The following is a 55,546-nucleotide window of genomic DNA, read 5'->3' on the forward strand; positions in this document are numbered from 1 at the left end:
GAATCCACGGACCCCGCCGACACCCCGGACCCACCTCCGGTCCGTTCCCCCCACCTGTGCGACACACGTGCGACGGGCCCCTGCGCGTGTCCGGGCTCAGTCCTGCGGCCAGGCCTCGGCCAGCATCTTCCGGGTGTCCGCCAGCAGCTGCGGCAGCACCTTGGTGTGGCCGACCACCGGCATGAAGTTGGTGTCCCCGCCCCAGCGCGGCACCACGTGCTGGTGCAGGTGCGCCGCGATCCCGGCACCGGCCGCCGCGCCCTGGTTCATCCCGATGTTGAAGCCGTGCGCCCCCGAGGCCGCCCGCAGCGCCGTCATCGCCTTCTTGGTGAACACCGCCAGCTCGGCGGTCTCCGCCTCGTCCAGCTCGGTGTAGTCGGCAACGTGCCGGTACGGGACGACCATCAGGTGCCCGCCGTTGTAGGGGTACAGGTTGAGCACCGCGAACACCGTGCTCCCGCGCATGACGACCAGCCCGTCCTCGTCGCTCAGCGACGGGATCGAGCAGAACGGACAACCGTCGTCCGGGGCCGGGCCGGTGGGCTTGTTCTCTCCCTGGATGTACGCCATCCGATGGGGGGTCCACAGGCGGCGGAAGCCGTCCGGCTCGCCGACGCCCCGCTGCAGTTCCGGCTCAGTCGTCATGCTGATCAGCATATTCGCCCGGCGGAACTTGCAAAGCAGAGTGGGGCAGACTCCTCAGGAGCCTGCCCACACCTACCACCGTCTACGGCGTCACACCTGGATGCGACGCTCCACCGCATCCACGATCTCGGCGATCGCCTCGGCCAGCGGCACGCCGTTCTTCTGCTCGCCGTTGCGGTAGCGGAAGGAGACCGCACCCGCCTCGACGTCGTCGTTGCCCGCGATCAGCATGAACGGCACCTTGGTCTTCTGCGCGTTCCTGATCTTCTTCTGCATCCGGTCGTCCGAGGTGTCCACCTCGACCCGGATCCCGCGCTTCTTGAGCTCGGCCGCGACCTCCAGCAGGTACGGCACGTGCTCGTCGGTGATCGGGATGCCGGTCACGGTGACCGGGGCCAGCCACGGCGGCATGGCGCCGGCGTAGTGCTCCAGCAGCACTGCGAAGAAGCGCTCGATCGAGCCGAACAGCGCACGGTGGATCATGACCGGCCGCTGGCGCGATCCGTCGGCCGCCGTGTACTCCAGGTCGAAGCGCTCGGGCAGGTTGAAGTCCAGCTGGATGGTGCTCATCTGCCAGGTACGGCCGATGGCGTCGCGCGCCTGGACCGAGATCTTCGGGCCGTAGAAGGCCGCGCCGCCCGGGTCCGGGACGAGCGGGAGGCCCTGCTTCTCGGCCACGCTCGCGAGGACCGCGGTGGCCTCCTCCCAGGTCTCGTCCGAACCGACGTACTTGTTCTCGTCCTTGGTGGAGAGCTCCAGGTAGAAGTCGGTCAGGCCGTAGTCCCGCAGCAGGTTGAGCACGAAGGTCAGCGTCGAGTCGAGCTCCTCCGCCATCTGCTCGCGGGTGCAGTAGATGTGCGCGTCGTCCTGGGTGAAGCCGCGGGCACGGGTCAGACCGTGCACGACACCGGACTTCTCGTACCGGTACACCGTCCCGAACTCGAAGAGGCGCAGCGGCAGTTCACGGTACGAGCGGCCGCGCGCGTCGAAGATCAGGTTGTGCATCGGGCAGTTCATGGGCTTCAGGTAGTAGTCCACGCCCTCGTCGAGCTGCATGGGCGGGTACATACCGTCGGCGTACCAGTCCAGGTGGCCGCTCTTCTCGAAGAGCTTCCCCTTGGTGGCGTGCGGGGTGTAGACGAACTCGTAGCCCTCGTCCTCGTGCCGCTTGCGCGAGTAGTCCTCCATGGCACGGCGGATGATGCCGCCCTTGGGGTGGAAGACGGCGAGGCCGGAGCCGATCTCCTCGGGGATGGAGAAGAGGTCGAGCTCGTTGCCGAGCTTGCGGTGGTCGCGCTTCTCGGCCTCCACCAGGAAGTCGAGGTGCGCCTTCAGCTCGTCCTTGGTCGGCCAGGCGGTGCCGTAGATGCGCTGGAGCATCGGGTTCTTCTCGCTGCCGCGCCAGTAGGCGGCCGCGTTGCGCATCAGCTTGAACGCCGGGATGTGCCGGGTGGACGGCAGGTGCGGGCCGCGGCAGAGGTCGCCCCAGCAGAGGTCGCCGGTCTTGGCGTCCAGGTTGTCGTAGATGGTCAGCTCGCCGGCGCCGACCTCGACGTCGGCGCCCTCGCCGGCGGTGGCGGCGGAGCCCTTGAGGCCGATCAGCTCCAGCTTGTACGGCTCGGCGACGAGCTCCTCGCGGGCGTCCTCGTCGGTGACCACGCGGCGGGAGAACTTCTGCCCGCGCTTGATGATCTCCTGCATCTTCTTCTCGATGGCCTTGAGGTCATCGGGGTGGAACGGCTTCTCGACGTCGAAGTCGTAGTAGAAGCCGTCCTTGACCGGCGGGCCGATGCCGAGCTTGGCCTCCGGGAAGAGCTGCTGCACGGCCTGCGCCATGACGTGCGCGGTGGAGTGGCGCAGGATGTCCAGGCCGTCCTTGCTGCCGATCGCGACCGGCTCGGCCTCGTCGCCGTCCTGCAGGACGTACGCGAGGTCCTTGAGCTGGCCGCCGACACGGACGGCGATGATCGAGCGGTCGTCGGCGAAGAGCTCGGCGGCCGTAGTGCCCGTGGTCACCACGCGCTCTTCCCGATCGGGTTCGCGGTTGATGATTACCCGGACGTCCGTCACCGGTCTCTCCTGACGTGCTGGATTCATAGGACGCAACACTCCGCTGCGCGTGACGATGGTACCGAGAGCACCACCCCCGCCGTGCACCTACGCCCCCTGTCCCACCTCCCCCAGCGTCTTCAGCAGCCGCTGCCGCTCGGCCTCTTCCAGCCCGCACAGCTCCAGGCCGCGCGGGTGGGTGAGCCGGCGGAAGCCGCCGCGCCGCTCCAGCCGGCCGCTGACCCGCACCGGAGCGCCCGCGAGGTGGGCCTCGGTGGCCAGCCGGTACGCCGGGTCGGCGAGCCGCAGCCGCACCTCGCTGACCTCCGCTCCGCCGAGCACGCGCAGCCGTACGGTGCCGGGGCCGGCCGGGTCGGCGCGCTTGAGCCGCACCACCATGCCGACGACGGTGACGGCGACCGCCGGTTCGATCCGCTCCAGCAGCGCGGCGGCCTCTTCCAGGGCGGGCAGGTCGCCGGGCGAGAACTCCAGGGCGATCCGCCGGTCACCGAAGCCGCCGGGAGTCCCGGCGGCGGCCGACCAGGCGACGGAGAGCCGGCCGGCGGTCGCGCCGCGCACCAGCTCCTCGACGGACTGCACCAGTTCGCGGCTGACCCCGGCCTGGACGGCGTTCTCGAAGGCCTCCGGCCCGCCGCTCACCCGCCGGTAGTCGACGGCGTCCCGCAGCGCCTCCAGGGCGCGGACCAGTGTGGTCACGGCGGCCCGGCCCTCGGGCGCGGGGGTGTAGGCGGTGAGCCCGCCGCCGTTGTCCACCACGAGGCCCTGCTCGACCACCAGGACGTGTTCGAGGAAGTCCCCGGCCCACGCGTCCAGCCGGGCACCGAAGTAGGCGGCCCTGGTCCGCCCGGCCTTGGCGCCGGCCGCGAGCATCGCGCGCGCGGCCCGCTGGAGGCGTTCGGCGTCGTCCCAGGGCGCGGTGCCGGCCGGTCCGGGCAGCTCGCGCCGCCACTGCAGCTCGTCGCCGGGCACGGTGAGCGCCAGCAGGATGGAGCGGGCGGACGGGCTGCGGGAGTGCGAGAGCGCGGTGACGGCGTCGGCGAGCAGCTCGACGGCGTCGTCGAAGCCGTCCCCGGCGGGCACCAGCAGGCTGGTGCCCGGGTCGGCGTCGTCCGGCGGTGTCCAGCGCCCGTACCGGGCGGACGGGCCGCCGCGGCGGACCCAGCCGTGCCGGGCGAGCAGCGTGGCGAGCACCGCCGGGTCGACGGCGGCCGGGTCGGGCAGCGGCGGGGCGCCGTCCCGCGGCCCGTGTGGCAGCGTCATGGTCCTGCTCCTCCCCGCCGGGGGCCGGGCCGTCACGGGCTGCCGCCCGCACCGACCCGCGCCATGATGTCGCACAGTGCGCGGTCGTCGAAGACCTTCGCGGTGGGCACCCGGACGTTGGTCCGGCGCTGCCCGGTGACCGGGTGGCCGGCCAGGTTGACCCAGTAGCAGCAGTGCCGCAGCTCCAGCGCGTCCGGCCGGGCCTCCAGCCAGTGGTCGACCCGGCGCGGCAGCAGCATCACGACCAGGATCCGGGGCACCGCGACCCGGGCCCGCGCGAGTTTGCGCAGGTGGTCGTTGTCCAGGGTGAAGCTGAAGTACGGCCCGCGCGGTTCGGGCGCGATCTGCTGGGTGGCCTTGAGCTGGATCTTGATGGTGACCTCGTCGTCCACCTCGTGCGCCCGGGAGCCGTGGCTGACCTGCCAGTCGATGCCGTTGTCCGGGAACGGCTGGGAGAGCGAGCAGCCGGCCGCCGCGGCGACCGCGTGCAGGTAGCCGACCTGCAGTGTCTCCATGCAGGCCGTCACCGCCAGGTTTCCCCGCAGGACGGCAGCAGCCTCCTCGGGCTGCGGCTGTGTCAGCGCCATCGCCCCGTTGCCTCCCCCGGCACCCGGGCCCGTCCGGATTCGAACAGGACACCTGAACGCAGGGTGCCCGGCCGGGCCGCGGCCAAACGGTTGAGCTGGCGTCAGGAGCGGTATCACCTCTCTCGGGAACGCAGTCCTGAGGGGCAGTCATGCAGCAGCACTGGTACACCGGCCCGCTCGCCTCCTTCGACACCGAGACCACCGGCGTGGACGTCGAGACCGACCGGATCGTCTCGGCCGCCCTGGTCGTCCAACCCGCCCCGGGCACGCCCGCGCGGACCGCCACCTGGCTGGCCGACCCGGGCGTCCCGATACCCGACGGCGCCCGCGCGGTGCACGGCATCACCGACGAGCGGGTACGCGCGTTCGGCCGCCCGGCCCGGACGGTGGTGGCGGAGGTCGCCCGCGCCCTGGCCGAGCAGGCCCGCGCCGGCCGCCCGGTGGTGGTGATGAACGCGCCGTACGACCTGACGCTGCTGGACCGGGAGTTGCGCCGGCACTGGTCGACGTCGCTGGCGGACGGGCTGGGCCCGCAGGGGCTGCTGGTGCTCGACCCGCGGGTGCTGGACAAGCACGTGGACCGCTACCGCAAGGGCCGGCGCACCCTGACCGATCTCTGCGCGCACTACGGGGTGGAGCTGGCCGGGGCCCACGACGCGGCGGCGGACGCGACGGCGGCGCTGGAGCTGGTCCGGGCGATCGGCGCGCGCTACCCGGCGGCGCTGGGCGGGCTGTCGGCGGCGGAGTTGCACCTGCGGCAGGCGGTCTGGCACGCGGCGCAGGCGCGGGGGCTGCAGAACTGGTTCGACCGCTCGGGAACGCCGGAGCGGGTGGACTTCTCCTGGCCGCTGCGGCCGGCCCGGTGCGGCTGCGGACGGCGGCTCTCGCCGGAGCACAGCTGCGAGGTGGCGGCGTAGCAGGCCGGCCGGGACACGGTTGGTCCGCGAACGCCGCAGGCCCTGACCGGTCTTCCGATCAGGGCCTGCGTGCTGTCCGGTGGGCGATACTGGGATCGAACCAGTGACCCCTTCGGTGTGAACGAAGTGCTCTCCCGCTGAGCTAATCGCCCGGGCAACGAGAAGAACAGTAGCACCATTCGGGGGGTGTCGTACAACTCGCATCCCCCGGCGACCACCTGGCGCATCCGCAGAACTCGCACTCCGCGCGGAAGATGACTGCGTCTCAGCCCGATTCCGGGGCAACTCCCGAGCAGTTGTTCACGGCATTGCGGAAATACACGTGAGGCCCAGCCGATAATCGGCTGGGCCTCACGTATCACAATGCATTCCGGTGGGCGATACTGGGATCGAACCAGTGACCCCTTCGGTGTGAACGAAGTGCTCTCCCGCTGAGCTAATCGCCCGGGTGCAGGGAAAACATTACCGCATCCCGTGGGGTGGTCCGAACACCCCTCGTTCCGGCACCCCGCCCCACCCGGCTCCCCGCCCGTCCCCCGGACGGGCGCCACCGGTTGCGGCCGTCCGGGGTCAGCTGTCCTTGATCTTCCAGGGCATGACCAGCCCGTACTTCCACAGGTACCAGCCACCGATCCCGGCGATCACCGCCAGGCCGATCACGGTGAGCGTGATGTTGCGCCGCCGCACCCTCGGGTCCAGCGCCTTCTGGGCCGCCTCGGCCACCTTGCGACGCGTCCAGCGCAGTGCCAGCTGGGCCCAGACGAACTCGGTCGCCCAGATGCCCATGCCCAGGAAGATGACCACCCAGCCCGGTCCGGGCAGCGGCAGCATGATCACGCCGGCCCCCACCACCGCGAGGCCGACCAGGAAGACCGCCACCTGCCAGCTCAGGTGCAGCGTCCGGGAGCGCCGGATGAACAGCGGCGCACGCGAGCCGAGCGGCCGGCCGCCGTCCGCGTCCTCCGGCTCCCGGCCGTCCCCGCCCTCCGCCGCCCTCGGCCCCGTCTCGTCCGGCACGACCGCCTCCCCCGTTCTCGTGTTCCCGGCCGCGTTCGCGCCCGCCTTGTCGCTTCGCACAGTCATGCCAGGAAACTAACCGAGAAGTGGCCCGGTAATGCCCCGACGGGCGCTCCGTGCCGATTCCGCAATGCGCCGTAAGGGGTACGACTCGCCCCCGAATCGGGACAGAGGGGTTTACATCGGTCTTGGAGGTGGGATGGTCCGTTCGCCGACGTGCGATTCCCCGAGCGCACACTGAGCGAAAGGCCATGGCGCTTATGAACACCACGGTCAGCTGCGAGCTGCACCTGCGCCTCATCGTGTCCAGCGAGTCCTCACTGCCCGTCCCCGCGGGCCTGCGCTACGACACCGCCGACCCCTATGCCGTGCACGCCACGTTCCACACCGGCGCCGACGAGACCGTGGAGTGGGTGTTCGCCCGAGATCTCCTTGCGGAGGGGCTGCACCGACCCACCGGTACCGGCGACGTCCGGGTGTGGCCCTCGCGCAGCCACGGGCAAGGGGTGGTCTGCATCGCGCTGAGCTCTCCGGAAGGAGAAGCCCTGCTGGAAGCCCCGGCCCGCGCGCTTGAGTCGTTCCTCAAGCGGACGGACGCCGCCGTGCCCCCCGGCACCGAACACCGTCACTTCGACCTCGACCGGGAGCTGTCCCACATCCTCGCCGAAAGCTGACCCCGTCAGGGAGGCGGTCAAGCCCCGCTGTCCGCGGGGCCGCACTCCCTGCCGTCACCGCAGCCGTCCTACTCGGGGGCACGGCAGCAGACTCAGCCGCGCACGACGCGGTCTCGGGGCCGGTGACACGGTCCGCTCCCACCGGAGCGGGCCACCGCACCGCAGGCGCCCGGCACCGGAGCCGGCCATCCGCACGGGTGGCCGGCCTCGCTGCCGGGCGCCGCCTGTTTTCCGGGCGCCTTTTTTTCAGGGCGCCGCTTCTCTCGGGCACCTCTTCTTGCGAGCGCCTGTACTTCCGGGCGCCTCTTCTTGCGGGCGCTGTGCGTCCCGGTGCACCTTTCGTCCGGGCGCCCGCCTCGTCCGGCGCCTGGGCGACCCGGCGGTGTCGCGCATCTCCGCGACGTACGTACGGTCCTTCGAAAGAAGCTTCCGCCCTGTGCGGCGGGGCCCGGTAAGGTCTGAGGTTGACCCGTAGACGCGGGGTGCCGACGGCCCCCTCCGCGCGAGGAGCCCCCACGTGCTGATCACCCATGACACCGAGTGCGCGCTGAGCATCCTCGTCGAGCTGCTCAACACCGCACCCGAGGTGTGCGGCACCGAGCTGCTGCCCGACGTGGCCGCGCTGGACGCCTTCGTGATCCGGCAGGAGATCAGCGAGATCGACTCGCTGACCGAGAACGACCTTCGCAGCGTGCACGAGCTGCGCACCCGGCTGCGGGAGGTGTTCGGCACCGAGGGCACGGCGGAGGCCGCCGATCTGGTCAACGCCCTGGTCGCGGACGCAGGCACCACGCCGCGGCTGACCAACCACGACCACCACGGGTGGCACATCCACTACTTCGCGCCGCACGCCGCCCTGCACGACCACCTGGCGGCCGAGCTGGGCATGGCACTGGCCTTCATCCTCACCGCGGGCGAGCGGGAGCGGCTGCGCCGGTGCGAGGCCCCGGACTGCGCGCGCGTCTTCGTCGACCTCTCGCGCAACCGCTCCCGCCGCTACTGCGACAGCCGCACCTGCGGCAACCGGCTCCACGTCGCCGCCTACCGGGCCCGCCAGCGCTCGGCGGAGGCCGTGCCCTCGGCCTGAGGACCGTCGGCCGCCGGCAGTCCTCAGATGCCGCGGCGGCGGAGGATCTCCTCGATGTCGGCGAAGTCGTCGCCGAGGCCTTCGTCCCGCTTGCCGGCCTTCGAAGGCTTCGGGGCACCGACCTTCGGCGCACCGACCTTCGGAGCGCCGCTCTTCTGGGCGCCGGCCGGTGGCTGTGCGGGCGCCCCGGTGACGGCGGGCCGTGTCGCGGCCGCCCCGGCGGCCTCCGGGCGGGCCTCGGCGGCACCCACGGCACGGCGGCGGCTCACCCAGCGGGTGGCCGCCCAGCAGGCCGGCCGAGACCGCGAGCAGCACGATGCCCGTCCAGACCCGCGGGTCGAAGACCAGCCTGGTCGCCCAGTCGGCCAGCTCGCTGCCGATCGTCCGCGCCACCGGGAAGAGCCCGGTCAGGTAGAGCCCGGCCGGCAGCAGCGCCACGGCGAACCAGCGGGTCGCGGAGAGGAAGCGCCGGCGGTACGCGCGCAGGCCGGCCACGGCCACCCCGCCCGCAGTGAGCGCGAAACTGACCGCTGCCGTCAGCACGGGCGCACCCCGCTCGCACCGGTCGCTCTGCTCACCCTGGTCGTTCCGGTCATCGGACCTCCCCGTCACTCGGGCCGGCACCCGGGCACACCGCCGGGACGGGGGCGGGGCCCATTAGTGGAACACTGGGGACATGATCGAAGGTTCCCTCCCCCGCCTCGAGTTCTGGTGCGAGCTCCAGTGCCCGGACTGCCGCACCGCCCTGGACGACGTACGGGCCCTGCGGGCCACGTACGGCGACGCACTCACGATCGAGCTGCGGCACTTCCCCCTGGAGAAGCACAAGCACGCGTACGCCGCGGCGCAGGCCACCGAGGAGGCGTTCGCGCAGGGGCTGGGGTGGCCCTACGTCGAGGCGCTGCTGGCCCGGGTCGAGGAGCTGGACGCGCGCGGCGAGGAGGTGCTCCTGGAGGTGGCCCGCGAGGTCGGGGTGGACGCCGAGGAGGTCGACACCGCGCTGGTCGACGGCCGGCACACGCTGATCGTCGACGCCGACCAGGCGGAGGGCAAGGCGATCGGGGTCAGCGGCACCCCGACGTATGTGATCGCCGGGCAGCGGCTGGACGGCGGGCAGAGCCAGGACGGCCTGCGGGACCGGATCACGGCCGCCATCGAGGCGGCGAAGACTTCCTGACCCCCCGTCAACCCGCCTGTCAGATCAGCGGCTTGCCGTAGATCCGGTTGGTGACCCGGTAGCCGAGCGACTCGTACAGGCGGATCGCGACCCGGTTGCCGCTGAAGACGTTCAGCCCGAGGTCGCGCACGCCCGCGGCCAGGCACTCGCGCTCGGCGAGCAGCATCAGCGAGCGGCCGTGACCGTGCCCCCGGTGCGCCTCGGCCACCTCCACCACCATCACCCAGGCGAGCGGGCCGCCGTCGGGCAGGTCACGGACCCGCAGGGCCAGCCAGAGGGCGCCCAGCGGGTCCGTCCCGTCCCCGTAGAGGCGGCGCAGGGCCACCCCCGGGGTGTCGGCACCCTGCGGCAGCAGGTGCACGTGGTCGGCGTCCGACTTGGCGCGCGCCTGCTCCTCGCTGAGGCCGGAGGAGAGCAGGTCGCTGATGTAGCCCTCCTTGGCCTCGGCGAGCCAGCCGGGGAACTCCCCGGGACCGATCCGGCGCGCCTCGACGCCCCCCGGCAGTACGGGCGGGGCGTCCAGGCGCTTGGCCATGTTCCGCATCCGCTCGCTGTAGCCGAGGGCCGCGGCGAGGCCGCGCGCCGGCTGCGCCGACTCCGGGATGTCGGCGTCCACCCGGGAACAGCCCCAGCCGCGGAGCACCTCCTCGGCAGCCAGCGCGCCGAACGTCCCGCGGCCCCGACCGCGCCCCTCGTTCACCTCCAACTCGGAGATCTCGCCCCAGAGTTGGGGGCCACGCAGGACGGTGGTGGTGCGCAGTGCGCCGACCGGGCGGCCGTTGGCGCAGATCTGCCAGCGTCTGGTGCGGCCGCCCGCGGCGGTGGGTGACTCCGGCCCCTCGGGGCGCAGCGTGGTGGTCATGTCGGGGTCCCTTCCCCTCCGCGCGGGTGTTCTATCCGCCGGGGACGCTTCGGGGATTCAACCGGTCCGCCGGGCTCGACCGGCGCGCCGGAGTCGTGCCCGGCCGGCGCGCCCCCAGGCCCGGCCGGGGTTGCGGGCCCCGCTGTGGCCACGGGCCTCCCCTTGAGACTGCGGCCCGCCCCGACTGCGGGCCTCGCCCGGTCACGGGTCGAGGTCGTCGCCGCTGCGCTCGGTGAAGACCGCCATGGCCTTGGCGGTGACCGGCCCGGGGCCCGGGAGTTCGCGGTCGTCGACGCGGCTGACGGCCTGGACGTCGCGCAGGGTGGAGGTCAGGAAGATCTCCTCCGCCTCCTGGAGCACGTCGAACGGCAGGTCGGTCTCCTCGGCGTCGCACCAGTCGATGACGAGCCGGCGGGTGACGCCGGCCAGGCAGCCGGACGCGAGGGTGGGCGTGAGCAGCCGGCCGCCGAGGACGACGAAGACGTTGGAGCCGGTGCCCTCGCAGAGCTGTCCGGCCGTGTTGGCGAACAGGGCCTCGGAGGCGCGGGCGCGGTGGGCGGCGGCGAGCGCGACGACGTTCTCGGCGTACGAGGTGGTCTTGAGGCCGGCGACGGCGCTGTGCTCGTTGCGGCGCCACGGGACGGTCGCGACGGCGGTGGTGTCGGAGCGGTGGGCGGCGGCGCCGAGGGAGACGACCAGGGTGGGGGTGTCGTTGCCGCGCTCCGAGCCGAGCGGGGAGGCGCCGCCGGTGTAGGTGAGGCGCAGGCGGCCGAGCGGCATCGGATTGGCCGCGAGGACCTGCGCGCAGGCCTCGCGGACCACGTCGTGGTCGGGGTCGGGCAGGCCGAGACCGCGGGCGGAGCGGGTGAGCCGGTCGAGGTGGCGGGTGACGGCGAAGGCCCGGCCGTCGACGGCCTTCATGGTCTCGAAGACCCCGTCACCGGTGGTGAGCCCGTGGTCGAGGACGGAGACGGCGGCGTCGGCGGAGTCGACAAGTGAACCGTTGACCCAGCTCTTGGTCGGGTGCTGCATCGAGGGCTGCTCCTCAAGGCGGTGGTGCGGTGGGGGTGTGCCCGGACCGATGGCCGGCCCGGCGGTGTTCGTCCCGGGTCAGGCGGCTTTCCGCCGTCAGTCGGTCTCGGTGCCCGACGCTATCGCGACCAGGCGGGCGGCCTTCAGTTCGGTTTCCGCCCACTCGCGCTCGGGGTCGGAGCCCCAGGTGATGCCGGCGCCCGTGCCGAAGCGCAGGAGAGGTGCACCCGGGTCGGCGCGGTCGATCCAGAACGTCCGGATGCCGACGGCGAGTTCGCCCTCGCCGCGGTCGGCGTCCACCCAGCCGACGGCGCCGCAGTAGGGGCCTCGGGGGGCGGTCTCCAAGGCGTCGATGATCCGCAGCGCGCTGGACTTGGGGGCGCCGGTGACCGAGCCGGGCGGGAAGGTCGCGTCCAGCAGTTCGGGCCAGCCCGCGTCCGTGCGCAGGGTGCCCTGGACGGTGGAGACCAGGTGCACCAGGCCCGGGTGCTTCTCGATGGCACAGAGGTCGGGGACGGTGACCGTGCCGGTCTCGCAGACCCGGCCGAGGTCGTTGCGGACCAGGTCCACGATCATCACGTTCTCGGCGTGGTCCTTCTCCAGGAGGTCCGCCTCCGTGCGGCCGGTGCCCTTGATCGGGCCGGAGGAGACGGTGCGGCCGTCGCGACGCAGGTAGAGCTCGGGCGAGGCGGTCGCGATCTCGACGCCGTGCCCCGGCAGGCGGATCGTTCCGGCGTAGGGGGCCGGGTTGCCGTGAGCGAGCAGGCCGGTGAGGGCGTCGACGTCCGTCCGGGACGGGTCGGGCAGCGGCGCGGTGAGCACGCGGCAGAGGTTGGCCTGGTAGACCTCGCCGGCCGCGATGTGCTCGCGGATGCGGCGCACGCCCGCGGTGTAGGCGGCGCGGTCGAGCGAGCTGTGCCAGCCGTCGGCGGCCGGTCCGAGCCAGCCGGCACCGGACGGGGGCGCGGGGGCGGGGCGGAGGTCGTCGAAGCGGGCACAGGTGAGCCGGCCCTCGAAGTCGTAGGCGACGGCCCAGAAGCCGGAGGAGTCGAGCGCGGCCGGGTCCGAGGTGACGTCGCGCAGCCCGGTGGCGAGGCGGCCGCCGAAGCGGGCGAGCGGGCTGTGGGGGTCGGGGTGGCCGGACACGGTTCTCCTGCACGGGGTGGCTGGGCTGCGGTGCCTGAAGTGTAGGTCGGGGGTTCGGGCGGTGGCCTGGGGTGTTTCGGCGGCCCGGCTGCGCCCGGCGTGGTGGGCAGGCCGCGCTCGGTGTCACGGCGGGGGCGTGAGCAGGTACGGGCGTCGCGCGGGTGTGCGCCGGGTGGCCGGCGGATGATCGCCCGGAACCGCCGCTGGTGGGGGCCGGTGACCCGGCGGAACGGCCGACGGGACGGCGCTCCGCGGGCATCCCCTCGGCACGCTGCGGGAACGGATTTTTAGCTGGCCCAGGAATCCGCTAGAGTTCAACACGTCGCCAGGGAGCGCAGCCGAAGAAAAGCGGTGAAGATCCCGGGAGACAGGCGGACGTGGCTCAGTTGGTAGAGCATCACCTTGCCAAGGTGAGGGTCGCGAGTTCGAATCTCGTCGTCCGCTCGATGGAGAACAGTGTAAGATCGTTCTTCGTGTGTTGCCTGGTGGAGTGGCCGAGAGGCGAGGCAACGGCCTGCAAAGCCGTCTACACGGGTTCAAATCCCGTCTCCACCTCCAAGAGGATCGCCCGGTTCCGCCGGGTGACCTCCCCGCGCGATTAGCTCAGCGGGAGAGCACTACCTTGACACGGTAGGGGTCACTGGTTCAATCCCAGTATCGCGCACGTCGGATCCTTCGGGGTCTGCTGCAGGACCGCCTTACCAGGCGCGATTAGCTCAGCGGGAGAGCACTACCTTGACACGGTAGGGGTCACTGGTTCAATCCCAGTATCGCGCACGTCGGGCCCTTCGGGGTCTGCTGCAGGACCGCCTCACCAGGCGCGATTAGCTCAGCGGGAGAGCACTACCTTGACACGGTAGGGGTCACTGGTTCAATCCCAGTATCGCGCACAGTAACGGCCGGGCCGTGATCCGTAAGGGTCACGGCCCGGCCCTTTTGCATGCCCTGACTGCTGGGGAAGCCGCCTTGCTGCGGGAATCTGCTTCGGGAAGAAGAAGAGCCGCGTACGGTCGCCCTCACCGACGTCCGTACGCGGCATCTCCGCCTGCCGGGGTGCTCCAGCGCACCGCTCTCGCCCGTCCGCGAGTCGTCGCGGGCGCGGGCCCTCCCCCGGCGGCACTGGCTCCCCGTCCCCAGGGGATCAGTGCCCGTTCAGTGGCCGGCTCTTGGCAGCCGGACCGGTCTTTGTTGGTCTTCGCTGGTCTGTGCTCGGTCGGTCGTTTGGTCGGTCGTTTGGTCCCGGCGGCCCGAGTGGCCTCCGTCGCCCCGGTGGTCGGTCGTCAGCGGATGATCAGGTCGGCGACGGCCTGGGCCTGGTTCGCCATCTGCTCCCAGCCACCGAAGAGCATGACCAGCAGTACGGCACAGGGCAGCGCCATGGCGAGCGCCACCGCCGGGTGCCTGGTCGGCTCCGCGGACTGGCGCTGAGTGAAGGCCGGCCGACGGCGGCGGGGGGATCCCGTGAGCTGCGTTGCCATGCCCCTACTCCTGATTCGTGTACTGCCCGTGCCTGTCGATCCGGTCGTACGGCCGGTCGAAGTAGACGCGGTGGACGGCTTACCTCGGGGGACGAGCGCCCCGTCCACCGCTGAGGACAACGCTATGGCGCGAGGGGGTGGTCGGACGTCATGCCGTCGTACTGTTCTGCGGGCATCCCGGAGGATGACGCTCCGACCTAGGGACTACTACCGCAGGGGGAGACGGCCTCGACCGCGCCCCCGGGGGAACCCTGAGAGACGACCCCGAGAAACGTTTCCGCACCCTCGTGACCTGCCGGGCAGTGCAAGATCCGACAATCGCACGGAGGGTTGAGGTGTTGCGTATCAGCACACCGCAGCGGGCAGTCCGTAAGCTGTGCCAGACAGGAACTGACGATGCCCCAACCGACGGGGCCTCACCCACAGGCTGACGGGGAACGAAGATGGCGATGATGCGGCTGAGGCGTGAGGACCCCCGCATCGTCGGGCCGTACCGCCTGCACCGGCGGCTGGGGGCCGGCGGCATGGGCGTCGTCTACCTCGGCTCCGACCGCCGCGGGCAGCGGGTCGCACTCAAGCTGATCCGCGCCGAACTCGCCGAGGACATGGAGTTCCGCACCCGCTTCGCCCGGGAGATCGCCGCCGCCTCCCGGATCCGGGGCGGCTGCACGGCACGCGTGGTGGGCTCCGACATCGAGGCCGACCGCCCGTGGCTGGCCACCGCGTACGTGCCCGGCCCGTCGCTGTACAAGCGGGTCGGCGACGAGGGCCCGCTGAGCTGGCCGGAGGCGGCCCGGATCGGCGCCGCGCTGGCCGACGGGCTGGTCAAGGTGCACGAGGCCGGCGTCGTCCACCGGGACCTCAAGCCGTCCAACATCCTGCTCTCGCCGCGCGGGCCGCGGATCATCGACTTCGGCATCGCCTGGTCCCGCGGCGCCAGCACGCTCACCCACGTCGGCACGGCGGTCGGCTCCCCCGGCTTCCTGGCGCCCGAGCAGGTGCGCGGCGCCGCGGTGAACCCCGCGACGGACGTCTTCGCGTTCGGCGCCACACTGGCGTACGCGCTCACCGGCGACACCCCGTTCGGCTCGGGGGCCTCGTCCGAGGTGATGCTCTACCGGGTCGTGCACGAGGAGCCCGACCTGTCGGCCGTGCCGCCGCAACTGGCCCCGCTGATCGGGGCCTGCCTGGCGAAGGAGCCCGCCGAACGGCCCGGCGCGGCCGCCCTGCACGAGCGGCTGAGCGAACTGGCGGCCCGGGGCACGGCCTCGCCCGACGGCCCGGGTGCGGAGCGGCCGGCGCGCGCGGCGGGCGGGCGGCCGTCCGGTGCGGCGCCCGCCCGCCCCGGCGAGCCCGGACGCGGAGCGGCAGCCCCGATGCCACCGGCCGGCGCCGGGCGCGGGGTGCCCGCGCCCGGGCGGGCCCCCGACCCGGCAGGCGCCGCACGCGCCCGGGCGGCGGCGGGCAGCCGGCCGGGCGGGCCGCACGGCGGCGGGCACGGCGTCCAGGCCGGTGGGCACGCGGGCGGGCCGCAAGGCGGTTATCCGGGCGGGTATCCGGGCGTTCGCCCCGGTGCGCGGGCCGGCGTCCACCCGGGCTCGCGGCCCGGTGCCGCGCAGCGGCGGCCTCAGGGCCAGCCGGCCACCACGCCGATGCCGCGGCCCGAGGCCGTCCAGGCCACCCGGCCGACGCGCGAGCGCCAGCAGACCCCGCCGCCCGGGCGGGCCGGCGGTCCCGGCGCGCCGGCGGCAGCCCGCGAGCGGGAGCAGCAGCGGGCCGACCGGCCGCGCCCGCGGGCCCGGGACCGGCAGCACACCCCCGCCCCCGGCGGCCGTCCCACCAACTCGCGTCAGCGACTGCTGCGGCAGCGGCTGATCGTCTTCGTCACCGTGACGCTCGGCGTGGCCCTGGCGATCGCGGCGGCACAGGGGTGCGAGAACCGCAGCAACCAGGGCCGCGGCCCACTCGGCGCCGGCGGAACGACCGTGAGCGGCGCGCCCGCGCCGGGCGGCCGGCCGGGCGGCGCCGGCACGCTCGCCGCTCAGCCGGCCGGGACCGGGCAGTCGGTGGACGGCGTGGCGCCGTCGGCCGGGCCCACCCCGCTGGCGGCCGCCCACGGCGGTGCCGCGGGCGGCGACGGGGCGCTGGCGCCCGCGCAGGGCTCGGGGCCCACGGTCGACTGGCCGAACCGCAGCTACCCCGACCCGGCGGGCGGCCCGGCCGTGGCGCTGCGGGACGGACGTTCGGCAGGGGCCGGGCCGCAGGTCGCGCTGAGCGCGGTCCTCCCGGCCCGATACAAGGGCGCGCCGGCCACCCTGGTGGTGCTGCGGCGGGCGGAGGGCTCGGTGCCGGTCGACCTGGTCCAGCTCTTCACGTTCAACGGGGACGCGCCCGTGCCGCTCACCTCCCGTTCTTCGGCCGCCGACCCACAGGCGACGGCCACCTGGCGGCTCGACAACGGCGCGCTGGTCCGCGAGGAGCGCAACGCCCAGACCGGCGCGACCGCCTCCACCCGCTACTCGGTGCGGGCCGACGGGACCCTCGAGGAGTCCTGGCCCGGCGCCCCCACCCTCACCGTCACCCCGCCTCCCGCCGCAGCCCCCGCCCCTCCGACGTCTCCCACCGGCTGACGCCCGCACGACGCGGGGTGGCTCCGCGCCGGCAACGTCTCGGCTGCTCCTCTGTGGCGCAGGAAGTCGGACCGGCCAACCTTCTGCTCCCCGCCGGCGGCGCCGCGAGCCCGCGTCCAGGGACGCCGGTACCGGGAGCCGGACTGCCGTGAAGCCGCAGGGCACCCTCAGAGGACCGCCCCACGCGCAGGAAGTCGGGCGGGCCGACTTTCTGTGTCAGGCGGTGGCGGTGACGGCGTAGAAAGCCACCGCCGCGGCGGCGCCGACGTTGAGGGAGTCGATGCCGTGGGCCATGGGGATGCGGACGGGGTGGTCGGCGGCGGCGATGGCCTGGCGGGTGAGGCCGTCGCCTTCGGCGCCGAGCATGAGGGCGGCCTTGGGGAGGCTGTGCGGGGCCAGGGCTGCGAGGTCGACGGCGGTGTCGGCGGGGGTGAGGGCGAGCAGGCTGAAACCGGCCGCGCGGACCGTTTCCAGGGCGTCCGGCCAGGGGTCGAGCCGGGCGTACGGGACGGCGAAGACGGCGCCCATGGAGACCTTGACGGCGCGCCGGTACAGCGGGTCGGCGCAGTCGGGCGAGAGCAGGACGGCGTCCATGCCGAGCGCGGCGGCGCTGCGGAAGATCGCGCCCAGGTTGGTGTGGTCGACCAGCCCCTCCAGCACCGCCACCCGGCGGGCGCCGGCCAGCACCGTGGCGGCGTCCGGCAGCGGCTTGCGTTCCATCGAGGCGAGTGCGCCGCGGTGGACGTGGTAGCCGGTGACGGCCTCGGCGAGGGCGGGCTCGACGACGTGGACGGGGGCGTCGGCGTCGGCGATCACGTCGGCCATCACGTCCAGCCACTTGGCCGTGAGCAGCATCGACCGCATCCGGTAGCCGGCCGCGAGGGCGCGGCGGATGACCTTCTCGCCCTCGGCGATGAAAAGGCCTTCGGCGGGTTCGCGCCGGCGGCGCAGTTCGACGTCCGTGAGGCCGGTGTAGTCGGCGAGTCGCGGGTCGGCGGAGTCGGTGATGGTGCTGGGTTCGGACACCCTGCGATCTTGCCAAGTCGGGGTGGAGAAGGCCAAACGGTCCAAGGGCCGGAGGTGGCTGCCCTTGGCCCGTCGGCACGCAGAGTGCAAATATGACGTATGGCCCGTTTTCCGGGCCGATCCTGGGCTCCGTCGGCCTCTGGTGCTTCTGGCTCCTCCGTCGCCTCCCGTGCCACTGGTACCGCCGGCTCTTCCGGTGGGCGCCCACACGGTCGGCAACAGCAGCCACGAGCGGCGCGGCCGAAGCCGGTGAAGCGCCGGTCGGTGGCCGGGCAGGTGTTCGCGCTGCAGGTGGTGGTGGTGCTGCTGCTGGTGGCGGCCGCCGTCGTGGCGCTGGTGGTGCAGTCCCGCAACGACGCCCGGCAGGAGGCGCGCAACCGGTCGGTGGCGGTCGCCCAGACCTTCGCCAACTCGCCCGGCATCGTCGAGGCGCTGCGCTCGCCCGATCCGACCGCGATCCTCCAGCCGAAGGCACAGGCTGTGAGCGTCAACGCAGGCGTGGACTTCCTCGTCGTGCTCAACACCGACGGCATCCGCTACACCCACCCCAACCCGGCCCGGATCGGCCAGGAGTTCGTCGGGAACTACGAGCCCGCCCTGCAGGGGCAGGTGGTGACCGAGGAGGTCAACGGCACGATCGGGCCGTTGGTCCAGGCGATCGTGCCGGTGCGCGCACCGGACAGTCAGGTCGTCGGGGCGGTCTCGGCCGGTATCACGATCGCCAATGTGAGCAGTGCGAGCGAGCGGCAGCTGCCCGTCGTGCTGGGCGCCGCGGCGGTCGCACTGGGGCTGGCGACCTGCGGGACGGCGCTGATCAGCCGGCGGCTGCGGCGGCAGACGCACGGGCTCGGCCCGGCCGAGATGACGCGGATGTACGAGCACCACGCGGCGGTACTGCACGCGGTGCGCGAGGGTGTGCTGATCGTCGCGGGCGACGGGCGGCTGCTGCTCTGCAACGACGAGGCGCGCCGGCTGCTGGACCTGCCAGCCGACGCCGAGGGGCGGATGGTGCTGGAGCTCGGTCTGGACCCGGCGCCCGAGGAGCTGCTGACCGCCAACCGGGCGGTCACCGACGAGGTGGTGCTGGCCGGCGAGCGGCTGCTGGCGGTGAACGTCCGGCTGACCGACCGGGACGGCGGCCCGCCCGGCTGTGTCGCCACACTGCGTGACTCGACCGAGCTGCTGGCGCTGTCCGGGCGGGCCGACGTGGCGCAGCGGCGCTTGCGCCTGCTGTACGACGCGGGTGTCACGGTGGGCAGTTCGCTGGATGTGACGCGGACGGCCGAGGAGCTGGCGCAGGTGGCGGTGCCGCGGTTCGCGGACTTCGTCAGTGTCGACCTGGCCGAGCCCGTACTGGAGGGCGAGGAACCGCCGCAGGGGCTGGCACTGGGGCGGATGCGCAGGGCGGCGTTCAGCGGCGTGCGGGCGGACTCGCCGTTCTACCCCGTCGGCACGGTGGTGGAGGTGGTGCCGTCGACGCCGCTGGCGGGGTCGCTGGACAGCGGGCTGCCGGGGGTGGAGCCGAGGCTGGCGGAGGCCTCGGCCTGGCGGGAGCAGGATCCGGAGCGGTCGGCGCAGGTGCTGGCGTACGGGGTGCACTCGCTGGTGCGGGTACCGCTGCGGGCGCGCGGGGTGCTGCTGGGGGTGGCGCGGTTCTGGCGGGCGGACCGGGAGGAGCCGTTCGAGGAGGAGGATCTGGTGCTCGCCGAGGAGCTGGTCGCGCATGCCGCGGTCTGTATCGACAACGCGCGCCGGTACACCCGGGAGCATGCGATGGCGGTCACCTTGCAGCACAGTCTGCTGCCGCGCAGCCTGCCGGAGCAGAACGCGCTGGAGGTGGCGCACCGGTACCTGCCGGCGCAGGCGGGGGTCGGCGGGGACTGGTTCGACGTGATCCCGCTGCCGGGCGCGCGGGTGGCGCTGGTGGTCGGGGACGTGGTGGGGCACGGACTGCACGCGGCGGCCACGATGGGGCGGCTGCGGACGGCGATCCACAACTTCTCGACGCTGGACCTGCCCCCGGACGAGCTGCTGGGGCACCTGGACGACCTGGTGAACCGGATAGACCAGGAGGAGTCGGCGACCGGCGGTGCGGCGGCGGTGACCGGTGCGACCTGCCTGTACGCGATCTACGACCCGGTGTCGCGGCGTTGCACGCTGGCCAGTGCGGGGCATCCGCCGCCGGCGCTGGTCGACCCGGAGGGGCGGGTGGTGTTCCCGGAGCTGCCGACCGGGCCACCGCTGGGGCTGGCGGTACTGCCGTTCGAGACGGTGGAGCTGGAGGTGGCGGAGGACAGCCGGTTGGTGCTGTACACCGACGGGCTGGTGGAGGACCGCGAGCGGGACATCGACGAGGGGCTGGAGCTGCTGCGGACGGCGCTGTCCGGGCCGCCGCGGACGCCGGAGCAGACGTGTGCGGACGTCCTCGGGGCGATGCTGCCGGCGCATCCGCAGGACGACATCGCGCTGCTGGTGGCGCGGACGCGGATGCTGGCGCCGGACCAGGTGGCGGAGTGGGAGGTGCCGTCCGATCCGGCCGCGGTGGGCGAGGTGCGGGCGTCGGTGTCGGAGAAGCTGGCGCTGTGGGGGCTGGACGAGGCGGCGTTCGTCACCGAGCTGATCCTGTCCGAGCTGGTGACCAATGCGATCCGGTACGGGTCGGGGCCGATCCGGGTGCGGCTGCTCCGCGACCGGGCGCTGATCTGCGAGGTGTCGGACGGCAGCAGTACGTCGCCGCATCTGAGGTACGCGGCCACCACGGACGAGGGCGGGCGCGGGCTCTTCCTGGTCGCCCAGTTCGCGGACCGGTGGGGGACGCGGTACACGGCCACCGGGAAGGTGATCTGGACGGAGCAGCCGTTGGAGTGAATGTGGCGGTGGGGGGTTTGGAGTGGGAAGTCGGCTGGGCCGACTTCCCACTCCGTGCTGTTTGCAAAGGTCGCACTTTGCCAACAGCACGGGACGAACCCGAGGGGGGCGCGGAAGTGTGCGGGGAGGGACCCGGGGGCGAATCCTCCGGGGCCCCTCGCTTTGCAAAGTCACACTTTGCAAAGCGAGGGGAGGGCCGGGAACGCTGGCTCAGGGCCGGGAACGAGCCGATCCGGGCCGCTCGGGGCCGGGGCGGGTGCTCGGCGCCGAAGCAGGCGGCTCAGGGCCGGTGGTGCGCGGACGGGTCAGGGGTGGATGGCGGGGGCGAGGACGTTGACGACGTCGCCGATGACGATCACGGCCGGGGGCTTGATCTGCTCGGCCTGGACGGTGGCGGCGACGGTGGCGAGGGTGGCGTCCACACGGCGCTGGGCGGCGGTGGTGCCCTCCTGGACGACCGCGACCGGGGTGTCGGCCGAGCGGCCGCACTCGACCAGCTTGGCCGCGATCGCGCCGATCTTGTCCACGGCCATCAGCAGCACCAGGGTGCCGCTCATCCGCCCGACCGCCTCCCAGTTGGTCAGCGAGCGCTCGTCGTCCGGGCCGACGTGGCCGGAGACCACCGTGAACTCGTGCGTCATCCCGCGGTGGGTGACCGGCACGCCGACCGAGGCCGGGACGCTGATCGAGCTGGAGATGCCCGGGACCACAGTGACCGGCAGCCCGGCCTCCGCGCAGGCCAGCAGTTCCTCGCCGCCGCGCCCGAACACGTACGGGTCGCCACCCTTGAGCCGGACCACGAACTTGCCGGCCTTGGCGTGCTCGATGAGCGTCCGGTTGATCGCCTCCTGCGCCATGAACCGCCCGTACGGGATCTTCGACGCGTCGATCACCTCGACGTGCTCCGGCAGCTCGGCCAGCAGCTCGCGCGGCGCCAGCCGGTCGGCGACCACCACGTCCGCGTCGGCCAGCAGCCGGCGGCCGCGGACGGTGATGAGGTCCGGGTCGCCCGGGCCGCCGCCGACCAGGGCGACGCCCGCGCCGTGCGCGCGGTACTGGCGGGCGGCCAGGGTGCCGTCCCGCAGGCCGTCCACGATGGAGTCGCGCAAGGCGGCGGAGTGCCGCGGGTCGCCGGTGAGGACGGCGACGGTGGCGCCCGCGTCGCGGCCGCTGGCCGGCGTCCAGGCGGTGGCGGCGGCCGCGTCGTCGCTGCGGGCGCAGAACACCCGCTCCCGCTCGGCCTCGGCGCTGACCGCCGCGTTGACCTCCGGGTCGTCGGTGGCGACCAGCGCGTACCAGGTGCCGGCCAGGTCGCCGTCCTGGTAGCGGCGCTCATGCCAGGTCAGCTCGCCGGCATCGGCCATGGCCTGGACGGCGGGCGTGGTGGTCGGCGATATCAGGTGCAGGTCCGCACCGGTGGCGATCAGGGCGGGCAGCCGGCGCTGGGCGACGTGGCCGCCGCCGACCACGACGACGCGGCGGCCGGCGAGCAGCAGGCCGACCGGGTACGGGGTGCGGCCCTCGGTGCCGGGGTGGGGGTTGGGCGCGGTCATGGGCGGGGCTCCTGGATCGGGGGTGAGGGTGAGGGTGGTGGGGGTACAGCACCGCTCCGCGTGCCGGCGCGCCCTCGGGCCGGTACACGGAGCGGTGCGGGCAGACGTCAGGCCTTCTCGGTGACCCCGGCGGAGTCGAACGTGGCTACATCGTGCATCGCGCGGGCCGCACTCTGCACCAGCGGCAGGGCCAGCAGGGCACCGGTGCCCTCGCCGAGCCGCAGGTCGAGGTCGATCAGCGGACGCAGGCCGAGCTTGGCCAGCGCGGCCTGGTGGCCGGGCTCGGCGGAGCGGTGGCCGGCGATGCAGGCGGCCAGGACCTCGGGGGCGATCGCCTTGGCGGCCAGCGCGGCCGAACCGGCGATGACGCCGTCCAGGATGACCGGGGTGCGCAGCGAGGCGGCGCCGAGCAGGAAGCCGGCGATGGCGGCGTGCTCCAGGCCGCCGACGGCGGCGAGGACGCCGATCGGGTCGGCCGGGTCCGGCTGGTGCAGGGTGAGTGCGGCGCGGATGACGTCGACCTTGCGGGCGTGGGTCGCGTCGTCGATGCCGGTGCCGCGGCCGGTGACCTCGGCCGGGTCCAGGCCGGTGAAGACCGAGATCAGGGCGGCGGAGGCGGTGGTGTTGGCGATGCCCATGTCGCCGGTGATCAGCGCCTTGTTGCCGGCGGCGACGAGGTCGCGGGCGGTCTCGATGCCGATCTCGATGGCCTTGAGGGCCTCCTCGCGGGTCATCGCCGGGCCCTGGGTCATGTCGCCGGTGCCGGGGCGGACCTTGCGCGGCAGTAGGCCGGTGGTGCGGCCCTGCTGGATCGCGTCGGGCAGCTCGGCGGCGACGCCGACGTCCACCACGCAGACCTCGGTGCCGATCTGCTTGGCGAAGGAGTTGACCACCGCTCCCCCGGCCAGGAAGTTGCCGACCATCTGGGCGGTGACCTCCTGCGGCCAGGGGCTGACGCCCTGGGCGTGGACGCCGTGGTCGCCCGCGAAGATCGCCACGCAGGCGGGCTCCGGGATCGGCGGCGGGCACTTGCGGGAGAGGCCGGACAGCTGGGCGGAGATGATCTCCAGCATGCCGAGCGAGCCGGCCGGCTTGGTCATCCGCTTCTGGCGGTCCCAGGCCTCACCGAGCGCCTTGGCGTCCAGCGGGCGGATGCCGCGCAGGGTCTCGGAGAGCACGCTGTGCGGCTCTTCTCCGGGCAGTGCGCGGTTGCCGTACTGCTCCTCGTGGACGACCCAGGAGAGCGGGCGCTTCTTCGCCCAGCCCTGCTGCTGGAGCTCGGGCTCGTCGGGGAAGGCGTCGACGTAACCGACGCAGAGGTAGGCGACGACCTCCAGGTGCTCGGGCAGGCCGAGCTCGCGGACCATCTCGTCCTCGTCGAAGAAGCTCACCCAGCCGACGCCGAGGCCCTCGGCGCGGGCGGCGAGCCAGAGGTTCTCGACGGCGAGGGCGGCCGAGTACGGGGCCATCTGGGGCTGGGTGTGGCGGCCCAGGGTGTGCCGGCCGCCGCGGGTGCGGTCGGCGGTGACGACGATGTTGACGGGCGTCTCGAGGATCGCCTCGATCTTGATTTCCTTGAACTGCTTGGCCCGGCCCTTGGGGAGCGAGTCCGCGAACGCCTCGCGCTGGCGCTCGGCCAGCTCGTGCATCTTGCGGCGGGTCTTGGCCGAGCGGATCACCACGAAGTCCCACGGCTGGGAGTAGCCGACGCTGGGCGCGGTGTGGGCGGCCTCCAGGACGCGGATCAGCACCTCGTGCGGGATCGCGTCCGGGCGGAAGCCGTTGCGGATGTCGCGGCGCTCGCGGATGACCTGGTGGACGGCCTCGCGGCCGGCGTCGTCGTAGCCGGGGGCGGCCGGGCCGCGCGGCTCGGCGGGCTCCTCGGGGGCGGCGTCCTCGGGGGCGGTGTCCTCGGCGGCCGGCTCCGTCCCGGTCTCGGGGGTGGGCTCTGCGGCGGGCTGCTCGGCGGCGGCGTCGGCGGCGGGCTCGGTGACGGCCTCGGGGGCCGGGTCGGCCACCGCTTCGGCCTCGGCGACAGCGGAAGCGGCCTGGGCCGGCTCGGGCCGGGCGTCGGCATCAGCATCGGTATCGGTATCGGCGGCGACGGCGCCCTCGGGCTCGCCGGTCGGCTCCGCGGCCTCGGCGACGGCGACGGCGGGCTCGACGACGACAGCGGCCTCGGCGGCTGCCACGGCCTCGGGTGCCACGGCCTCAGGCGCGGCGTCCCCAGCCGGCGCGGCCTCCTGCGGCTGCTCGGCGTCCGGCGCGGCGACGGCCTGGCCGGACGGCATCTCGCCGGTGCCCGCGGCCGTCTCGGCGGCGGCCGCAGGCTGGGCGCCGGTCTCGGCGGGGGCGACCGCCTCGGCCTGGGCCGGTGCCTCGGGCTGCTCGGCGGGCGCTATGGGCACGGACTGCTGCGCCTCGCCCTCCGCCACCGCCGGGGCCGACTCGGTCGCCTCGACCTGCGGGAGGCCGTGCGGGGCGGGTGCGGCGAGGAAGGCGGAGATCCGGCGGGGCTGGTTGGCCGGGGCACCCTGGGCGGCGGCCTCGGCCGGCTGCTCCGCGGCGGCGGCCGGGGCGGACGCCTCGGTCATGGGCGCGGCCTCGGCGGGCGCCTCGGCGGTGCCCGCCTCCGCGGGGGTGCCGGCGACGGGCTCGGCGGCGGCCTCCGGGGCCTCGGCCGGCGCCGCCTCGGCGGGCACGGCCTCGGCGTGCGGCTCGACCGGCTGCCCGGTGAGGGCCTGCTCGACCGGCTGCTCGACGGCGGCCTCGGCAACCTGCTCCGCCAGGGGCCCGGCGACAGCCGCGTCCACTGCGGCGGCCTCTGCGACAACCGCCTCCGCGGCGACCGGCTCGACCGCCACCGCGGCCTCGACGACCTGCGGGGCCGCCGGGACCAGCTGGACGACCGGCGCCTGCAGCGGCACCGGCTGGGCCTGGACCGGCACGGCGGCCTGCGTCTCCGGCTGGCCGACGACGATCGGGATGCCGTGGGCGGGCGTGCCGCCCTGCGAGGGGCCGCGGTCGGCGAGCGAGCGGACCGGGACGTGGCCGGTCATCAGCGACGGGTCCGGGATCGGCGGGCCGGCGTGCAGCGGGCGGCGCTGCTGCTGAGCCGCCGTCATCGCCTCCTGGCCCTGCGCCTGGAGCGGGACCTGGACGGGCTGGCCCTGCACCGGCTGCGGCTGGACCGGCGGCTGCCCCGGGGCCTGCTGCGCGGCCTGGTCGGCGGCGCCGAGCACCGGCGGCTCCAGCGGCGGCCAGGACGGCTCGACCGGGGTTGCGGGCACGCCCTGCTGGTCGGCGGCCGGCTCGGCGGGGGCGGCGGCCGGCTCGCCCCAGGAGCCCTGCGGGCCGGGCATCAGCAGCACGTCGTCCTCGTCGTCGAGCAGGTCCGGCTGGTCGGGCTGGTCGAGGAAGTGGAAGGCGGGACGCGGGGCGCCCGGGTCGACGGCCCAGCCCTCGCCCGGCACGCCGGGGACGGGCACCTCGGAGACCGGTACACCGGCGGCGTGGGCACCGGCGACAGGAGCGCCCGGAACCGGGGCCCCGGGCACACCTGCGACCGGGACGCCGTAACCGGGCGCGCCGAGCGGCTGGCCCTGGCCGGGAACGCCCTGCGGCGGCACCGTGCCCACACCCGGCGGCACCGCGCCGGGCAGGCCGTTCCCCGCCACCGCGGCGTTCGGCATCGCGGCGTTGGGGATCACGCCGCCGTCCATCGCGACGCCCTGCACAGGTGCGACACCCTGCACGGGTGCGACAGCCGCGACGCCCTCCGGGCCGCCGAGCGGGTCGGGCCCGGCGAGCAGGTGCTCCGGCAGTCCCTCGTTCGGGACGTGGCCGCCATCGGTCATGTCAAAGCTCCTTCCAGGCCGCTGCCGCGCCCTTGGCGACGCGATCACCGACCGCAGCGCCCATCCGCACGGGCCGGGCCAGCACCGGCCCGCCCCTCAACCACACACGGCCGCCGCGCCGAGGCGCTGCGGCCGAAGTCCTTCCGGCGCGCTGCGGCACCCCGGCCCGCGCACCACCCGGGAGGGGCGGCACGCCATCTGAAACAACGACAAGCCGAGGCAACCGGCACGATCGCACCGGACCCTACGGCATTCTCCAGGTCCGGCATGCGGCCCGTCGAATTGCCCACACTCCGAGCCGTACCGGGTTGCATCGCGTCAAAAAGGCGACAAACCGACCGGATCGGGCGGGCCATCGGACGCCGCAGCCATCCCGGACGCCACACTACCGGCCCGGCGCCGCCGCCTCTCGAATCGGTGTCCGGATGCGACCTGGATCACCGCCGGGCGTGCCCCTGCCGCGCGACCTCGTCACCCCGTCAGAACCGGAGCCGTACCGGAACCCTCACCGGATGTGCCGCCGGGGTCACCACCGGAGGCACTTCGTCTTCACACGATCTGCTCACCCCAGAGCAGGAGCACGCCCGGCTCCCCCGCGCCGAGCCGCAGCGCACCCGCCTTGTCCGCCTCCAGCGGCGAGGACTGCAGCAGCGCGCCGTCCGGTCGGTAGCCGGCCTCGGCGATGGCGCGGCGGATCTCGTCCGCCTCGGCGAGACCGCGGGCGACGGCCACGAACCGCTCGGGCCGGCGGGCCAGGACGGCGCGCACCACCACGGCGCCGCCGGCCTCGACGACGGCGGCGTCCGGCTCCGGCAGGCCGCCGAGCACCTCGGGGCCGCTGCCGTGGACGGTCTCCACCTCGACGCCGTAGCGGCGGGCGTTGACGGTGAGCCGGGCACAGGCCGAGCGGTCGGCCTCGATCGCGACCACGGCGGCGCCGAAGCGGGCGGCCTCGACGGCGAGGGCGCCGTGGCCCGCGCCGACCGACCAGACCAGGTCCCCGGGGCGGGCACCCAGACGGGCCAGCACCAAGGCGCGCACGTGCGCCGGGAGCGTGTCGGATGCGCCGGGCGCGTCCTCTGCGCTCCCGGCGCTCGCGTAGGAGTCGCCGGGGAGCGCCCAGCCCCGGTCCGGGCCGGGGAAGCCGACCGGGCGTCCGGCCAGCCAGCCGGCCGCCTGGCCGACCGTGCCGGCCTGCGGGCCGCTGCCGTTGCCGCCGATGACCAGCACCACGTTGGGGTCGCGCCAGATGTGGTCGGCGACCCGGTCGGAGGTGAGGACGGTGACGTCCTCCTCGGGGGTGCCGAGGGCCTCGCAGACCACGAAGGTCCGGTGCACTCCGCGCAGCATCAGGGCGAGTTCGCTGGGCCCGGCGCCGGGCGCGGTGAGGACGGCGACCTTGGGGTTGGCCCGGCAGATGTTGGCGGCGCGGCGCAGTCGTCCGCCGTGTGCGCTGACCACCTGGGCGTCCTCCCAGGGCATGCCGGCCCGGGCGAAGGCGGCGGCGACCGAGGAGACGGCGGGCAGGACTTCGAGTTCGAGGCCGTATTCGGGGCGGCGCAGGGTGCGGACGACGCCGAAGAAGCCGGGGTCGCCCTCGGCCACGACGACGGCGGCGCCGCGGTGTTCGGCGATCCGGCGGGCGGCGAGCTGGACGTTGCCGAGGGCGAGCCGTTCGGCGCCGGGCGGCACCGGGAGGGCGCTGAGCTGGTAGGGGGCGCCGGCCACCAGGGTCGCCGCGGCGAGGGCCGCGCCGGCGGCCTCGGTCAGCGGGGTGCCGTCCCACCCGATGACCGTGATCCGGTCAGCCATCTGCGGCTGTTCTCCCTCGTCTCGGTGCGCCGACATGCGGCGCCCGTGTGCGGCGCCGGTCAGAGGTTACCGGGTGTCATCCCGTCGGCGCCGACATCTCGCACACATGTCCGTCACGCGGGGGCCGGCGAGGCGAGGGGCGGCGAGGCAAGAGGCGCGGCAAGGGGTGAGGGGGCCGCGAGGTGCGAGGGGTCCGAGGGGCCCGAGGGGCGCAGAAGGAGGCGGAGGAGCCGGAGGTGCTGAAGGTGCGCCGGGGCCGGGGGCGCGAGGCGGGTCAGTCGCGCAGGACGTACCGGTGGTCGCCGGGCCAGCTGGTCCCGTGGTCGGCGGGGTTCTCCATGTCCTCGGGCAGCAGGCTCCACAGGATGAGGTCGCTGCGGCTCTCCTCGGTGACCTCGCCGGTTTCGCCGCGCACTATCCAGGCGCTGCGCAGCACGCCCTCGCTGATCGAGCCGATCTTCTGGGCGACCTGCTGGGCGGCGGTGTTGCCGGCGGCGGTGCGCAGTTCCAGTCGCAGGAAGCCGCGGTCCTCGAAGAGCCACTGGGCGACGCCGAGGACGGCCTCGGGCGCGTAGCCCTCGCCGCGTGCCCAGGAGGCGGTGACGTAGGAGATCTCGGTGGAGCGCAGCCGCCAGTCGGTGTTGCGCAGTTCGACCAGGCCGACGAGGCGCTGGGTGAGGTGTTCGGTGACGGCGAAGACGATGCCGCGGCCGGCCGCGCGGTGGGCGGGGGCGAGGGTGCGGGCGAGTTCGGCGGCGTAGGACTCGGTGAAGGGGTGCGGGGCGTCGGTCCAGGCCAGGACGAGTTCGTCGGCCATCATCTCGGCGAGGCCGGGGGCGTCGTCCTCCGCAAGGGGGCGCAGCAGCAGCCGTTCGGTGCTGATGGCGGTCTCGGGGAAGCTCGCTGCCATGCCGTCTCTCCTCGCCGGGTCGTGGACACACCGTACGCCTCGCCGGTGCCCCCGGTACCGTGCGGTGCACGGACCGGACGACGGTACGTCAGAACGCGGTCTGTCAGGGCGTCACTGGTGCATACTGCCCGACCGGGCCCCCGCCGAGGTGCGGCGGGGGCCCGGTCGTGGGAGTGCGTGGCTGTGGTGCCGGGTCGGGGCCGGTCAGAAGGCCGGGATGACGGAGCCCTGGAAGGTGTCCTCGATGTACTTCTTGACCTCGGGCGAGTGGAGCAGCTCGGCGAGCTTCTTGACCCGCGGGTCGTTCTCCTTGCCCTGCTTGACGGCGAGGATGTTGGCGTAGGGGTTGCCCTCGGCCTTCTCCAGGAGCAGGGAGTCGCCGGCGGGCTTGAGGCCCGCGTCGAGGGCGTAGTTGCCGTTGATGACGGCGGCGTCGAGGTCGTCGATGGAGCGGGGCAGCTGGGCGGCCTCCAGCTCCTTCCACTTGAGGTTCTTCGGGTTGCCGGTGACGTCGGCGGGGGTGGCGGCGGTGCCGGCGCCGGCCTTGAGGGTGATCAGGTTGTTGTCGGCGAGCAGCTTGAGCGCGCGGCCCTCGTTGGTGGCGTCGTTGGGCAGGCCGACGGTGGCGCCGTCCTTGAGCTCACCGATGGCCTTGACCTTCTTCGAGTACACGCCCAGCGGCTCCAGGTGGACCGGCTCGACGGAGACGATCTGGGTGCCGTGCTTCTTGTTGAAGTCCTCCAGGTACGGAACGTGCTGGAAGTAGTTGGCGTCGGCCGAGCCGTCCTGCACCGCGGTGTTGGGGGTCACGTAGTCGGTGACCTCCTTGATGTTGAGCTTGAGGCCGGCCTTGTCCGCCAGGTTGTCCTTGACGTACTTGAGGATCTGGCCGTGCGGGGTGGGGCTGGCGACGACGGTCAGCGGGGCGTTCGGGTCGGAGGACCCGGACGAGCCGGAGCTGCCGCAGGCAGCGAGGGAGAGGGCGATGCCGGCGGTGGCGAGGACGCTGGTGAACTTCAGGGCGTTGCGCACGAAAAGTGCCTTTCTGCGTGATACGGGGAGCCGCGTCCGGTGCGGACGGCGGGAGGTCAGGGGGCGACGAGGTCCTCGTCGGGGGCGGCCGGGGCGTCCGGGGTGCCGCCGCGCGGGCCGAGCAGGCGGGGCCGGCCGCCGGTGCGTCCGCGGTTGGCGAGGCTGCGGACGGCCCAGTCGCCGAGCAGCTGGACGGCGGTGACGATGATCACCAGCTCCGCGACGATGATCCACATGAAGGCGGTCTCGAAGCGGAAGTAGCCGTAGTTGATGGCGAGGGTGCCGAGGCCGCCGCCGCCGACCACGCCGGCCATCGCGGAGTAGCTGATCAGCGTGATGATCGTGGTGGTGACGGAGGCGACGAGGGCGGGCAGTGCCTCGGGCAGCAGCGTCTTGCGCACGATGGTCCAGGTGGAGCCGCCCATGGCCTGTACGGCCTCGACCAGGCCGCGGTCGACCTCGCGGACGGAGGTCTCGACCAGCCGGGCGAAGAAGGGGATCGCGCCGATGGTGAGCGGCACGGTCGCGGCCTCCCAGCCGATGGAGGTGCCGACCAGCCAGCGGGTGAAGGAGATCAGGGCGATCATCAGGATGATGAAGGGCACCGAGCGGGCGACGTTCACGACGGCGCCGAGCACCTTGTTGACCGGCCGGTTCTGCAGCAGGCCTCCCTTGTCGGTGACGACGAGGAGGACGCCCAGCGGCAGCCCGAACAGGACGGTGCCGACGGTGGCGACGCCGACCATCTGGAGGGTCTCCCAGGTGGCGGGCCACATCAGTTCCTGCATCTGGTCCCAGGTCATGCCACCGCTCCGTTCGCTGCCTCGATCACGTCCACCTGGAGGCCCTGCTCGCGCAGGAAGCCGATCGGCACCACGTTGTCCGTGCGGCTGCCGGGCAGTTCGACCCGCATCCGGCCGACCATGCGGCCGGCGATGGTCTCGACGGCGGCGCCGAGGATGTTGATGTCGATCTGGTAGGTGCGGGCGAGTTGCGAGACGAAGGGCTGGGCGGAGGTGTCGCCCTGGAAGGTGATCTCCAGTACGGTGCCGCCGGGGTGGCCGGTGCCGAACTCGCTGAGCGGGAAGAGCTCGCGGGCGAGCTCGGAGCCGGGCTTGGCGAGCAGGTCGGTCAGTTCGCCGGACTCGACCACCTTGCCGCCGCGCATCAGGGCGGCGGAGTCGCAGACGGACTTGATGACGTCCATCTCGTGGGTGATCAGCAGGACGGTGAGGCCGAGCTGCTGGTTGAGGTCGCGCAGCAGCTTGAGGATGGAGCGGGTGGTCTCGGGGTCGAGCGCCGAGGTGGCCTCGTCGGAGAGCAGCACCTTGGGGTCGCCGGCGAGGGCGCGGGCGATGCCGACGCGCTGCTTCTGGCCGCCGGAGAGCTGTCCGGGGTAGCTGCGGGCCTTGTCGGCGAGGCCGACGAGGTCGAGGAGTTCGGCGGCCTTGCGGCGGCGCTCGGTGCGGTCCAGGCCGATGATCTCCAGCGGGAGCTCGACGTTCTGCTGGACGGTGCGCGAGGCCAGCAGGTTGAAGTGCTGGAAGACCATGCCGATCCGGCGGCGGGCCTCGCGCAGTTCCTTGCCCGCCCGGTTCTCGCCGCCGGCGAGGGCGGTGAGCTCGACGCCGTCCACGGTGACCGTGCCGGAGCTGGGGCGCTCCAGCATGTTGACGCAGCGGATGAGGGTGGACTTGCCGGCACCGCTGGTGCCGACGACTCCGTAGACCTCGCCCGGGCGGACGTGCAGGTCGACGCCGGCGAGGGCGGTCACCTCGCGGCCGCGGGAGCGGTAGACCTTCGTGAGGTCCGTGGTGGTGATCACAGCTGCTTCCGTGGGTCGGGGGCGGACGGCGTGCGGCCGCCGGACCGGGTTGCGGTCGGCGACATGGACGGCGTTACGCCAGGGGGATCCGGACCTGCCACCCCTTGATCGTCCCCGGTGGGTGGCCGGGCCGCGCGACGGCGTGGCCCTTACGAGTCATCAGGGACCGCCACCCGCCCGGGAGTGGGCAGGCGGTGGGAGGGGACTGCTCTGCGGCAGGCGGGGCGCGCTCGCTCAGGACGGGAGCGGCCGGTTCTCGCTTCGGGGCGCGAGGTGGGTGTACCCCCGGGCGGAGCCTGGGGGCGGGACGATGGCCCTCAGCGGTGACACATTCGACGACACATGGCGCTCTCACCTGCCGGCAGGGTGCCGGTGGGGGTCCAGTTCGTCGTCGCAGTCATGTGAGCCAGTAAATCAGATGGTCGGATTTGGTCCCAATTATTTGCACCTGCCGTCCGCAATGCGGACACGAACCGCTGTGACCAGCAGCGATACGGCCCGGCACCGCCTCCGAAACGTCCGGATGGTGGCGGCGCCGGGCCGGGTGAAGCCAAGTGGGGCCCGGGGAGGGCTCAGGCGGTCGCGGCGAGCTCGACCCCCGCGGGCTTCTCCAGGTGGACCAGGCTGAGCCGGCCGTCGACCTGCTCGACGGCGGTCTGGCGGTAGCCCTGGCGGGCGTAGAGGCGCAGGTTGCCGAGGCTGCGGTGGCCGGTGAACAGGCGGTAGGCGGTCACCGGGCGGCCCTCCTCGGCGAGGCGGCGCTCCAGCGCCTCCAGCAACCGGCCGCCGAGGCCGTGCCGCTGCATCCGGGGGTGGACGACCAGACGCCCTATCCGGGCGATGCCGTCGGGGCCGATCCGGCCGCGGACGGTGCCGACCACCTCGTCGCCGAGGCGGGCGACCAGGAAGTGCTGTTCGGTCAGTTCGCCACGCAGGCTCTCCAGGGTCTGCGTCAGCGGCTCCAGGGTCCAGTCGCCGTACAGCTCGGCCTCGCTCTGGTAGCCGAGGTACTGGAGCTTGAGGATCTGCTCCGCGTCCTCGGCGTCCGCCGCCGAGATGATCACGCTCATGCCCATGTGCTGGGGCCTCCCCAATGTCGTGCCCGGCGCGCAAACGTGAGGGTGCCGCACCGGATGCCCTGCCGGAGATGTCCCGGCCGGGGATCTGCCCTGACCGGGGGTGGCGCACGAACGTACCAGCCGCGGTGCCCGGGGTGGGCCCGCGACGCCGTGGCGCGTTCACGCTCAGTATCCGAGCGATTGCGCGGCCGTCAAGAGCTACGTTCGCCAGCGCTCTACCCGCGTGTCAGTTGCTCTCAACCTCCCGGCCGCCGGACGTGGTGAGGGTCACGTCCGGACGGAGGGCCGGGGGTGGGAGGGGGAGGGAGAGGGAGAACGGCCCGCGCGGGAGGACGAGCGCAGGGTGGAGGGCCCGGCGGTCAGGCGTAGCGCTCGCCGTGGAGGAGGGCGCGGAGGCAGGCGAGGCAGCGGGAGCGGGTGGGGCCGATGGAGCCGCGGGGCATGCCGAGGCGTTCGGAGAGTTCGCGGTAGCTGGGCGGCGGGTCCTCGGCGAGGGCCGCGACCAGCTGGGGGCAGCGGCCGGGCAGGGCGGCCACCGCCTCGCGGACGAGGCGGCGCCGCAGCGCGGCGAACACCACGGCCTCGGCGGAGGGGACGGACGGAAGGTTGGCGCACATACCGTTCATGACCGGGCACGGGCGGGCCCGGTTACGGGCGGCCGGTCGCGTGCACGCGAAAGGGGCGCAGCGGTCGCCCCGCCACGCCCCTCCCCGTCGACTTCCGGGTGTCAGCCCTGGACCCACTCCTCCTGGCGCGCCAGGTCGGCCTTGACCTCGGCGAGCTGGACGGCGACCGCCGAGGGGGCGGTGCCGCCGCGTCCGTTGCGCGAGGCGATCGCGCCGTGGACGCTGAGCACCGAGCGCACCTCGGGCGTCAGGTGCCCGGAGATCGCGGCGAACTGCTCGTCGGTCAGGTCGGCCAGCTCGATGCCCTGCTGCTCGCACACCTTGACGCAGGCGCCGGCCACCTCGTGCGCGACCCGGAACGGCACGCCCTGCTTGACCAGCCACTCGGCGATGTCGGTGGCGAGCGAGAAGCCGGCCGGGGCCAGCTCCTCGAGCCGCTCCCGGTGCACGGTGAGGGTGGCCATCATGCCGGTGAAGGCGGGGAGCAGCACCTCCAGCGTGTCGCAGGAGTCGAAGACCGGCTCCTTGTCCTCCTGGAGGTCCCGGTTGTAGGCGAGCGGCAGCGCCTTGAGCGTGGCCAGCAGGCCGGTGAGGTTGCCGATCAGGCGGCCGGACTTGCCGCGGGCGAGCTCGGCGATGTCGGGGTTCTTCTTCTGCGGCATGATCGAGGAGCCGGTGGAGAAGGCGTCGTGCAGCGTGATGAAGCCGAACTCCTTGGTGTTCCAGATGATCACCTCCTCGGCGATCCGGGAGAGGTTGATCCCGATCATCGCGGTGACGAAGGCGAACTCGGCGACGAAGTCGCGCGAGGCCGTCCCGTCGATGGAGTTGCCGACCGAGCCGCGCTCGAAGCCGAGGTCGGCGGCGACAGCCTGCGGGTCGAGGCCGAGCGAGGAGCCGGCCAGCGCGCCGGAGCCGTAGGGGGAGACGGCGGTGCGGGCGTCCCACTGGCGCAGCCGCTCGGCGTCCCGGCCGAGTGCCTGCACGTGCGCGAGGACGTGGTGGGCGAAGAGGACGGGCTGGGCGTGCTGGAGGTGGGTGCGGCCCGGCATGGCGGTGTCCGGGTGCTCCTCGGCCAGGCCGACCAGGGCGTGCTGGAGATCCAGGACCAGCCCGCCGATGATCTTCGCGTGGTCCCGCAGGTACATCCGGAAGAGCGTGGCGATCTGGTCGTTGCGCGAGCGGCCGGCGCGGAGCTTGCCGCCGAGGTCGGCGCCGAGGCGCTCCAGCAGGCCGCGCTCCAGCGCGGTGTGGACGTCCTCGTCGGCGACGGTGCCGGTGAAGGTGCCGGCCTCGACGTCGGCGAGGAGCTGGTCGAGCCCGGCCAGCATCCCGTCGAGTTCGGCGTCGTCGAGGAGGCCGGCCTTGTGGAGCACGCGGGCGTGGGCCTTGGAGCCGGCGATGTCGTACGGCGCGAGGCGCCAGTCGAAGTGCACGGAGGCGGAGAGCCTGGCCAGCGCCTCGGACGGGCCGTCGGCGAAGCGCGCGCCCCAGAGGCGCAGCTCAGGACTGTTACTGGCGGCGTTCTGGTCGGCAGGCATCGCTAGGGCTCCTTACGCAGGGCTACGGGAGGGGGTGGGTCCGGCCGAGGGGGCGGCCGGACCGGGGAGGGTGGTTCAGGCGAGGTCGCGGCGGATCTCGGTCACGGCTCTCTCGTTCACGACTGGGCGAACAGGTTTACGGCGATAGGCATAAGTATGCACTACACCGTATGAAACTCAAAACCCCGGACGGAACGTGCGGAAGGGCAGTCGTCGGAACCGGCCGTGGACCCGTGACCCGGCCGTGGGCCTGGGACCGGCCGCGCCCGGGACCGGCCGTCGGGCCCCGGAACCGCCTGTGGGCCCGGATCACCGGGCCCACAGGAGCGGGACGTCCTACTGCGCCTTGGCCTGGGCCAGTTGCATCAGGTGGTCGGCCAGGGCCTGGCCGCCGGCCGGGTCCCGGCTGATCAGCAGGACGGTGTCGTCGCCGGCGATGGTGCCGATGATCTCGAAGACCTCGGCCTGGTCGATCGCGGAGGCCAGGAACTGGGCGGCGCCCGGCGGGGTGCGCAGCACGACGAGGTTGCCGGAGGCGGTGGCGGAGACCATGAGTTCGCCGGCCAGCCGGGCCATCCGGCCCTCGCTGGCCGACTCCCCCATCGGTGCGCGCGGCGTGCGGTCGCCGCCCTCGGCCGGGACGGCGTAGATGAGCGCGCCGTCCCGGTTGCGGATCTTCACCGCGCCCAGCTCGTCCAGGTCCCGGGAGAGGGTGGCCTGGGTGACCACGAGTCCGTCGTCGGCGAGCAGCTTGGCGAGCTGGCTCTGCGAGCGCACGGGCTGGCGGGTGAGCAGGTCCACGATCCGCCGGTGGCGCGCGGTCCGGGTCTGCGGAACCTGCGGCGACGGGCCGGCGGCGGGCTGGCCGGAGTTGGGTACGGTCATGTGATTATTCTCCCGGACTACGCTCAGCTCGCATCGGCCGGGGCGTTCTCCCGCACCGTCCGGAGGATCTCCGGCAGGGCGGCCAGGAAGGCGTCCGCCTCCTGCTCGGTGAGCACCAGCGGCGGCGCCAGCCGGACGGCGTCCGGGACGGCGGCGTTCACCAGGAAGCCGGCCTCCTGGGCGGCGGCCTGGACCTTGGCAGACACCGGTTCGGTGAGCACGATGCCGAGCAGCAGGCCGGCCCCGCGCACGTGCGAGACCAGCGGGTCGCCGATCGCCTCGATGCCCACCCGCAGCCGCTCGCCGAGCTTGCGCACGTGCTCCAGCAGGCCCTCGGACTCGATGGTGTCGAGCACCGCGAGCGCCGCCGCCGCGACCACCGGGTTGCCGCCGAAGGTAGTGCCGTGCTGGCCCGGGGTGAGCAGCTCGGCGGCCTCCCCGAAGGCGAGGACGGCGCCGATCGGCAGGCCGCCGCCGAGCGCCTTGGCGAGGGTGACGACGTCCGGCTCGACGCCCTCGAAGGCCTGGTGGGCGTACCAGTGGCCGGTGCGGCCGATGCCGGTCTGGATCTCGTCCAGGATCAGCAGGGTGCCGGTGGCGCGGGTGATCTCGCGGGCCGCGGTCAGGTAGCCGTCGGGCAGCGGGACGGCCCCGTTCTCGCCCTGGACCGGCTCCAGGAAGACGGCGGCGGTCTCGGTGGTGACGGCCGCCCGCAGTGCCTCGATGTCGCCGAACGGGACGTGCGTGACGTCGCCGGGCAGCGGCAGGAACGGCGCCTGCTTGGCGGGCTGGCCGGTGAGCGCGAGGGCGCCCATGGTCCGGCCGTGGAAGCCGCCTTCGAGGGCCACGATGTGGGTGCGGCCGGTCCGCCGGCTGATCTTGAACGCGGCCTCGTTGGCCTCGGCGCCGGAGTTGCAGAAGAAGACCCGGCCCTCGCGGCCGGAGAGCTTCAGCAGCCGCTCGGCGAGGGCGATGGTCGGCTCGGCCATGAAGAGGTTGGAGACGTGGCCGAGGGTGCCGATCTGCCGGGTGACCGCCTCGACGACGGCCGGGTGGGCGGTGCCGAGGGCGTTGACGGCGATGCCGCCGAGCAGGTCGGTGTACTCCTTGCCGTCCGCGTCCCATAGCTTGGCGCCCTCGCCGCGGACCAGCGGGATCCGGGGGGTGCCGTAGTTGTCGGTGAACGCGTGCTGCCACCGGTCGGTGAGCTGCGCGCTGCTGCTCGGCTGCGCCTCGTCGGATGTCATGCCAGTCCCCCGGTCACGGTCGCTTCGTCGTCCGGCACGACCATCGTGCCGATGCCCTCGTCGGTGAAGATCTCCAGCAGCAGGCTGTGCTGCACCCGGCCGTCCAGGACGCGGGCGGTGCCCACGCCGGAGCGGACGGCGCGCAGGCAGCCCTCCATCTTGGGGAGCATGCCGCTGGCGAGGCCGGGCAGCAGCTCCTCCAGCTCGCTCGCGTTGAGCTGGCTGATCACGTCGTCGGACTCGGGCCAGTCCTTGTAGAGGCCCTCGACGTCGGTGAGGACGACGAGCATCTCGGCGCCGAGCGCGACCGCGAGGGCGGCCGCCGCGGTGTCGGCGTTGATGTTGTAGACGTGGCCGTCGGCGCCGCGGGCGATCGAGGAGATCACCGGGATGCGGCCGTCGGCGATGAGCGCCTTCACGGCGCCGGCCTCGATGTTGACGATGTCCCCGACCAGGCCGATGTCGACCTGCTCGCCGTCCACCACCGCGTACCGCTTGACCGCGGTCATGGTGTGCGCGTCCTCGCCGGTCATGCCGACCGCGAACGGGCCGTGGCCGTTGAGCAGCCCGACCAGCTCGCGCTGGACCTGGCCGGCCAGCACCATCCGGACCACGTCCATGGTCTCCGGGGTGGTGACCCGCAGGCCGTTGGTGAACGACGACTCCAGGCCGAGCTTGTCCAGCTGGGCGCTGATCTGCGGGCCGCCGCCGTGCACCACGACGGGGTGCAGGCCGGCGTAGCGCAGGAAGACCACGTCCTGGGCGAAGGCCGCCTTGAGGCTCTCGTCCACCATGGCGTTGCCGCCGAACTTGATCACGACGGTCTTGCCGTGGAAGCGTTCCAGCCAGGGCAGCGCCTCGATCAGCGTCATGGCCTTGGGCAACGCGGTGTTGTTGCGGGCCTGTTCGCCCTTGGGTGCGATCTGCACTGTTGTGGTCCCCGGCTCAGGTATCAGGTGGAGTAGGCGCTGTTCTCGTGCACGTAGTCCGCGGTGAGGTCGTTGGTCCACACCGTGGCGGCGGCCTCGCCGGCGTTCAGGCGGGCGGTGATCACGACCTCGCGGCCGGTCATGTCGACGAGGTCGCGGTCCTCCCCCACGCTGCCGTCCTTGCAGACCCAGACACCGTTGATGGCGACGTCGAGGCGGTCCGGGTCGAAGGCGGCGGAGGTGGTGCCGATCGCGGCCAGGACGCGGCCCCAGTTCGGGTCCTCGCCGTGGATGGCGCACTTGAGCAGGTTGTTGCGGCCGATCACGCGGGCGACGTCGACGGCCTCCTCCTCGCTGGCGGCGGCGGTCACGTCGATCCGGATGTCCTTGCCGGCGCCCTCGGCGTCGCCGATCAGCTGGCGGGCGAGGTCGGCGCAGACCGTGTGGACGGCCTCGTCGAACTCGGCCTGCCCCGGGGTGACGCCGGAGGCGCCGGAGGCGAGCAGCAGCACGGTGTCGTTGGTCGACATGCAGCCGTCGGAGTCGATCCGGTCGAAGGTGGTGCGGGTGGCGCCGCGCAGCGAGGCGTCCAGGGCGGCGGCGTCGAGGTCGGCGTCGGTGGTGAGGACGACCAGCATGGTGGCCAGGCCCGGGGCGAGCATGCCGGCGCCCTTGGCCATGCCGCCGACCGTCCAGCCGCCCTTCGTCACCTGGGCGGTCTTGTGGACGGTGTCGGTGGTCTTGATGGCGATCGCGGCGGCCTCGCCGCCGGTCGCGCTGAGCTCCCGGGCGGCGAGGGTGACGCCGGGCAGCAGGATGTCCATCGGGAGGCGGACGCCGATCAGGCCGGTGGAGGCGACGGCGACCTCGCCGGCGTTCAGCTTCAGCTCCTCGGCGGCCTTCTCCGCGGTGGCGTGGGTGTCCTGGAAGCCGAGCGGTCCGGTACAGGCGTTGGCGCCACCGGAGTTGAGGACGACCGCGGACAGCACGCCGCCCTTGAGGACCTGCTCGGACCAGAGGACGGGGGCGGCCTTGACCCGGTTGGAGGTGAAGACGCCGGCCGCGGCGAGCGAGGGGCCGTCGTTGACGACCAGGGCGAGGTCCGGGGTGCCGGAGGCCTTGATTCCGGCGGTGACGCCGGCGGCGCGGAAGCCCTTGGCGGCGGTCACGCCGACGTTGACGTTCTTGGTCACGGTGCGACTCCGTTCACGGGAAGGCCGAGCTCCTCGGGCAGGCCGAGGGCGATGTTCATGCTCTGCACCGCGCCGCCGGCGGTGCCCTTGACCAGGTTGTCGATCGCGCTGATCGCGATGATCCGCCCGGCGGTCTCGTCCAGGGCGACCTGGATCAGGGCGGCGTTCGAGCCGTAGACGCTGCTGGTCTGCGGCCACTGGCCCTCGGGCAGCAGGCGGACGAAGGGCTCGCCGGCGAACGCCTCGGCGTAGGCGGCGCGCAGGCTCTCGTTCGTCACACCGGGCTTCGCCTTGGCGGAGCAGGTGGCGAGGATGCCGCGCGGCATCGGCACGAGGGTCGGGGTGAAGGAGACGGTGACCTGCTCGCCCGCGAGCGGGGTCAGGTTCTGCGACATCTCCGGGGTGTGCCGGTGGACGCCGCCCACGCCGTAGGCGCTGACGTTGCCCATGACCTCGCTGCCGAGCAGGTGGGTCTTGGCCGCCTTGCCGGCGCCGGAGGTGCCGGAGGCGGCGACGATGACGGCCTCGGGCTCGGCGAGCTTCGCCGCGTACGCCGGGAAGAGCGCGAGCGAGACGGCGGTCGGGTAGCAGCCGGGCACGGCGATCCGGTTGGAGCCCTTGAGCGCGGCGCGGTGGCCGGGCAGCTCGGGCAGGCCGTACGGCCAGGTGCCGGCGTGCGCGGAACCGTAGAACTGCTCCCAGTCGGCCGCGGCCCTGAGCCGGAAGTCGGCCCCGCAGTCGACGATCAGCACGTTGCCGCCGAGCGCCTCGGCGACCGCGGCGGACTGGCCGTGCGGCAGCGCCAGGAAGACCACGTCGTGGTCGGCCAGCACCTCGGGGGTGGTGGGCTCCAGGACCCGGTCGGCGAGCGGGAGCAGGTGCGGCTGCAGCGCGCCGAGCCTGGTGCCCGCGTTCGAGCCGCCCGTCAGCGCCCCGATCTCCACCTCCGGGTGGCCGAGCAGCAGGCGCAGCACCTCACCGCCCGCGTATCCGCTCGCGCCGGCGACGGCGACTCGCAATGCCATGGCGTTCCCTCCTTAGTCGTGGCATGAATATACGCAGCACGGAACATTCATGCAAGGAGTATGCGACGGACCCACCCCGGGCGGGGACCGGCCGGGTCAGCGCTTGACGGCTCGCAGGACGACGAACTTGGGGTTTCCGGCGACGAGTTGGCAGTTGCCGAAGAGCCGGCGGAGCTTGACGTGGTAGCCGAGATGGCGGTTGCCGACGACCCAGAGTTCGCCGCCGGGGCGCAGGGCGCGGCGGGCGCCGGTGAACATGCGCCAGGCGGTGGCGTCGGTGGTGGCCTGATGGGAGTGGAACGGCGGGTTGTTGAGGACGAGGTCGACCGAGCCCGGCGGGACGGCCTCGGTGGCGAGGGCGTCGGCGGTGAGGAACGCGGCGGGCGCGTCCGGGCCGAGGTTGGCGCGGAAGGTGGCCTCGGCGGAGGCGACGGCCTGGTGCGACTCGTCCACGAAGACCAGCTCCGCGCCGGGGTTCGCCAGCGCCGCGGCGGTGCCGACCACCCCGTTGCCGCAGCCGAGGTCGACGACGCGGGCACCGGCGGCGGCGGTGGGGAGGTGGCCGAGGAAGAAGCGGGTGCCGATGTCGAGACGCTCGGCGCAGAAGGTGCCGGCGTGGTTGACCACGGTGCGGCCGGCCGCCGGGCCGATGTCGCCGGGCAGCGCATAGGAGTGCGGCCACGGGTTGGGGCCGGGGTCGAGCGCCGGGTCGGGGGTGCAGAAGACCAGCCGGGCCTTGCGGACGGCGAGCGAGGTGCGGGTCGGGCCGAGGATGCGCTCGAAGAGCTGGAGCGTGGAGGTGTGGATCTCGGTGACCATGCCGGTGCCGACCACCACCGTGCCCGGGTGGACGGCCGGGGCCAGGCGGTGCAGCTGGTCCTCCAGCAGCGCGAGGCTCTTCGGGACGCGGACCAGCAGGACGTCGACGCGCCCGGGCGGGGTGTCGCGGGTGGTGAGCAGCCGGGCGAGGTTGGGGGCGGCGCCGGCCCGGGCGAGGTTGGCCAGGGTGGCCTGCCGGCCGAGGTGCGAGTCGCCGATCTGGACGGGGGCGTGGGCGGCCAGCGCCGTCGTCAGGGCGCCCCAGCGGTCGCCGAGGACGACGACGGTGCGGCCGGTGAGCTCGGTGGCCCCGCCCTGCGCGCTGTCGGCCTCGCCGGCGAGGTGGCGCAGCAGGTACTCGTCGGCGGCGTCCCAGGCGCGCAGCCGCTCGCGCGGGTCCTCCGGATAGCGGGTGAGGTCGAAGGTGCCCCACGGGGTGGTGAAGGGGGTGGCGGCGGCAGGCGTGCTGAGGCGGTTCATCGTGCTCTCAGGCTAGCCGACCGCCGGGCGCGGGCCGTCCGGGCGGCTGATACTGGAGGGGCCCGACCGGAAGGGTCTGACCGGAAGGGGTTGGGCATGGACTGGAAGCTCGAAGTGGTGGTGGTCCCGGTGTCCGACGTGGACCGGGCCAAGGTCTTCTACGAGGAGCAGGCCGGCTTCACCGTCGACCACGACACCCGGATCCGGGACGGGGTGCGGGTGGTCCAGCTGACGCCGCCCGGCTCGGGCTGCTCGATCGTGCTGGGCACCGGCGTGACGGACGCGCCGCCGGGCTCGCTGAAGGGACTCCAACTGGTGGTGACGGACATCGACCGGGCGCACGGCGAGCTGGTCGCGCGCGGGGTACAGGTGAGCCCGGTCCAGCACTTCGAGGCCGGGGCCCGGGTGGACGGGCACGGCGGGGAGTGGAACTCGTTCGTCTTCTTCAGCGATCCGGACGGCAACGGCTGGGCGGTCCAGGAGTCGCCGCCCGCCTAGGGCTCTGAGCCCACGGCCGGGCCCGCGGCTCCATCCATGGGCCCGGCGGAGCTCGGTAGGCCCGGAGGGGCTCGGTAGGCTCGGAGGATGGTCGAAGACGAGGGAAGCGTCCGGGTGGACAGCTGGATCTGGTCCGTGCGGCTCACCAAGACGCGGGCACTGGCGGCGGCCGCGTGCCGGGCCGGGCACGTGAAGGTGAACGGGGAGCGGGCCAAGCCCGCGCAGGCCTTGAAGCCCGGGGACGAGGTCCGGGTGCGCCAGGAGGGGTACGAGCGGGTCGTCGTGGTGACGAAGCTGGTCCGCAAGCGGGTCGGGGCGGGCGTCGCGGCCGAGTGCCTGGTGGACAACAGCCCGCCGCGGCCGCCGCGCGAGCTGCTGTCGGCGGCCGGCGAGCGGGACCGGGGCGCCGGGCGGCCCACCAAGCGGGACCGGCGCGAGCTGGACGACCTGCGGCGGCGGTAGCCGGCGCCCGGCCGGCGGGTTCAGGCCCGCCGGCCGGGCCGGCGGATCAGGGCGCCGGGCCGGCCAGGCGGGCCGGTCAGGCGGGCCAGTCAGGCGGGTCAGGCCGGCGGGTCAGGCCGGCGGGTCAGGCCGCGGTGTCGGTGAGGACCTTCACCAGGAAGGCGTCCAGGTTGGCCACCGTGCGGGCGATCTGCTCCTCCTGCGACAGCGACTCCTCCGGCCGGCTGACCAGGGCCGACTGCTTCAGCCCGCGCACGTAGAGCGAGCACGCCAGGTCCGCGCAGATGTAGGTGCCGACCGTGTTCCCCTCGCGCCCGGCGACGCCCGCCCGGCGGGCCGCGAGCAGCGCGACGCCGGAGCCCGCGTGGGTGGAGATGCAGAACGAGCAGACGTTGCTCATCCGCAGGCTGCGGCGCACCGAGGGCACCCGCAGCGTGATGCCGACCGGCTCGCCGTCGTGCTCGGCGACCAGATAGCCGCGGTCGGGCGCGCCCTGATCCCGCCAGCCGAGGAAGTCCAGCTGATCCCAGGGGAGTTCGGCCAGGCCCCGAGGCAGATTGAGCCGACGGGCCTCGCCCTTGGAGCAGTTGACGAAGGAACCGCGGATCTCGTTCTCGCTCAGGGGTTTCATGTCGCGGAAGCTAACACCGCTCCGCGCGGGGTGTCGCGTCATTATCCGCCGGAGTGTCCCGCTACCGGACGGGACGGGCGGCCTGGAGGGCGAGCCGGCATGGGGCGTCGTCGCCGATCCGGGTGAGCAGGTCGTCCAGCTCCAGGAAGACCTCCCAGGGCTCGCGGCGGCCGGCGGTCGCGAGCCGGTCGACCACCCGGTCCTCCAGGTCGCGCACCCGGCTGTTCTTCCACGCCTTGTCGGCGAGGCTCACCAGCAGGTCCTCGACGGTGGTGCCCTGCTCGCCCCAGCGCGCGTGGGTGCGGGCGAACCGGGCCAGCCGCTCGGGGACGCCGTGGGCGAGCAGCAGCTCGTACCCGGCGGGCTCGTGGGCGGAGCCGGGCGCGGAGAGCTCCTCGCGGTGAACGGCCTTGCCGATGTCGTGGGTGGCGGCACCGAACAGCACCGCCTCCCGGTCCAGCGCGAGACCGGGGCAGGCGGCAGCGCACCAGTCGGCGAGGGTCTCCGCGACCTGGTGGACCAGGCCGAGGTGGGCGACCAGCCGGGGCGGCGCGCCGACGGCCTCCAGCAGGCGGGCGGCGGCCGCGGGCAGCGGCGGGATGTCGGTCACGGGCGCAGGGTAACCCGGGCGGGTGAAAACTCGTCGGCTGACGGATTGTCAGTGGCGGGGGTTAGTGTCCGGGTGGATGGGGACGCGAGTCGGTCCCGGCGCCCGGAGGGGAGGCGCCGGGGCCGGCCGCGGGCAGGCGATGTACGGACAACAGGCGTACGGCCCTATGGCGTTCGGCCCGGCGGCATGCGGTCCGGCGACGTACGGCTCGACATCGTAGGACAACAGGCGTACGGCCCGGCGACGTACGGCTCGACGTCGTACGGACAACGGGCGTACGGCCCGGCGACGTACGGCTGAAGGGCGCACGACTGAACGGCGCCGTCGGGAAGCCGTACGGCTCAGCGCTTGAACGCGACGCCCGCGTACGCCGAGACGTCCTGCCAGCCCTCGGGCAGGTCGCCGGTCGGGACGTGCCCGCCCTCGGGGCGCCAGAGCGGGAGCTGGACGAGGCCGGGGCCGGCGAACTCGAAGTCCCCGAAGAACGGTTCGACGGCGGCGCGCGGGCGCAGCACCAGCGGGGCGCTGGCGCTCTTGTAGATCCGGGCGCCCTCGGCCGCGCTCTCCCGGGAGGCGAAGTCGGGGCTGCCGTGCGACAGGATCAGCACGCTGCCGGGGGCGAGCGCGTCGCGCAGGGTGCGGACTATCGCCTCGGCGCCGTCCTCGTCGCGGATGAAGTGCAGGACGGCGACGAGCATCAGGGCCACCGGCTCGCCGAGGTCGACGGCGGCGTGCAGGCCCGGGTGGTCGAGGATCGCGGCGGGCTCGCGCAGGTCGGCCTCGATCACCGAGGTGGGGCCGGCCGGGTGGTTGGCCAGCAGGGCGCGGGCGTGGGTGGCGACGATCGGGTCGTTGTCGACGTACACCACCCGGGCGTCCGGGGCGCACCGCTGGGCGACCTCACTGGTGGAGCCGACGGCGGGGATGCCGGTGCCTATGTCGAGGAACTGGCGGATGCCCTGGCCGGCCGCGAACTCGACTGCGCGGCGGAGGAATTCGCGGTTGGTGCGGGCCAGCAGCGGCAACGCCGGGTAGGCGGCGATGGCGGCCTCGGCGGCCTTGCGGTCGGCCTCGAAGTTGTCCTTGCCGCCGAGGTAGTAGTCGTACATCCGGGCGGTGTGCGGGATGCCCGTGTCCAGCTCGGTCGGCGGCTGCCAGTCGTCGGCCCGTACCCAGTCCCAGTCGGTGCCGACGCCCGTGTCGGTCGTCGCCGCAGCGGTGTCCTCGTGCATCGTGTTCCGCCCCCTATGCCTGACTGCCGGAATGCCTGCCCGTCGCGGTGCGTGTACCACCACGTGGTGCGCCGCGATCGTATCCGACGACTCGCCGTGGAAACAGCGCGAGTTCAGGTTTCCGCAGGCCCCCACGGGTGGTGTGTGTGCACGTCAACGGCGGTCCGGGCACGGCCTCGAATCGCCCCGGCGATTCGCCGTCTCTATGCTGGCTGCCGATGACTGCCGACCGGATGACCGCCGACCGCCGCACCGTCCTGCGCGCCGCCGCCCGACTGGCCGCCGTCGCCGCCGGCGGCGCGCTGCTCAGCGCCTGCGGCAGCACCGGCTCGCGCCGGGCCGACCCGGGGGCGCTCGCCGTCCACCCCGGCACCGTCCAGCCGGGCGGCGAGGACCCGGCCGCCGTGGACCCGGCCTGGGCGGGCGGCGAGGGCCCGGCCTCCCCCGCCCCGACCGCGCCCGCCACCACCACGCCCTCGCCCGACCCGGCGGCGGCCCCCGCCGCCGCCAGCGCGCCGCCGTCCCCGCCGGTGCTCCCTCCACTCGCCCCCGGCACCCCGGCCGAGGTCGCGTACGGGCCGCGCACCGGCAAGAACGTCGCCCTGACCTTCCACGGCAGCGGCGACCCGAAGCTGGCCACCACCCTGCTGGAGATCGCCGAGCAGCGCGGCGCCAAGCTGACCGTGATGGCCGTCGGCAGCTGGCTGGACCAGCAGCCGCAGATGGCCCGGCGCATCCTGGACGGCGGCCACGAGCTGGGCAACCACACCCAGAACCACCAGAACATCTCCGCCATGACCGCCGACCAGGCGCGGGCCGAGATCGCCCAGTGCGCGGAGCGGATCCAGCGGCTCACCGGCTCGATCGGCCGCTGGTTCCGCCCGTCCGCCGCCCAGTACGCCACGCCGATGGTCCGTGAGCAGGCCAAGGCGGTCGGCTACGAGCACGTGCTCTCCTTCGACGTCGACCCGCGCGACTACAACGACCCGAGCGCGGCCGAGTTGCAGCGCCGGGTGCTCGGCTCGGTGAAGGGCGGCTCGGTGGTCGCCCTGCACATGGGCCACCAGTGCACAGTGGACGCGCTGCCGGGCATCCTGGACGGCCTCGCCAAGGCGGGCCTGAAGCCGGTCACCGCCAGCCAGCTCTGCTCCTGACGCCCCGCATCCGCGCGGCGGCCCGTGCGATGCTGCGGGCATGCGCTACATCATCATCGGGGCGGGTGCGGTGGGCGGCACGATCGGTGCCCGGCTGCACGAGGGCGGACACGACGTGGTCCTGGTGGCGCGCGGCGCGCATCTGGCGGCGCTGCGCGGCGCCGGGCTGCGGTTCGGGACGCCGGAGGGTTTCCGCACCCTGCGGATCCCGGTCGCGGCCGGGCCCGAGGACGTCGGACTGCGCCCGGACGACGTGCTGCTGCTCGCCGTCAAGACCCAGGACACCCCCGCCGCGCTGGCCGCCTGGGCGCCGCGCCCGGTGGCCGGCGGCGGCACGGCGGGCGAACGGCTGCCGCTGGTCTGCGCGCAGAACGGGGTGGAGAACGAGCGGCTCGCGCTGCGGGTCTTCCGGCAGGTGCTGGCGATGTGCGTCTGGCTGCCGTCCGGCTACCTGGAGCCGGGAGTGGTCACCGCCGCCGGGACGCCGCTGAGCGGGGTGCTGCGCCTCGGCGGGTACCCCTGCGGCGACGGCGGCGAGCGGGCCGCGGCCATCGCCGCCGACCTGGCGAGGTCCTGCTTCAGCGCGCCGGTCGACCCCGAGGTGATGCGCTGGAAGTACACCAAGCTGCTCGGCAATGCCGGCAACGCGCTGGACGCGGTGGCCGGCTCGCGCGAGGGCGAACCGCACAGCGGCCTCCAGCAGCGGGTGATGGCGGAGGGCGCGGCCGTGCTGGCCGCCGCCGGCATCGCCCACCACGACCCGGCCGAGCAGGCCCGGCTGGTCGGGGAGCTGATGGAGCTGAAGCCGGTGCCGGGGGCCGAGCGCGGTGGCAGCTCGTCCTGGCAGAGCCTGGCGCGCGGCACCGGCTCGATCGAGGCGGACCATCTGAACGGCGAGATCGTGCTGCTGGGCCGCCTGCACGGGGTGCCGGCCCCGCTCAACGAGTCGCTGCAACGGCTCGCCAACGAGTTCGCCCGCACCGGGCGCCGACCGGGCTCGCTCACCGGGGAAGAGCTGGCGGCCCTGGTGGAGCTCTAGGGCGTCTCGGGCGTCCCAGGTGTCTCAGCCCATCGGGTCCTCGGGCCCGTACGTGCGCAGCCGCAGGGTGCGGGCGTCGGAGGCGCGGATCTCCTCCGCGCGGGCGACCAGCTCCTCCAGGTTGTCGCGCCCGGCGTGGATGAACCGGCCGTGCAGGGCGTCGAAGCGGCCGCGGGCGGCGTCCACGGTGACCGCGACCATGTACGGGATGGAGCCCCAGGTCTTCATGGACCGGAACATCGGCATGCCGGCGGTCATGTCGGTGGCGACCGCGCCCGGGCTGATGTCGAGCACCACGACCTGGTGCTCGGCGAGCGAGTCGGCCATGTTGTCGGAGAGCTGGAGCAGTGCGCCCTTGGAGGTGGCGTACGCGGTGTAGTGGCCGTCGGGGCGCAGCGCGAAGCCGGAGTTGAGGTTGACGACCCGGCCCCGGCGGCGTTCGACCATGCCGGGCAGGACGCAGCGCAGCAGGTTGTAGGGGCCGCGCAGGTTGGTCTCGATCACCTGCCACCACTGGTTGGCGTCGGTCTCCCAGAGCGGGACCTCGGCGCCGTCGACCTGGCCGGCGTTGTTGACCAGCAGGTCGATCGGGCCGAGGTCGCGCTCGACGACCCGGACCGCCTCGCGGACCGAGCCGGGCCGGGTGACGTCCGCGGTGACGGCGACGCCGCGGGCGCCGTGCCGGGCGCACTCCTTGAGGGTGTCGGTGAGGGTCTGGTGCGTGCGGCCGACCAGGCCGACGGCCATGCCCTCGGCGGCGAGGCCGACGGCGATCTCGCGGCCGATGCCCCGGCCGGCTCCGGTGACCAGGGCGACCTGTCCTGTGAGCGATCCCGTTGCCATCCCCGACTCCCTTCGCCTGCCACCGGTTCCCCTGCCACCAGCCTTCGCCTGCCCCGGCCGGCCCGCATTCCGTCCGGCCCGCGTTCCGTCCGGCCCGCATTCTGTCCGCCCCCGGGGGGTGCCCGGCCCCGGGCGCACGGGTTCCGTCCGCCGCATCACCCGTCCGGCGGAGCCGCCCGGCGGGCCGGTCCAGCCTGGGAGGGGATGACCTACCCGCCGGTACGGAGTAGTAACGTCGTCGGGGCGGTGCACCGGTGCACGCATTCCGGTGCACCCTCCCGCTGAACAGCAGCTTGCTGGGACACCTGTCGCTGGGGCCGCACCCCCAGCACCACCGAAGGGCAACTGAGTGAGTGACATCGCGCGCGTCGGAGTGATCGGCTGCGGCCTGATGGGGTCGGGCATCGCGGAGGTGTTCGCCCGGGCGGGGCTGGACGTCCTGGTGTCGGAGGCCAGCGGGGAGGCCCTGGAGTTCGGCCGCACCCGGCTGACCAACTCCCTGGAGACGGCCGTCAAGCGGGGCAAGCTGACCATCGAGCAGCGCGACGACGCGCTGGCCCGGCTGACCTTCACCACCGACCTCGCCGACTTCGCCGACCGTGACCTGGTCGTCGAGGCGGTCGCCGAGCGTGAGGACATCAAGGTCCAGATCTTCCAGACGCTGGACCAGGTGGTCGAGCGCCGGGACGCCATCCTCGCCTCCAACACCTCGTCGATCCCGATCGTGAAGCTGGCCGCCGCCACCTCGCGCCCGGAGCAGGTGATCGGCCTGCACTTCTTCAACCCGGCGCCGGTGCAGAAGCTGGTCGAGGTGATCCCCACCCTGACCACCTCGGCCGCGACCACCGAGCGGGTCGAGACCTTCGCCACCCAGGTGCTCGCCAAGGAGCCGATCCGCGCCCGCGACCGGGCCGGCTTCGTGGTGAACGCCCTGCTGGTGCCGTACCTGCTCTCCGCGGTGCGGATGTTCGAGTCGGGCGTGGCGACCGCCTCCGACATCGACAAGGGCATGGAGGCCGGCTGCGCCCACCCGATGGGCCCGCTGCGGCTGTGTGACCTGATCGGTCTGGACACCATCGTCTCGATCGCCGAGTCGATGTACGACGAGTACAAGGAGCCCCTGTACGCGGCTCCCCCGCTGCTCTCCCGGATGGTCGACGCGGGCCTGCTGGGCCGCAAGTCGGGCCGCGGCTTCTACGACTACACCGCCGGCGCCTGACCGACGCGCCGAGGGGGCGGGGAGGCCCGGGGCCTCCCCGCCCCTTCGGCATGCCCGGGCGTCAGCTGTTGATGCTGTAGCTGTCGCCGTAGACCTTCCACTTGAGCGGCGGGTTCAGGTCGAAGTTCCTGGCGTTGAGGAAGACCAGCTGCTCGGTGTCGACGCGGCTGGTGTCCGAGTGCGCCTCCTCGGTCTTCATCGCGGCGCGGCGGGCGTCCAGGAAGGCCTTGAGGTAGGTGGCCTCGTCGCCGCCCTGGGCGGGGGTCTTGGCCTTCTTCATCGCGGTCTTGCGGATGCCGCCGAAGCTGGTCGAGTCGGTGCCGGGGCCGTGCATGACGATGGCGTCGTAGTAGGCGAACTGGCCGAGCGCGCGCAGGCCGTCGGCCTTGGCCTGGTTGACGGCGGGGTTGAAGTAGACGCGGTCGCGCTCGTCGTTCTGGGCCCGCTGGAAGACGGTGTCCTTGGCGGCGGTGGCCCAGTCCTTCTCGAAGGCGGAGCCGAGGCCGGCGTGCGACTCGGTGCCGTTGACCTTGCGCAGGGCAGGCAGGTACTTGGCGAGGACGTTGCCGGGCTTGAGGTCGGTGTAATGCTCGACCAGGTCGAGCATGTCGCCGGTACCGGAACAGAATCCGATGATGCCGGCGGTGTAGCCGCGACCGTCCTTGATGTCCTCGATGTACTTGTACTGGGCCTTCCAGTCCAGCGAGGAGTTCTCGGCGCTGGACACCAGCTGCATCGCGATGTCCTTCTTGTGCGGGTCGTCCAGGCCGGCGGCCTTGACCTGGACGACGGCCGCGGCCGGGGCCGCCGCGTGGGCGGCCCCGGCGGCCACGACGGTGGCGGGGGCGGCCACCAGCAGGGCGGCGAGGGCTATGCGTACGGTGCGGTGCTGACGGTGCATCTGACGCTCCGTGTCCGTGGGGGCGGGCAGGGGGTACCCGCCGCAAGGGAGTTAGGAAACTTTCCTAACTAAGAGATAGCGTCGGCGATCGCCGGTCCGCAAGAGTTTTGACGGAATCTCTTCAAGCCCGTACGGAACACCCAGGTCAGAGCGCCCTGCGCCGCACCCACCAGACGGTAGCCGCGCAGACCGCCACCGCGAGGGCCGCCATCCAGCCGAACTCGATGAACTGGAACGACCAGTAGCGGGAGCCCGGTTGGAAGACCTCGTGCACGGCGTAGCCGCCGTCGCGCACCAGCTTCTCCCCGTCGTAGAAGCCGTTGCCGAGGCTGTAGAACTCCCGGCTGCCGATCCGGTTGCCGGACGGATCGGTGAACCACGCGGTCGGCGCCCAGCGATGGTCGACCGAGTTCTGCACCAGCGTGTGGACGGTGTCCTGGAGCGGCGTCCGGTAGTGGAACCGCACGGACTCCGCGACCAGCGTGGTCACCACTGAGGCCCCGACCCCGATCCCGACGGCGGCCACCGTCCGCCGCAGCACCGCACCGGCGAAGGCCGAGATCGCGAAGACCAGCAGCACCCGGCCGGCCAGGGCCGGCGCCGAGCCCGCGAACAGCAGCGGGTTGAACCGGCCCGACTGCTCGGCCTGCGGCTCGCTCCACCAGTCGAACACCAGCCCCAGCAACGCCGACCCGGCCGCCGACACCACGCCGGCCAGGGCCAGCCCGGTGGCCGTCCAGCGGCCGCGGCCGGCCCCCTGCGTCCAGGCGAAGCGGAACGTGCCGTGCTCGAACTCCCGCGCCAGCAGCGGCCCGCCGACGAACGCACCGACCGAGCCCCCGAGGAAGTAGAGGATGTTGCCGCCGACGAGCAGCTCGGTGCCGTACTCGCGCAGGAAGTCCTTCCACAGCCGGTTGCACGCCTCGGAGGTCTGGTCGCAGCCCGCCGCCCCGGAGCGGTCGAAAGCCGCGTGCATGAACCATCCGCTGACCAGCAACAACACGGCGCCCGCGGTGATCACCCCGAGCAGGGTGAGCAGCCCGGCGCGGTGGCGCAGCCAGGTCGCGCGCAGGACACCTCCCCGGGGAAGGCGGGTGGACACGGCGGTGATCGTGCTCACGACTGCAGGACCCTCTCGTTCGAACGGACGGCCCCGCGCGGGCCGGGTAGTGCGGAGGAGGCCGGCTCGCGCAGGTAGGCGAGTACCAACTCCTCCAGACCGATGTGCTGTTGGCGCCAGTTGCCACCCACCTGGGCGTCCGCGCCGCCGGTGCGCACCAGGAGGTGGGACTGGGCGCCGGCCCGGCGGTCGCGTACCACCGGCACCGTCGCGGCGACCTCGTCGGCCTCGGCGGTGGGGCCGGTGAGCATCCGGTGGCCGCCCACCAGGTCGTCCACCTCCCCGGCGACCTGGACCCGGCCGCCGCCGAGGACCACCAGGTAGTCGCAGGTCTGCTCCAGCTCGGCGACGGCGTGCGAGGAGAACAGCACCGAGAGGCCGTCCTCGGCGACGGCGGTCAGCAGGACGGCCATGAAGTCGTGCCGGGCGAGCGGGTCGAGGGCGGCCAGGGGCTCGTCCAGGAGCAGCAGTTCGGGTCGCTTGGCGAGGGCGAGGGCGAGCGAGACCTGGGCCTGCTGGCCGCCGGAGAGCCGCCCGTACCGGCGGTCGAGCGGGATGCCGAGGCCGTCCAGATGGGTGCGGGCGCGGGCGTCGTCCCAGCGCCGATTGAGGCAGCGGCCCATCCGCAGCAGGTCGCGGACGGCCAGGCCCGGGTAGAGCGCGGCGCTCTGGGCGACGAAGCCGATCCGGTCCAACGCGCCGGGTGAGCCGGGGAGTTCGCCGCCGAGCACGCTCAGGGCGCCCTCGGTGGGGGCGGTCAGGCCGGCGGCCAGGTTGAGCAGGGTCGTCTTGCCGGCGCCGTTCGGGCCGACCAGGGCGACGACGTGCCCGGCCGGGAGGGCGAGATGGCAGTCCCGCAGCGCCCAGGAGCGGCGGTAGCGCTTGCCCAGCCCGCCGCAGTCGATCACCGTGTCCGGTGCCATCACGCCACCACCCCGTCGTCCCCGTTCCGAAGGTCGCGCAGTGCGTCCTCGAACACCGCGGCCATCCCCTCCTCGTCCAGCCCGGCCGCCCGAGCGGTGCGCAGCCAGTCGAGCAGCCCCCGTCGCAGCGCGGCCCGTTCGCGCAGCGGCACGACGCCGGCGGGCAGCCCGCGGACGAAGGTGCCCTGGCCGCGCCGGCCCGCGGCGAGCCCCCGGTGTTCCAGCTCGCGGTACGCCTTGAGCACCGTGTTGGGGTTGATCGCCAGCCCGGCCACCACCTCGCGCACCCGGGGCAGCCGGTCGCCCTCCGCCAGCCAGCCCATCCGCAGCGCCTGTTCGACCTGCTGCACCAGTTGCAGGTAGGTCGGGACGCCGGAGGCCGGGTCCAGGCGGAACTCGATCGGGGAGGGCTGGTCCCCCGGTTCTGTTTTATCTACTTCCATAGTTAATGAGTTAAGGAAAGATCCGACACTCCGTCAACCCAAGGAAAGGCAAAGGGCCCTGCCGGATCCAGGATCCGGCAGGGCCCTTCGGGCACTGCGTGTCAGGCGCCGCGCAGCACCGCGCCCGTACGGGCGACCGCCTCGGCGACAGCCGCCTCGCGGGCGGCGGTGGCCTCGTCGGCGGTCAGCGTGCGGTCGGTGGCGCGGAAGCGCAGCGCGTACGCCAGCGACTTCTTGCCCTCGCCGACCTGCTCACCGGTGAACACGTCGAACAGCCGGATGGCCTCCAGCAGGTCGCCGGCGCCGGTGCGCAGCGCGGCCTCGACCTGGGCGGCCGGGACGGCAGCGTCCACGATCAGCGCGACGTCCTGGGTGGCCACCGGGAAGCCGGAGACCGCCGGACCCGAGACCCGCTCGGCGCCGTCCTCGGACAGCAGGTCCAGGTCGAGCTCCATCGCGGCGGTGCGCTCCGGCAGCCCGAGCGCCTTGACGACGCGCGGGTGCAGCTCACCGGCGTGGCCGACCACCCGGTCGGTGCCGGCCACGACCAGCTCGGCGCAGCGGCCCGGGTGCCAGGGCAGCAGCTGGCCCTGGCGCACGGTCAGCTCGATGCCGGCGGCGCGGGCCACCGTGCGGGCCGCCTCGACGGCGTCCGCCCAGCTCGCCTGGGCGCCCTTGCCCCACCAGCCGGACGGCAGCCGCTCGCCCGCGAGGGCGACGGCGACGCGGCGCGGCTGGTGCGGCAGCGCGGCGTCCAGCGCGGCCAGCTCCTCGTCACTCGGACGGTGGTCGACGGCCGGGCGCGGCGCGACGGACAGCTCGTCCTTCGGCAGGAAGACGGTGCCCGTCTCGAAGACCGCCAGGTCGGTGTTGCCGCGGCCGATATTGCGGCGCAGCGCCCCGAGCAGGCCCGGCAGCAGCGTGGTGCGCAGCGCCGGCTCCTCGTCGTTGAGCGGGTTGACCAGCTTCACCGTGCGGCGGCGCCGGTCGTCGCGCTCCAGGGCGAGCGCCTCGAAGGCGGCCTCGCCGACGAACGGGTAGTTGTTCACCTCGACGTAGCCGGCGGCGGCGAGCGCGACGCCGACCCGGCGGTGCGTCCGCTGGGCCTCGGTCAGGCCCTTGCCCGGCGGCACGGTGGGCATCCGGGCGGGCACGTTGTCGTACCCCTCCAGGCGGATGACCTCCTCGGCGAGGTCGTACGGGTCGGTGAGGTCGGGGCGCCAGGTCGGCGGGGTGACCTCCAGGATGTCGGCGCCCGCGACGGAGCAGCCGATCTCCTGCAGGCGCCGGGTGACGCTCTCGCGGCCGTACGCGGTGCCGGCGACCCGGTCGGGCAGGTCGGCGGCGATGGTGATGGTGCGCACCGGGTGCGGGGCGGCGATGTCGGTGACGCCCGCCTCGGCGGTGCCGCCGGCGATCAGCACCAGCAGGTCGACGGCGCGCTGCGCGGCGGCGCGGGCGGCCTCCGGGTCGACGCCGCGCTCGAAGCGCTTGGACGCCTCGGAGGGCAGCTTGTGCCGCTTGGCGCCGCGGGCGATGGCGACCGGGTCGAAGTGCGCGGCCTCGATGATCACCTCGGTGGTGCCCGGGCCGGCGGCCGGGTCGAGGATCTCGGTGGAGGCGCCGCCCATGACACCGGCCAGGCCGATCGGGCCGCTGTTGTCGCAGATCAGCAGGTCCTCGGCGGAGAGCTTGCGCTCGACGCCGTCGAGGGTGGTGAGGGTCTCGCCCGCCTCGGCCCGGCGGACCAGGATCGGACCGTCGACGCGCTGCTTGTCGTAGGCGTGCAGCGGCTGGCCGACCTCCAGCATCACGTAGTTGGTGATGTCGACGGCCAGCGAGATCGGGCGGATGCCGGCCTTCTGCAGGCGGCGCTGGAGCCAGATCGGCGACTTGGCGGCCGGGTCGAGGCCGACCACGGTGCGGGCCACGAAGCGGTCGCAGCCGGCCGGGTCGGCGACCTTGACCAGGTAGCCGTAGGAGTTGGCCGGCGGCACGTCGAGCAGCGCCGGGTCGGCCAACGGCAGCCCGTACGCGGCGGCGGCCTCACGGGCCACGCCGCGCATGGACAGGCAGTAGCCGCGGTCCGGGGTGACGGCGATGTCCAGCACCTCGTCGACGAGCTGGAGCAGCTCGATCGCGTCGGTGCCGGGCTCGTACTCGGGCGGGAGCACGATGATGCCGTTGTGGTCGTCGCCCATGCCCAGCTCGCGGGCGGAGCAGATCATGCCGGCCGAGGTGTGGCCGTAGGTCTGCCGGGCGGCGATCGGGAACGGGCCGGGCAGCACGGCGCCCGGGAGCACCACGACGACCTTGTCGCCGACGGCGAAGTTGGTCGCGCCGCAGACGATCTCCTGCGGCTCGCCGGTGCCGTTGGCGTCGCCGACGTTGACGAAGCAGTGCCGGATCGGCTTCTTGAATCCGGTCAGCTCCTCGATGGAGAGCACCTGGCCGACCACCAGCGGGCCCTTGAGGTCGGCGCCGATCTGCTCGACGGTCTCGACCTCCAGGCCGGCCCGGACGAGGCGCTCCGCGACGTCACGGCCGGTCTCGCCGGCCGGCAGGTCGACGTACTCGCGCAGCCAGGAAAGCGGGACGCGCATCAGATCTCCATCCCGAACGGGAGGGTGAAGCGCACGTCACCCTCGACCATGTCGCGCATGTCGGCGACGTTGTGACGGTTCATCAGGATCCGCTCCAGGCCCAGGCCGAAGGCGAACCCGCTGTAGCGGTTCGGGTCGACGCCGCAGGCGACCAGCACCCGCGGGTTGACGACGCCGCAGCCGCCGAGCTCGATCCAGCCCTCCGAGGAGCACGTCCGGCAGGGCTTGTCCGGGTTGCCGACGGACTCGCCGCGGCAGACGAAGCACTGCAGGTCGATCTCGGCGCTCGGCTCGGTGAACGGGAAGTACGAGGGGCGCCAGCGCAGCTCCAGGCCGTCGCCGATCAGCTTGGAGACCAGCTGCTCGATGGTGCCCTTGAGGTCGGCGAAGGTGATGCCCTCGTCCACGGCCAGGCCCTCGACCTGCCGGAAGACCGGGGTGTGGGTGGCGTCCAGCTCGTCCGTCCGGTAGACCCGGCCGGGGCAGACGACGTAGATGGGGGGCTCGCGGTCGAGCATGGTGCGGGCCTGGACCGGCGAGGTCTGGGTGCGCAGCACGACGCCGGAGTCGGCGGAGCCG

At 73.6% G+C, this 55,546-nt stretch carries 48 protein-coding genes and 7 tRNA genes (1 of these 55 running past the window's edge); 16 read left to right on the top strand and 39 right to left on the bottom strand.

The genetic code is table 11. The annotated features are described in order from the left end of the window. Positions 1-96: 96 nt before the first annotated feature. The 4 genes from ACZ6NC_RS12970 to ACZ6NC_RS12985 all read right to left on the bottom strand — a co-directional run bounded on the left by ACZ6NC_RS12970 (position 97) and on the right by ACZ6NC_RS12985 (position 4,562). Positions 97-657, bottom strand: a complete 561-nt coding sequence (locus ACZ6NC_RS12970) for an HIT family protein (protein WP_465731930.1) — start codon at positions 655-657, stop codon at positions 97-99. A gap of 78 nt (positions 658-735) precedes the next feature. Then, positions 736-2,715, bottom strand: a complete 1,980-nt coding sequence (gene thrS / locus ACZ6NC_RS12975) for a threonine--tRNA ligase (RefSeq protein ID WP_465731932.1) — start codon at positions 2,713-2,715, stop codon at positions 736-738. An 87-nt stretch (positions 2,716-2,802) separates the two neighbouring features. Beyond that, positions 2,803-3,975: a hypothetical protein gene (locus tag ACZ6NC_RS12980; protein WP_465731934.1), complete on the bottom strand. Its 1,173-nt coding sequence runs from the start codon at positions 3,973-3,975 to the stop codon at positions 2,803-2,805. A gap of 32 nt (positions 3,976-4,007) precedes the next feature. Further along, a complete protein-coding gene (locus ACZ6NC_RS12985) occupies positions 4,008-4,562 on the bottom strand; it encodes a DUF4365 domain-containing protein (RefSeq protein WP_465731936.1) in 555 nt (184 codons plus the stop codon). Between the two features lie 149 nt (positions 4,563-4,711). On the opposite strand from ACZ6NC_RS12985, the gene ACZ6NC_RS12990 reads away from it, so the two are divergent. After that, positions 4,712-5,479, top strand: a complete 768-nt coding sequence (locus ACZ6NC_RS12990; protein ID WP_465731938.1) for an exonuclease domain-containing protein — start codon at positions 4,712-4,714, stop codon at positions 5,477-5,479. Positions 5,480-5,559: 80 nt separating this feature from the next. On the opposite strand, the gene ACZ6NC_RS12995 is transcribed toward ACZ6NC_RS12990, so the two are convergent. From ACZ6NC_RS12995 to ACZ6NC_RS13005, 3 genes are all read right to left on the bottom strand, one after another. Next, a tRNA-Val gene (locus tag ACZ6NC_RS12995) sits at positions 5,560-5,631 on the bottom strand. 222 nt (positions 5,632-5,853) lie between these two features. Beyond that, positions 5,854-5,925, bottom strand: a tRNA-Val gene (locus tag ACZ6NC_RS13000). 124 nt (positions 5,926-6,049) lie between these two features. Beyond that, positions 6,050-6,562, bottom strand: coding sequence for a TIGR02611 family protein (locus ACZ6NC_RS13005; protein WP_465731940.1), 513 nt, complete (start codon positions 6,560-6,562; stop codon positions 6,050-6,052). 194 nt (positions 6,563-6,756) lie between these two features. Here ACZ6NC_RS13005 and ACZ6NC_RS13010 point away from each other — a divergent pair, with 194 nt between their 5' ends. Together ACZ6NC_RS13010 and ACZ6NC_RS13015 are read left to right on the top strand one after the other, a co-directional pair. Further along, the gene (locus ACZ6NC_RS13010) at positions 6,757-7,170 is read left to right on the top strand and encodes an SsgA family sporulation/cell division regulator (protein ID WP_030056266.1); all 414 of its coding nucleotides are present in this window, start codon (positions 6,757-6,759) and stop codon (positions 7,168-7,170) included. A gap of 517 nt (positions 7,171-7,687) precedes the next feature. After that, the gene (locus ACZ6NC_RS13015) at positions 7,688-8,257 is read left to right on the top strand and encodes a CGNR zinc finger domain-containing protein (RefSeq protein WP_465731942.1); all 570 of its coding nucleotides are present in this window, start codon (positions 7,688-7,690) and stop codon (positions 8,255-8,257) included. A gap of 23 nt (positions 8,258-8,280) precedes the next feature. Here the strand turns inward: ACZ6NC_RS13015 and ACZ6NC_RS13020 are convergent, their stop codons facing one another. Beyond that, positions 8,281-8,526 carry a hypothetical protein gene (locus tag ACZ6NC_RS13020; RefSeq protein WP_465731944.1) on the bottom strand — a complete coding sequence of 82 codons (246 nt, stop codon included), beginning with the start codon at positions 8,524-8,526 and terminating at the stop codon, positions 8,281-8,283. Between the two features lie 407 nt (positions 8,527-8,933). Between ACZ6NC_RS13020 and ACZ6NC_RS13025 the strand changes: the two genes are divergently transcribed. After that, positions 8,934-9,434, top strand: coding sequence for a DsbA family protein (locus ACZ6NC_RS13025; protein WP_465731946.1), 501 nt, complete (start codon positions 8,934-8,936; stop codon positions 9,432-9,434). A gap of 19 nt (positions 9,435-9,453) precedes the next feature. On the opposite strand, the gene ACZ6NC_RS13030 is transcribed toward ACZ6NC_RS13025, so the two are convergent. The 3 genes from ACZ6NC_RS13030 to ACZ6NC_RS13040 all read right to left on the bottom strand — a co-directional run bounded on the left by ACZ6NC_RS13030 (position 9,454) and on the right by ACZ6NC_RS13040 (position 12,474). Beyond that, entirely contained in the window at positions 9,454-10,296 is an 843-nt protein-coding gene (locus ACZ6NC_RS13030) for a GNAT family N-acetyltransferase (RefSeq protein ID WP_465731948.1), read from the bottom strand. Between the two features lie 201 nt (positions 10,297-10,497). Then, the gene (locus ACZ6NC_RS13035) at positions 10,498-11,328 is read right to left on the bottom strand and encodes an aminotransferase class IV (protein ID WP_465731950.1); all 831 of its coding nucleotides are present in this window, start codon (positions 11,326-11,328) and stop codon (positions 10,498-10,500) included. 96 nt (positions 11,329-11,424) lie between these two features. Next, positions 11,425-12,474 carry a chorismate-binding protein gene (locus ACZ6NC_RS13040; RefSeq protein WP_465731952.1) on the bottom strand — a complete coding sequence of 350 codons (1,050 nt, stop codon included), beginning with the start codon at positions 12,472-12,474 and terminating at the stop codon, positions 11,425-11,427. 371 nt (positions 12,475-12,845) lie between these two features. Between ACZ6NC_RS13040 and ACZ6NC_RS13045 the strand changes: the two genes are divergently transcribed. The 5 genes from ACZ6NC_RS13045 (at position 12,846) to ACZ6NC_RS13065 (ending at position 13,364) form a co-directional block, all read left to right on the top strand. Next, positions 12,846-12,918, top strand: a tRNA-Gly gene (locus ACZ6NC_RS13045). A 40-nt stretch (positions 12,919-12,958) separates the two neighbouring features. Next, positions 12,959-13,032 (top strand) — tRNA-Cys (locus ACZ6NC_RS13050). A gap of 34 nt (positions 13,033-13,066) precedes the next feature. Next, a tRNA-Val gene (locus ACZ6NC_RS13055) sits at positions 13,067-13,138 on the top strand. A gap of 41 nt (positions 13,139-13,179) precedes the next feature. Continuing rightward, positions 13,180-13,251, top strand: a tRNA-Val gene (locus ACZ6NC_RS13060). Between the two features lie 41 nt (positions 13,252-13,292). Beyond that, positions 13,293-13,364, top strand: a tRNA-Val gene (locus ACZ6NC_RS13065). A gap of 390 nt (positions 13,365-13,754) precedes the next feature. Here ACZ6NC_RS13065 and ACZ6NC_RS13070 read toward each other — a convergent pair. Continuing rightward, complete coding sequence (locus ACZ6NC_RS13070; protein ID WP_465731954.1) at positions 13,755-13,952, bottom strand: hypothetical protein; 198 nt, start codon at positions 13,950-13,952, stop codon at positions 13,755-13,757. 443 nt (positions 13,953-14,395) lie between these two features. Between ACZ6NC_RS13070 and ACZ6NC_RS13075 the strand changes: the two genes are divergently transcribed. Then, entirely contained in the window at positions 14,396-16,582 is a 2,187-nt protein-coding gene (locus ACZ6NC_RS13075; RefSeq protein ID WP_465731956.1) for a serine/threonine-protein kinase, read from the top strand. A 216-nt stretch (positions 16,583-16,798) separates the two neighbouring features. On the opposite strand, the gene ACZ6NC_RS13080 is transcribed toward ACZ6NC_RS13075, so the two are convergent. Further along, on the bottom strand, positions 16,799-17,608 hold the full coding sequence (locus tag ACZ6NC_RS13080; RefSeq protein ID WP_465731958.1) for a TrmH family RNA methyltransferase: 810 nt from the start codon (positions 17,606-17,608) through the stop codon (positions 16,799-16,801). Between the two features lie 99 nt (positions 17,609-17,707). Between ACZ6NC_RS13080 and ACZ6NC_RS13085 the strand changes: the two genes are divergently transcribed. Further along, positions 17,708-20,476, top strand: a complete 2,769-nt coding sequence (locus ACZ6NC_RS13085) for a SpoIIE family protein phosphatase (RefSeq protein WP_465731960.1) — start codon at positions 17,708-17,710, stop codon at positions 20,474-20,476. Between the two features lie 305 nt (positions 20,477-20,781). On the opposite strand, the gene cobA is transcribed toward ACZ6NC_RS13085, so the two are convergent. From cobA to ACZ6NC_RS13165, 16 genes are all read right to left on the bottom strand, one after another. Next, positions 20,782-22,029, bottom strand: coding sequence for a uroporphyrinogen-III C-methyltransferase (gene cobA / locus ACZ6NC_RS13090; RefSeq protein ID WP_465731962.1), 1,248 nt, complete (start codon positions 22,027-22,029; stop codon positions 20,782-20,784). A 107-nt stretch (positions 22,030-22,136) separates the two neighbouring features. After that, entirely contained in the window at positions 22,137-25,886 is a 3,750-nt protein-coding gene (gene cobT / locus ACZ6NC_RS13095; protein ID WP_465731964.1) for a nicotinate-nucleotide--dimethylbenzimidazole phosphoribosyltransferase, read from the bottom strand. A gap of 549 nt (positions 25,887-26,435) precedes the next feature. Further along, positions 26,436-27,698, bottom strand: a complete 1,263-nt coding sequence (gene cbiE / locus ACZ6NC_RS13100) for a precorrin-6y C5,15-methyltransferase (decarboxylating) subunit CbiE (protein WP_465731966.1) — start codon at positions 27,696-27,698, stop codon at positions 26,436-26,438. A 274-nt stretch (positions 27,699-27,972) separates the two neighbouring features. Further along, a complete protein-coding gene (locus ACZ6NC_RS13105; protein ID WP_465731968.1) occupies positions 27,973-28,608 on the bottom strand; it encodes a GNAT family N-acetyltransferase in 636 nt (211 codons plus the stop codon). 204 nt (positions 28,609-28,812) lie between these two features. Beyond that, positions 28,813-29,640 carry a MetQ/NlpA family ABC transporter substrate-binding protein gene (locus ACZ6NC_RS13110; protein ID WP_465731970.1) on the bottom strand — a complete coding sequence of 276 codons (828 nt, stop codon included), beginning with the start codon at positions 29,638-29,640 and terminating at the stop codon, positions 28,813-28,815. Positions 29,641-29,696: 56 nt separating this feature from the next. Then, positions 29,697-30,443, bottom strand: a complete 747-nt coding sequence (locus ACZ6NC_RS13115; RefSeq protein ID WP_465731972.1) for a methionine ABC transporter permease — start codon at positions 30,441-30,443, stop codon at positions 29,697-29,699. Beyond that, entirely contained in the window at positions 30,440-31,465 is a 1,026-nt protein-coding gene (locus tag ACZ6NC_RS13120) for a methionine ABC transporter ATP-binding protein (protein ID WP_465731974.1), read from the bottom strand. Before ACZ6NC_RS13120 ends, ACZ6NC_RS13115 begins: the two co-directional genes overlap by 4 nt. A gap of 572 nt (positions 31,466-32,037) precedes the next feature. Next, positions 32,038-32,541 (bottom strand): GNAT family N-acetyltransferase, encoded by a 504-nt coding sequence (locus ACZ6NC_RS13125; protein WP_465731976.1) that lies wholly within the window; start codon positions 32,539-32,541, stop codon positions 32,038-32,040. Positions 32,542-32,903: 362 nt separating this feature from the next. Next, positions 32,904-33,161: a sigma-70 RNA polymerase sigma factor region 4 domain-containing protein gene (locus tag ACZ6NC_RS13130; protein WP_465544171.1), complete on the bottom strand. Its 258-nt coding sequence runs from the start codon at positions 33,159-33,161 to the stop codon at positions 32,904-32,906. 110 nt (positions 33,162-33,271) lie between these two features. After that, positions 33,272-34,711 (bottom strand): argininosuccinate lyase, encoded by a 1,440-nt coding sequence (gene argH / locus ACZ6NC_RS13135; RefSeq protein ID WP_465731978.1) that lies wholly within the window; start codon positions 34,709-34,711, stop codon positions 33,272-33,274. Between the two features lie 336 nt (positions 34,712-35,047). Then, on the bottom strand, positions 35,048-35,596 hold the full coding sequence (locus ACZ6NC_RS13140) for an arginine repressor (RefSeq protein ID WP_148647626.1): 549 nt from the start codon (positions 35,594-35,596) through the stop codon (positions 35,048-35,050). Positions 35,597-35,619: 23 nt separating this feature from the next. Further along, complete coding sequence (locus ACZ6NC_RS13145) at positions 35,620-36,843, bottom strand: acetylornithine transaminase (protein ID WP_465731980.1); 1,224 nt, start codon at positions 36,841-36,843, stop codon at positions 35,620-35,622. Continuing rightward, on the bottom strand, positions 36,840-37,715 hold the full coding sequence (argB, locus tag ACZ6NC_RS13150) for an acetylglutamate kinase (RefSeq protein ID WP_465732125.1): 876 nt from the start codon (positions 37,713-37,715) through the stop codon (positions 36,840-36,842). Before argB ends, ACZ6NC_RS13145 begins: the two co-directional genes overlap by 4 nt. 80 nt (positions 37,716-37,795) lie before the next feature. Next, positions 37,796-38,965, bottom strand: coding sequence for a bifunctional glutamate N-acetyltransferase/amino-acid acetyltransferase ArgJ (gene argJ, locus ACZ6NC_RS13155; RefSeq protein WP_465731982.1), 1,170 nt, complete (start codon positions 38,963-38,965; stop codon positions 37,796-37,798). Then, entirely contained in the window at positions 38,962-39,990 is a 1,029-nt protein-coding gene (gene argC, locus ACZ6NC_RS13160) for an N-acetyl-gamma-glutamyl-phosphate reductase (protein WP_465731984.1), read from the bottom strand. Before argC ends, argJ begins: the two co-directional genes overlap by 4 nt. Before the next feature lie 96 nt (positions 39,991-40,086). Further along, entirely contained in the window at positions 40,087-41,289 is a 1,203-nt protein-coding gene (locus ACZ6NC_RS13165) for a methyltransferase (protein WP_465731986.1), read from the bottom strand. Between the two features lie 96 nt (positions 41,290-41,385). Between ACZ6NC_RS13165 and ACZ6NC_RS13170 the strand changes: the two genes are divergently transcribed. Continuing rightward, a complete protein-coding gene (locus ACZ6NC_RS13170) occupies positions 41,386-41,787 on the top strand; it encodes a VOC family protein (RefSeq protein WP_465731988.1) in 402 nt (133 codons plus the stop codon). Positions 41,788-41,874: 87 nt separating this feature from the next. Continuing rightward, positions 41,875-42,249 carry an RNA-binding S4 domain-containing protein gene (locus tag ACZ6NC_RS13175; RefSeq protein WP_465731990.1) on the top strand — a complete coding sequence of 125 codons (375 nt, stop codon included), beginning with the start codon at positions 41,875-41,877 and terminating at the stop codon, positions 42,247-42,249. Between the two features lie 124 nt (positions 42,250-42,373). On the opposite strand, the gene ACZ6NC_RS13180 is transcribed toward ACZ6NC_RS13175, so the two are convergent. The 3 genes from ACZ6NC_RS13180 to ACZ6NC_RS13190 form a co-directional block, all read right to left on the bottom strand. After that, positions 42,374-42,880, bottom strand: a complete 507-nt coding sequence (locus tag ACZ6NC_RS13180; RefSeq protein WP_465731992.1) for an FBP domain-containing protein — start codon at positions 42,878-42,880, stop codon at positions 42,374-42,376. 61 nt (positions 42,881-42,941) lie between these two features. Beyond that, on the bottom strand, positions 42,942-43,490 hold the full coding sequence (locus ACZ6NC_RS13185; RefSeq protein WP_465731994.1) for an HD domain-containing protein: 549 nt from the start codon (positions 43,488-43,490) through the stop codon (positions 42,942-42,944). A gap of 341 nt (positions 43,491-43,831) precedes the next feature. Beyond that, positions 43,832-44,722, bottom strand: a complete 891-nt coding sequence (locus ACZ6NC_RS13190) for an SAM-dependent methyltransferase (protein WP_465731996.1) — start codon at positions 44,720-44,722, stop codon at positions 43,832-43,834. Positions 44,723-44,940: 218 nt separating this feature from the next. Between ACZ6NC_RS13190 and ACZ6NC_RS13195 the strand changes: the two genes are divergently transcribed. After that, a complete protein-coding gene (locus tag ACZ6NC_RS13195; protein ID WP_465731998.1) occupies positions 44,941-45,876 on the top strand; it encodes a polysaccharide deacetylase family protein in 936 nt (311 codons plus the stop codon). Positions 45,877-45,916: 40 nt separating this feature from the next. Next, positions 45,917-46,915 (top strand): ketopantoate reductase family protein, encoded by a 999-nt coding sequence (locus ACZ6NC_RS13200; protein WP_465732000.1) that lies wholly within the window; start codon positions 45,917-45,919, stop codon positions 46,913-46,915. 24 nt (positions 46,916-46,939) lie between these two features. On the opposite strand, the gene ACZ6NC_RS13205 is transcribed toward ACZ6NC_RS13200, so the two are convergent. Beyond that, a complete protein-coding gene (locus ACZ6NC_RS13205) occupies positions 46,940-47,758 on the bottom strand; it encodes an SDR family NAD(P)-dependent oxidoreductase (RefSeq protein ID WP_465732002.1) in 819 nt (272 codons plus the stop codon). 349 nt (positions 47,759-48,107) lie between these two features. Here ACZ6NC_RS13205 and ACZ6NC_RS13210 point away from each other — a divergent pair, with 349 nt between their 5' ends. Next, entirely contained in the window at positions 48,108-48,977 is an 870-nt protein-coding gene (locus tag ACZ6NC_RS13210; protein ID WP_465732004.1) for a 3-hydroxybutyryl-CoA dehydrogenase, read from the top strand. 61 nt (positions 48,978-49,038) lie between these two features. On the opposite strand, the gene ACZ6NC_RS13215 is transcribed toward ACZ6NC_RS13210, so the two are convergent. From ACZ6NC_RS13215 to pheS, 6 genes are all read right to left on the bottom strand, one after another. After that, positions 49,039-49,878 (bottom strand): chitosanase, encoded by an 840-nt coding sequence (locus tag ACZ6NC_RS13215; RefSeq protein WP_465732006.1) that lies wholly within the window; start codon positions 49,876-49,878, stop codon positions 49,039-49,041. A gap of 145 nt (positions 49,879-50,023) precedes the next feature. Next, positions 50,024-50,998, bottom strand: coding sequence for a hypothetical protein (locus tag ACZ6NC_RS13220; protein ID WP_465732008.1), 975 nt, complete (start codon positions 50,996-50,998; stop codon positions 50,024-50,026). Further along, entirely contained in the window at positions 50,995-51,921 is a 927-nt protein-coding gene (locus ACZ6NC_RS13225) for an ATP-binding cassette domain-containing protein (RefSeq protein WP_465732010.1), read from the bottom strand. Before ACZ6NC_RS13225 ends, ACZ6NC_RS13220 begins: the two co-directional genes overlap by 4 nt. Further along, complete coding sequence (locus ACZ6NC_RS13230) at positions 51,921-52,364, bottom strand: GntR family transcriptional regulator (protein WP_465732012.1); 444 nt, start codon at positions 52,362-52,364, stop codon at positions 51,921-51,923. Before ACZ6NC_RS13230 ends, ACZ6NC_RS13225 begins: the two co-directional genes overlap by 1 nt. Before the next feature lie 101 nt (positions 52,365-52,465). Further along, positions 52,466-54,967 carry a phenylalanine--tRNA ligase subunit beta gene (gene pheT, locus ACZ6NC_RS13235; protein ID WP_465732014.1) on the bottom strand — a complete coding sequence of 834 codons (2,502 nt, stop codon included), beginning with the start codon at positions 54,965-54,967 and terminating at the stop codon, positions 52,466-52,468. Next, positions 54,967-55,546, bottom strand: the 3' portion of a protein-coding gene (gene pheS / locus ACZ6NC_RS13240) for a phenylalanine--tRNA ligase subunit alpha (RefSeq protein ID WP_465732016.1). It continues 542 nt past the right edge of the window; 580 of the gene's 1,122 nt are visible here — the last part of the coding sequence; its start codon lies beyond the right edge, outside the window; it ends in the stop codon at positions 54,967-54,969. Before pheS ends, pheT begins: the two co-directional genes overlap by 1 nt.

Source organism: Kitasatospora sp. NPDC041988 (genome assembly GCF_055588525.1).

Bases quoted from the DNA above. Each gene is read 5' to 3' on its own strand.
- ACZ6NC_RS12970 (WP_465731930.1), bottom strand. From the start codon at position 657: ATGCTGATCAGCATGACGACTGAGCCGGAACTGCAGCGGGGCGTCGGC.
- ACZ6NC_RS12980 (WP_465731934.1), bottom strand. From the start codon at position 3,975: ATGACGCTGCCACACGGGCCGCGGGACGGCGCCCCGCCGCTGCCCGAC.
- ACZ6NC_RS12985 (WP_465731936.1), bottom strand. From the start codon at position 4,562: ATGGCGCTGACACAGCCGCAGCCCGAGGAGGCTGCTGCCGTCCTGCGG.
- ACZ6NC_RS12990 (WP_465731938.1), top strand. From the start codon at position 4,712: ATGCAGCAGCACTGGTACACCGGCCCGCTCGCCTCCTTCGACACCGAG.
- ACZ6NC_RS13005 (WP_465731940.1), bottom strand. From the start codon at position 6,562: ATGACTGTGCGAAGCGACAAGGCGGGCGCGAACGCGGCCGGGAACACG.
- ACZ6NC_RS13010 (WP_030056266.1), top strand. From the start codon at position 6,757: ATGAACACCACGGTCAGCTGCGAGCTGCACCTGCGCCTCATCGTGTCC.
- ACZ6NC_RS13025 (WP_465731946.1), top strand. From the start codon at position 8,934: ATGATCGAAGGTTCCCTCCCCCGCCTCGAGTTCTGGTGCGAGCTCCAG.
- ACZ6NC_RS13030 (WP_465731948.1), bottom strand. From the start codon at position 10,296: ATGACCACCACGCTGCGCCCCGAGGGGCCGGAGTCACCCACCGCCGCG.
- ACZ6NC_RS13035 (WP_465731950.1), bottom strand. From the start codon at position 11,328: ATGCAGCACCCGACCAAGAGCTGGGTCAACGGTTCACTTGTCGACTCC.
- ACZ6NC_RS13070 (WP_465731954.1), bottom strand. From the start codon at position 13,952: ATGGCAACGCAGCTCACGGGATCCCCCCGCCGCCGTCGGCCGGCCTTC.
- ACZ6NC_RS13075 (WP_465731956.1), top strand. From the start codon at position 14,396: ATGGCGATGATGCGGCTGAGGCGTGAGGACCCCCGCATCGTCGGGCCG.
- ACZ6NC_RS13085 (WP_465731960.1), top strand. From the start codon at position 17,708: ATGGCCCGTTTTCCGGGCCGATCCTGGGCTCCGTCGGCCTCTGGTGCT.
- cobA (WP_465731962.1), bottom strand. From the start codon at position 22,029: ATGACCGCGCCCAACCCCCACCCCGGCACCGAGGGCCGCACCCCGTAC.
- cobT (WP_465731964.1), bottom strand. From the start codon at position 25,886: ATGACCGATGGCGGCCACGTCCCGAACGAGGGACTGCCGGAGCACCTG.
- cbiE (WP_465731966.1), bottom strand. From the start codon at position 27,698: ATGGCTGACCGGATCACGGTCATCGGGTGGGACGGCACCCCGCTGACC.
- ACZ6NC_RS13105 (WP_465731968.1), bottom strand. From the start codon at position 28,608: ATGGCAGCGAGCTTCCCCGAGACCGCCATCAGCACCGAACGGCTGCTG.
- ACZ6NC_RS13115 (WP_465731972.1), bottom strand. From the start codon at position 30,443: ATGACCTGGGACCAGATGCAGGAACTGATGTGGCCCGCCACCTGGGAG.
- ACZ6NC_RS13125 (WP_465731976.1), bottom strand. From the start codon at position 32,541: ATGGGCATGAGCGTGATCATCTCGGCGGCGGACGCCGAGGACGCGGAG.
- ACZ6NC_RS13130 (WP_465544171.1), bottom strand. From the start codon at position 33,161: ATGTGCGCCAACCTTCCGTCCGTCCCCTCCGCCGAGGCCGTGGTGTTC.
- argH (WP_465731978.1), bottom strand. From the start codon at position 34,711: ATGCCTGCCGACCAGAACGCCGCCAGTAACAGTCCTGAGCTGCGCCTC.
- ACZ6NC_RS13140 (WP_148647626.1), bottom strand. From the start codon at position 35,596: ATGACCGTACCCAACTCCGGCCAGCCCGCCGCCGGCCCGTCGCCGCAG.
- ACZ6NC_RS13145 (WP_465731980.1), bottom strand. From the start codon at position 36,843: ATGACATCCGACGAGGCGCAGCCGAGCAGCAGCGCGCAGCTCACCGAC.
- argB (WP_465732125.1), bottom strand. From the start codon at position 37,715: ATGACGCTGATCGAGGCGCTGCCCTGGCTGGAACGCTTCCACGGCAAG.
- argC (WP_465731984.1), bottom strand. From the start codon at position 39,990: ATGGCATTGCGAGTCGCCGTCGCCGGCGCGAGCGGATACGCGGGCGGT.
- ACZ6NC_RS13165 (WP_465731986.1), bottom strand. From the start codon at position 41,289: ATGAACCGCCTCAGCACGCCTGCCGCCGCCACCCCCTTCACCACCCCG.
- ACZ6NC_RS13170 (WP_465731988.1), top strand. From the start codon at position 41,386: ATGGACTGGAAGCTCGAAGTGGTGGTGGTCCCGGTGTCCGACGTGGAC.
- ACZ6NC_RS13175 (WP_465731990.1), top strand. From the start codon at position 41,875: ATGGTCGAAGACGAGGGAAGCGTCCGGGTGGACAGCTGGATCTGGTCC.
- ACZ6NC_RS13180 (WP_465731992.1), bottom strand. From the start codon at position 42,880: ATGAAACCCCTGAGCGAGAACGAGATCCGCGGTTCCTTCGTCAACTGC.
- ACZ6NC_RS13190 (WP_465731996.1), bottom strand. From the start codon at position 44,722: ATGCACGAGGACACCGCTGCGGCGACGACCGACACGGGCGTCGGCACC.
- ACZ6NC_RS13195 (WP_465731998.1), top strand. From the start codon at position 44,941: ATGACTGCCGACCGGATGACCGCCGACCGCCGCACCGTCCTGCGCGCC.
- ACZ6NC_RS13200 (WP_465732000.1), top strand. From the start codon at position 45,917: ATGCGCTACATCATCATCGGGGCGGGTGCGGTGGGCGGCACGATCGGT.
- ACZ6NC_RS13205 (WP_465732002.1), bottom strand. From the start codon at position 47,758: ATGGCAACGGGATCGCTCACAGGACAGGTCGCCCTGGTCACCGGAGCC.
- ACZ6NC_RS13215 (WP_465732006.1), bottom strand. From the start codon at position 49,878: ATGCACCGTCAGCACCGCACCGTACGCATAGCCCTCGCCGCCCTGCTG.
- ACZ6NC_RS13225 (WP_465732010.1), bottom strand. From the start codon at position 51,921: ATGGCACCGGACACGGTGATCGACTGCGGCGGGCTGGGCAAGCGCTAC.
- ACZ6NC_RS13230 (WP_465732012.1), bottom strand. From the start codon at position 52,364: ATGGAAGTAGATAAAACAGAACCGGGGGACCAGCCCTCCCCGATCGAG.
- pheT (WP_465732014.1), bottom strand. From the start codon at position 54,967: ATGCGCGTCCCGCTTTCCTGGCTGCGCGAGTACGTCGACCTGCCGGCC.